This is a genomic window from Streptomyces sp. NPDC093225, from assembly GCF_044753805.1.
Classification (GTDB): Bacteria; Actinomycetota; Actinomycetes; order Streptomycetales; family Streptomycetaceae; genus Streptomyces.
Genome location: NZ_JBIVNX010000008.1, coordinates 160,611 through 214,569, shown reverse-complemented (window position 1 = coordinate 214,569; position 53,959 = coordinate 160,611). Strand labels below are relative to the sequence as shown.

At 74.8% G+C, this 53,959-nt stretch carries 55 protein-coding genes, 3 pseudogenes and 1 riboswitch (1 of these 59 running past the window's edge); of the genes and pseudogenes, 24 read left to right on the top strand and 34 right to left on the bottom strand.

Translation table 11 applies throughout. From position 1 onward, the window contains the following. Both ACIQCH_RS10790 and ACIQCH_RS10785 read left to right on the top strand, forming a co-directional pair. Positions 1 to 50, top strand: the final stretch of a protein-coding gene (locus tag ACIQCH_RS10790; protein WP_402580174.1) for a hypothetical protein. Its footprint begins 1,648 nt before the window's first position; 50 of the gene's 1,698 nt are visible here — the last part of the coding sequence; its start codon lies beyond the left edge, outside the window; its stop codon occupies positions 48 to 50. A 79-nt stretch (positions 51 to 129) separates the two neighbouring features. After that, on the top strand, positions 130 to 1,485 hold the full coding sequence (locus tag ACIQCH_RS10785) for an MFS transporter (RefSeq protein WP_402580172.1): 1,356 nt from the start codon (positions 130 to 132) through the stop codon (positions 1,483 to 1,485). Here the strand turns inward: ACIQCH_RS10785 and ACIQCH_RS10780 are convergent. Beyond that, on the bottom strand, positions 1,379 to 2,191 hold the full coding sequence (locus ACIQCH_RS10780; RefSeq protein ID WP_402580170.1) for an SDR family NAD(P)-dependent oxidoreductase: 813 nt from the start codon (positions 2,189 to 2,191) through the stop codon (positions 1,379 to 1,381). The two genes, ACIQCH_RS10785 and ACIQCH_RS10780, sit on opposite strands and share 107 nt — an antisense overlap. Positions 2,192 to 2,798: 607 nt before the next feature. Between ACIQCH_RS10780 and ACIQCH_RS10775 the strand changes: the two genes are divergently transcribed. Then, complete coding sequence (locus tag ACIQCH_RS10775; RefSeq protein WP_402580168.1) at positions 2,799 to 3,158, top strand: DUF6221 family protein; 360 nt, start codon at positions 2,799 to 2,801, stop codon at positions 3,156 to 3,158. A gap of 240 nt (positions 3,159 to 3,398) precedes the next feature. Here ACIQCH_RS10775 and ACIQCH_RS10770 read toward each other — a convergent pair whose 3' ends face one another. Next, positions 3,399 to 4,025 (bottom strand): hypothetical protein, encoded by a 627-nt coding sequence (locus ACIQCH_RS10770; RefSeq protein ID WP_402580166.1) that lies wholly within the window; start codon positions 4,023 to 4,025, stop codon positions 3,399 to 3,401. A 2,294-nt stretch (positions 4,026 to 6,319) separates the two neighbouring features. Here ACIQCH_RS10770 and ACIQCH_RS10765 point away from each other — a divergent pair. After that, entirely contained in the window at positions 6,320 to 6,547 is a 228-nt protein-coding gene (locus ACIQCH_RS10765) for a hypothetical protein (RefSeq protein ID WP_402580164.1), read from the top strand. Positions 6,548 to 6,624: 77 nt separating this feature from the next. Here the strand turns inward: ACIQCH_RS10765 and ACIQCH_RS10760 are convergent, their stop codons facing one another. From ACIQCH_RS10760 to ACIQCH_RS10730, 7 genes are all read right to left on the bottom strand, one after another. Continuing rightward, positions 6,625 to 8,028, bottom strand: a complete 1,404-nt coding sequence (locus tag ACIQCH_RS10760) for a hypothetical protein (protein ID WP_402580162.1) — start codon at positions 8,026 to 8,028, stop codon at positions 6,625 to 6,627. After that, entirely contained in the window at positions 8,025 to 9,311 is a 1,287-nt protein-coding gene (locus ACIQCH_RS10755; protein ID WP_402580160.1) for a CHAT domain-containing protein, read from the bottom strand. The genes ACIQCH_RS10760 and ACIQCH_RS10755 overlap by 4 nt, the downstream gene beginning before the upstream one ends. 4 nt (positions 9,312 to 9,315) lie before the next feature. Further along, entirely contained in the window at positions 9,316 to 10,776 is a 1,461-nt protein-coding gene (locus tag ACIQCH_RS10750) for a hypothetical protein (RefSeq protein WP_402580158.1), read from the bottom strand. 17 nt (positions 10,777 to 10,793) lie between these two features. Further along, on the bottom strand, positions 10,794 to 12,221 hold the full coding sequence (locus tag ACIQCH_RS10745) for a hypothetical protein (RefSeq protein ID WP_402580156.1): 1,428 nt from the start codon (positions 12,219 to 12,221) through the stop codon (positions 10,794 to 10,796). A gap of 135 nt (positions 12,222 to 12,356) precedes the next feature. Further along, entirely contained in the window at positions 12,357 to 14,309 is a 1,953-nt protein-coding gene (locus ACIQCH_RS10740; RefSeq protein ID WP_402580154.1) for a hypothetical protein, read from the bottom strand. Continuing rightward, on the bottom strand, positions 14,306 to 15,073 hold the full coding sequence (locus ACIQCH_RS10735; protein WP_402580152.1) for a hypothetical protein: 768 nt from the start codon (positions 15,071 to 15,073) through the stop codon (positions 14,306 to 14,308). The genes ACIQCH_RS10740 and ACIQCH_RS10735 overlap by 4 nt, the downstream gene beginning before the upstream one ends. 159 nt (positions 15,074 to 15,232) lie before the next feature. Next, positions 15,233 to 16,177 (bottom strand): hypothetical protein, encoded by a 945-nt coding sequence (locus tag ACIQCH_RS10730; RefSeq protein WP_402580150.1) that lies wholly within the window; start codon positions 16,175 to 16,177, stop codon positions 15,233 to 15,235. A 741-nt stretch (positions 16,178 to 16,918) separates the two neighbouring features. Between ACIQCH_RS10730 and ACIQCH_RS10725 the strand changes: the two genes are divergently transcribed. From ACIQCH_RS10725 to ACIQCH_RS10705, 5 genes and pseudogenes are all read left to right on the top strand, one after another. Further along, a complete protein-coding gene (locus ACIQCH_RS10725) occupies positions 16,919 to 17,275 on the top strand; it encodes a peptidoglycan-binding protein (protein ID WP_402580148.1) in 357 nt (118 codons plus the stop codon). A gap of 130 nt (positions 17,276 to 17,405) precedes the next feature. Continuing rightward, entirely contained in the window at positions 17,406 to 18,032 is a 627-nt protein-coding gene (locus ACIQCH_RS10720; protein WP_402580146.1) for a hypothetical protein, read from the top strand. Between the two features lie 204 nt (positions 18,033 to 18,236). Continuing rightward, positions 18,237 to 18,833: a hypothetical protein gene (locus ACIQCH_RS10715; protein WP_402580144.1), complete on the top strand. Its 597-nt coding sequence runs from the start codon at positions 18,237 to 18,239 to the stop codon at positions 18,831 to 18,833. A 20-nt stretch (positions 18,834 to 18,853) separates the two neighbouring features. Beyond that, the gene (locus ACIQCH_RS10710) at positions 18,854 to 19,156 is read left to right on the top strand and encodes a DUF1905 domain-containing protein (protein WP_402580142.1); all 303 of its coding nucleotides are present in this window, start codon (positions 18,854 to 18,856) and stop codon (positions 19,154 to 19,156) included. 147 nt (positions 19,157 to 19,303) lie between these two features. Then, positions 19,304 to 20,013 (top strand): annotated as a pseudogene (locus tag ACIQCH_RS10705) (oxygenase MpaB family protein); the annotation flags it as partial. A gap of 48 nt (positions 20,014 to 20,061) precedes the next feature. Here ACIQCH_RS10705 and ACIQCH_RS10700 read toward each other — a convergent pair. The 3 genes from ACIQCH_RS10700 to ACIQCH_RS10690 form a co-directional block, all read right to left on the bottom strand. Next, entirely contained in the window at positions 20,062 to 21,873 is a 1,812-nt protein-coding gene (locus ACIQCH_RS10700; protein ID WP_402580140.1) for a SulP family inorganic anion transporter, read from the bottom strand. Then, a complete protein-coding gene (locus ACIQCH_RS10695) occupies positions 21,870 to 22,544 on the bottom strand; it encodes a three-helix bundle dimerization domain-containing protein (protein ID WP_402580138.1) in 675 nt (224 codons plus the stop codon). The genes ACIQCH_RS10700 and ACIQCH_RS10695 overlap by 4 nt, the downstream gene beginning before the upstream one ends. A 136-nt stretch (positions 22,545 to 22,680) precedes the next feature. Beyond that, complete coding sequence (locus ACIQCH_RS10690; protein ID WP_402580136.1) at positions 22,681 to 23,199, bottom strand: PaaI family thioesterase; 519 nt, start codon at positions 23,197 to 23,199, stop codon at positions 22,681 to 22,683. Between the two features lie 442 nt (positions 23,200 to 23,641). Here ACIQCH_RS10690 and ACIQCH_RS10685 point away from each other — a divergent pair, with 442 nt between their 5' ends. The 4 genes from ACIQCH_RS10685 to ACIQCH_RS10670 are packed head-to-tail and all read left to right on the top strand — an operon-like array spanning position 23,642 to position 24,617. Next, entirely contained in the window at positions 23,642 to 23,908 is a 267-nt protein-coding gene (locus ACIQCH_RS10685; protein ID WP_402580133.1) for a GlsB/YeaQ/YmgE family stress response membrane protein, read from the top strand. A 47-nt stretch (positions 23,909 to 23,955) separates the two neighbouring features. Continuing rightward, positions 23,956 to 24,105, top strand: coding sequence for a hypothetical protein (locus ACIQCH_RS10680; protein ID WP_402580131.1), 150 nt, complete (start codon positions 23,956 to 23,958; stop codon positions 24,103 to 24,105). 57 nt (positions 24,106 to 24,162) lie between these two features. Further along, entirely contained in the window at positions 24,163 to 24,336 is a 174-nt protein-coding gene (locus ACIQCH_RS10675; protein WP_402580129.1) for a hypothetical protein, read from the top strand. Positions 24,337 to 24,395: 59 nt separating this feature from the next. Further along, complete coding sequence (locus tag ACIQCH_RS10670) at positions 24,396 to 24,617, top strand: hypothetical protein (RefSeq protein ID WP_402580127.1); 222 nt, start codon at positions 24,396 to 24,398, stop codon at positions 24,615 to 24,617. 156 nt (positions 24,618 to 24,773) lie between these two features. Here the strand turns inward: ACIQCH_RS10670 and ACIQCH_RS10665 are convergent, their stop codons facing one another. Continuing rightward, positions 24,774 to 24,977: a cold-shock protein gene (locus tag ACIQCH_RS10665; protein ID WP_030208975.1), complete on the bottom strand. Its 204-nt coding sequence runs from the start codon at positions 24,975 to 24,977 to the stop codon at positions 24,774 to 24,776. Positions 24,978 to 25,257: 280 nt separating this feature from the next. After that, positions 25,258 to 25,325: riboswitch (guanidine-III (ykkC-III) riboswitch) on the top strand. A 14-nt stretch (positions 25,326 to 25,339) separates the two neighbouring features. Between ACIQCH_RS10665 and ACIQCH_RS10660 the strand changes: the two genes are divergently transcribed. After that, the gene (locus ACIQCH_RS10660) at positions 25,340 to 26,218 is read left to right on the top strand and encodes an MBL fold metallo-hydrolase (protein WP_402580124.1); all 879 of its coding nucleotides are present in this window, start codon (positions 25,340 to 25,342) and stop codon (positions 26,216 to 26,218) included. Between the two features lie 134 nt (positions 26,219 to 26,352). Further along, positions 26,353 to 27,210 carry an alpha/beta fold hydrolase gene (locus ACIQCH_RS10655; RefSeq protein WP_402580122.1) on the top strand — a complete coding sequence of 286 codons (858 nt, stop codon included), beginning with the start codon at positions 26,353 to 26,355 and terminating at the stop codon, positions 27,208 to 27,210. A gap of 34 nt (positions 27,211 to 27,244) precedes the next feature. Here the strand turns inward: ACIQCH_RS10655 and ACIQCH_RS10650 are convergent, their stop codons facing one another. From ACIQCH_RS10650 to ACIQCH_RS10630, 5 genes are all read right to left on the bottom strand, one after another. After that, positions 27,245 to 27,679 (bottom strand): hypothetical protein, encoded by a 435-nt coding sequence (locus ACIQCH_RS10650; RefSeq protein WP_402580120.1) that lies wholly within the window; start codon positions 27,677 to 27,679, stop codon positions 27,245 to 27,247. Then, a complete protein-coding gene (locus ACIQCH_RS10645) occupies positions 27,676 to 28,110 on the bottom strand; it encodes a MarR family winged helix-turn-helix transcriptional regulator (RefSeq protein WP_402580118.1) in 435 nt (144 codons plus the stop codon). Before ACIQCH_RS10645 ends, ACIQCH_RS10650 begins: the two co-directional genes overlap by 4 nt. Before the next feature lie 230 nt (positions 28,111 to 28,340). Further along, positions 28,341 to 28,796 carry a hypothetical protein gene (locus tag ACIQCH_RS10640; RefSeq protein WP_402580116.1) on the bottom strand — a complete coding sequence of 152 codons (456 nt, stop codon included), beginning with the start codon at positions 28,794 to 28,796 and terminating at the stop codon, positions 28,341 to 28,343. 301 nt (positions 28,797 to 29,097) lie between these two features. Then, positions 29,098 to 29,988 carry a hypothetical protein gene (locus ACIQCH_RS10635; protein WP_402580114.1) on the bottom strand — a complete coding sequence of 297 codons (891 nt, stop codon included), beginning with the start codon at positions 29,986 to 29,988 and terminating at the stop codon, positions 29,098 to 29,100. 200 nt (positions 29,989 to 30,188) lie between these two features. Then, positions 30,189 to 30,539 (bottom strand): hypothetical protein, encoded by a 351-nt coding sequence (locus tag ACIQCH_RS10630; protein ID WP_402580112.1) that lies wholly within the window; start codon positions 30,537 to 30,539, stop codon positions 30,189 to 30,191. A 226-nt stretch (positions 30,540 to 30,765) separates the two neighbouring features. Between ACIQCH_RS10630 and ACIQCH_RS10625 the strand changes: the two genes are divergently transcribed. Beyond that, positions 30,766 to 31,473 (top strand): GNAT family N-acetyltransferase, encoded by a 708-nt coding sequence (locus tag ACIQCH_RS10625; protein WP_402580110.1) that lies wholly within the window; start codon positions 30,766 to 30,768, stop codon positions 31,471 to 31,473. Between the two features lie 63 nt (positions 31,474 to 31,536). On the opposite strand, the gene ACIQCH_RS10620 is transcribed toward ACIQCH_RS10625, so the two are convergent. The 8 genes from ACIQCH_RS10620 to ACIQCH_RS10585 all read right to left on the bottom strand — a co-directional run bounded on the left by ACIQCH_RS10620 (position 31,537) and on the right by ACIQCH_RS10585 (position 38,742). Then, positions 31,537 to 32,340: an SDR family oxidoreductase gene (locus ACIQCH_RS10620; RefSeq protein WP_402580108.1), complete on the bottom strand. Its 804-nt coding sequence runs from the start codon at positions 32,338 to 32,340 to the stop codon at positions 31,537 to 31,539. After that, a complete protein-coding gene (locus ACIQCH_RS10615; RefSeq protein ID WP_402580106.1) occupies positions 32,337 to 33,299 on the bottom strand; it encodes an FkbM family methyltransferase in 963 nt (320 codons plus the stop codon). Before ACIQCH_RS10615 ends, ACIQCH_RS10620 begins: the two co-directional genes overlap by 4 nt. Then, entirely contained in the window at positions 33,296 to 33,991 is a 696-nt protein-coding gene (locus ACIQCH_RS10610; RefSeq protein ID WP_402580104.1) for a hypothetical protein, read from the bottom strand. The genes ACIQCH_RS10615 and ACIQCH_RS10610 overlap by 4 nt, the downstream gene beginning before the upstream one ends. Next, positions 33,988 to 35,169, bottom strand: coding sequence for a glycosyltransferase family 4 protein (locus ACIQCH_RS10605; RefSeq protein ID WP_402580200.1), 1,182 nt, complete (start codon positions 35,167 to 35,169; stop codon positions 33,988 to 33,990). Before ACIQCH_RS10605 ends, ACIQCH_RS10610 begins: the two co-directional genes overlap by 4 nt. A 291-nt stretch (positions 35,170 to 35,460) precedes the next feature. Beyond that, positions 35,461 to 36,660 (bottom strand): S8 family serine peptidase, encoded by a 1,200-nt coding sequence (locus ACIQCH_RS10600; protein ID WP_402580102.1) that lies wholly within the window; start codon positions 36,658 to 36,660, stop codon positions 35,461 to 35,463. Between the two features lie 307 nt (positions 36,661 to 36,967). Next, a complete protein-coding gene (locus ACIQCH_RS10595; protein WP_402580100.1) occupies positions 36,968 to 37,342 on the bottom strand; it encodes a peptidase inhibitor family I36 protein in 375 nt (124 codons plus the stop codon). Then, positions 37,339 to 38,118 carry a hypothetical protein gene (locus tag ACIQCH_RS10590; RefSeq protein ID WP_402580098.1) on the bottom strand — a complete coding sequence of 260 codons (780 nt, stop codon included), beginning with the start codon at positions 38,116 to 38,118 and terminating at the stop codon, positions 37,339 to 37,341. Before ACIQCH_RS10590 ends, ACIQCH_RS10595 begins: the two co-directional genes overlap by 4 nt. 177 nt (positions 38,119 to 38,295) lie before the next feature. Further along, a complete protein-coding gene (locus ACIQCH_RS10585) occupies positions 38,296 to 38,742 on the bottom strand; it encodes a hypothetical protein (RefSeq protein ID WP_402580096.1) in 447 nt (148 codons plus the stop codon). Positions 38,743 to 38,830: 88 nt separating this feature from the next. Here ACIQCH_RS10585 and ACIQCH_RS10580 point away from each other — a divergent pair, with 88 nt between their 5' ends. The 4 genes and pseudogenes from ACIQCH_RS10580 (at position 38,831) to ACIQCH_RS10565 (ending at position 40,933) form a co-directional block, all read left to right on the top strand. Next, positions 38,831 to 39,529, top strand: a complete 699-nt coding sequence (locus ACIQCH_RS10580; RefSeq protein WP_402580094.1) for a helix-turn-helix transcriptional regulator — start codon at positions 38,831 to 38,833, stop codon at positions 39,527 to 39,529. 165 nt (positions 39,530 to 39,694) lie between these two features. Then, positions 39,695 to 39,898 (top strand): annotated as a pseudogene (locus ACIQCH_RS10575) (Rid family hydrolase); the annotation flags it as partial. 168 nt (positions 39,899 to 40,066) lie between these two features. After that, entirely contained in the window at positions 40,067 to 40,522 is a 456-nt protein-coding gene (locus ACIQCH_RS10570) for an iron chaperone (RefSeq protein ID WP_402580198.1), read from the top strand. A gap of 195 nt (positions 40,523 to 40,717) precedes the next feature. Further along, positions 40,718 to 40,933, top strand: coding sequence for a hypothetical protein (locus ACIQCH_RS10565; RefSeq protein WP_402580092.1), 216 nt, complete (start codon positions 40,718 to 40,720; stop codon positions 40,931 to 40,933). 85 nt (positions 40,934 to 41,018) lie between these two features. Here the strand turns inward: ACIQCH_RS10565 and ACIQCH_RS10560 are convergent, their stop codons facing one another. Both ACIQCH_RS10560 and ACIQCH_RS10555 read right to left on the bottom strand, forming a co-directional pair. Next, positions 41,019 to 41,960 (bottom strand): diacylglycerol kinase, encoded by a 942-nt coding sequence (locus ACIQCH_RS10560; protein ID WP_402580090.1) that lies wholly within the window; start codon positions 41,958 to 41,960, stop codon positions 41,019 to 41,021. After that, on the bottom strand, positions 41,957 to 43,585 hold the full coding sequence (locus tag ACIQCH_RS10555) for an FAD-binding oxidoreductase (RefSeq protein ID WP_402580088.1): 1,629 nt from the start codon (positions 43,583 to 43,585) through the stop codon (positions 41,957 to 41,959). Before ACIQCH_RS10555 ends, ACIQCH_RS10560 begins: the two co-directional genes overlap by 4 nt. Before the next feature lie 20 nt (positions 43,586 to 43,605). Here ACIQCH_RS10555 and ACIQCH_RS10550 point away from each other — a divergent pair, with 20 nt between their 5' ends. Further along, positions 43,606 to 44,193, top strand: coding sequence for a TetR/AcrR family transcriptional regulator (locus ACIQCH_RS10550; protein ID WP_402580086.1), 588 nt, complete (start codon positions 43,606 to 43,608; stop codon positions 44,191 to 44,193). Continuing rightward, positions 44,190 to 45,752 (top strand): glycerol-3-phosphate dehydrogenase/oxidase, encoded by a 1,563-nt coding sequence (locus ACIQCH_RS10545; RefSeq protein WP_402580084.1) that lies wholly within the window; start codon positions 44,190 to 44,192, stop codon positions 45,750 to 45,752. Before ACIQCH_RS10550 ends, ACIQCH_RS10545 begins: the two co-directional genes overlap by 4 nt. A gap of 415 nt (positions 45,753 to 46,167) precedes the next feature. On the opposite strand, the gene ACIQCH_RS10540 is transcribed toward ACIQCH_RS10545, so the two are convergent. The 5 genes from ACIQCH_RS10540 to ACIQCH_RS10520 form a co-directional block, all read right to left on the bottom strand. Continuing rightward, positions 46,168 to 47,046, bottom strand: a complete 879-nt coding sequence (locus ACIQCH_RS10540) for an STM4011 family radical SAM protein (RefSeq protein WP_402580082.1) — start codon at positions 47,044 to 47,046, stop codon at positions 46,168 to 46,170. A gap of 10 nt (positions 47,047 to 47,056) precedes the next feature. Beyond that, on the bottom strand, positions 47,057 to 48,439 hold the full coding sequence (locus tag ACIQCH_RS10535; protein ID WP_402580196.1) for an STM4012 family radical SAM protein: 1,383 nt from the start codon (positions 48,437 to 48,439) through the stop codon (positions 47,057 to 47,059). A gap of 50 nt (positions 48,440 to 48,489) precedes the next feature. Then, positions 48,490 to 49,296 carry an STM4013/SEN3800 family hydrolase gene (locus tag ACIQCH_RS10530; protein ID WP_402580194.1) on the bottom strand — a complete coding sequence of 269 codons (807 nt, stop codon included), beginning with the start codon at positions 49,294 to 49,296 and terminating at the stop codon, positions 48,490 to 48,492. Between the two features lie 112 nt (positions 49,297 to 49,408). After that, entirely contained in the window at positions 49,409 to 50,515 is a 1,107-nt protein-coding gene (locus ACIQCH_RS10525) for an STM4014 family protein (RefSeq protein WP_402580080.1), read from the bottom strand. 11 nt (positions 50,516 to 50,526) lie between these two features. After that, positions 50,527 to 51,486 carry an STM4015 family protein gene (locus tag ACIQCH_RS10520; protein WP_402580078.1) on the bottom strand — a complete coding sequence of 320 codons (960 nt, stop codon included), beginning with the start codon at positions 51,484 to 51,486 and terminating at the stop codon, positions 50,527 to 50,529. A gap of 271 nt (positions 51,487 to 51,757) precedes the next feature. Here ACIQCH_RS10520 and ACIQCH_RS10515 point away from each other — a divergent pair, with 271 nt between their 5' ends. After that, complete coding sequence (locus tag ACIQCH_RS10515) at positions 51,758 to 52,084, top strand: hypothetical protein (protein ID WP_402580076.1); 327 nt, start codon at positions 51,758 to 51,760, stop codon at positions 52,082 to 52,084. 99 nt (positions 52,085 to 52,183) lie between these two features. Beyond that, a complete protein-coding gene (locus tag ACIQCH_RS10510; RefSeq protein ID WP_402580192.1) occupies positions 52,184 to 53,206 on the top strand; it encodes a DUF6745 domain-containing protein in 1,023 nt (340 codons plus the stop codon). Between the two features lie 118 nt (positions 53,207 to 53,324). Here the strand turns inward: ACIQCH_RS10510 and ACIQCH_RS10505 are convergent. Beyond that, positions 53,325 to 53,959, bottom strand: a pseudogene (locus tag ACIQCH_RS10505) (hypothetical protein); the annotation flags it as partial.

Sequence of the window (53,959 nt, the reverse complement as noted above, 5' to 3'; positions counted from 1 at the left end):
GGACCAGTCCGGTTTCATGCGATTCGGCCAACAACGGCCAACATCGCTAAGAACGGTAGGGTGCCCGCTTCGGTGCGTCCGGTTCCCGGACCGGTCGCGTGGCAGGGTGCGGGTGAGGGGCGTCACGGGATGAGGAGCCGGCAACGGTTCGGACGCGGGCGCGGGCCCCGGCTGGGGCGGGATTTCGGGTGGCTGTGGGGAGCGTACGGGGCCAGTGCGCTCGGCACCTGGCTCGCCTTCGGCGCGTTCCCGCTGATCGCCGTCCAGGTCCTGCACGCCGGACCCGCCCAGGTCGCTGCCCTCGCCTCGGTCGGGGCGGCGGCGGGTGCCGCACTGGCGGTGCCGCTGGGCCCGTGGACGGAGTTCCGCCGCAAGCGGCCCCTGATGATCACGATGGACCTGGTGCGGTGCGCGGCGCTGCTGACGATCCCGGCGGGGTACGCGCTCGGCGCGCTCACCTTCCTCCAGCTCCTGCTGGTCTCGGTCGTCGTCGCCGCGGCCGACATCACCTTCCGCGCCGCCTCCGGCGCCCACCTCAAGACGCTGCTGCCGGCCGACGACCTGCTCGTGGCCAACGCCCGGTTCGAGTCCACGGCCTGGACGACCACCATCGTCGGGCCGCCCCTGGGGGGCGCCGCGATCGGGCTCCTGGGCCCGGTGGTGACGGTCCTTGCCGACGCCGTCAGTTACCTGCTCTCGGCCCTCGGTATCCGGGCGATGCGCGGGCACGAGCCGCGCCCGGCGCGCCGGGAGGCCACGCGCACGCGGGCCGGGGACCTGCTCGAGGGCTGGCGGTACGTCCTCGGCGATCCGACGCTGCGTCCGCTGTTCCTCAACACCGCGCTGTTCAACGGTCTGCTCATGGCCACCGAACCCCTGCTCGCGGTCCTCATGCTCGGCCGGCTCGGGTTCACGCCCTGGCAGTACGGCCTCGCCTTCGCCGTACCCTCGGTCGCCGGTCTCCTCGGCGCGCAGCTGGCCAGGCCGCTGGTCACCCGGTTCGGGCAGGACCGGGTCCTGGTCACCGCCGGGACGCTGCGCGCGCTGTGGCCCCTCGGCCTGGCCTTCGTACGGCCGGGCGCCCCGGGACTGGCACTGGTCATGGGCGTCGAGTCGGCCCTGATCTTCTGCTGCGCGGTCTTCAATCCCGTCCAGGCCACGTACCGCCCGCAGCACACCCCGACCGACCGCCTCGCCCGCGCCCTGTCGGCCTGGGGGGTGACGACCAAGGCCGCTACCGCGGTGCTCACCGCCGCCTGGGGCGTCCTGGGCGCCGTCCTCGGCCCCCGCACCGCCCTCGGCCTGGCCGGCCTGCTGCTGCTGCTGACGACCCCGCTGCTCCTGCCCCGCCGCGGCCGGGGAGGCGGCGGTGGACTCCTCAGCCGGTTGAGGAGGAGCGCTGCGCGGCGTCCGGGAGCTCGGGACGCTGCTGCCCGAGGTCGTAGCCGTACATCCTCGACCAGCTGTTCGGGAAGATCTTCATGAGGGAGGACAGGAGCTTGTAGCGGGCCGTCGGGACCGAGACCACCTTGCCCCTGCGGAGGTCGGCCAGGGCGACGCGGACGAGGACGCCCACGTCGACCCATCCCCAGTCCGTCCGGTTGGGGATGCCGGCCCGGTTGTTGAAGTCCGTCAGCACGTCGCCGGGGCACAGCGCCATGATCTTCACGTCGGACGTGCGCAGGGCCTTGCTGTAGGCCATCTCCTCGGTGTGCCGCAGGACGGTGGCGGTGCTGGTGCCGTAGAGGGAGTCGACCCACGCGGGGGCGATGCCGCAGACGCTGGCCACGTTGATGATGCCGCCGCTGCCGCGCGCGAGCATCGCCTGGACGGCCGTGAGGGAGAAGTGGACCTTGGCGACGGCGTTGACCTCCAGCATGTACATCTCGTCGTCGACGGGGTTGCGGGAGGCGCCGGTGGCGTAGCCCATGCCGGCGTTGTTCACGAGGAGGTCGACCGGGTCGTCCCGGTCGGCGAGCCGGGCCAGGACCGGCTCGCGTCCGGTCCTGGTGGACACGTCGGCGCCGAGCACCTCCACGCGCGTGCCGTGGGTGTCGAGCAACTGCTCCCCGAGCCGCTCCAGCTTGGCCACGTCGCGGGCCACCAGGACGAGGTCGTGGGTCGCGGCGAGCTGGCGGGCGAACTCCTCGCCGATTCCGGAGCTGGCACCTGTGATCAGGGCAACGGGCATGGCGGGGGTCCTTTCGTGGCGGGCACGGCGCGCTCGCCGGCGAGAATGTCACGACCGGGGTGGTGCCGTGGGGCACGAAACCGGCCAGAGTCGACGCGTGAGGCGTCCGACTCCGTCGAGTACGGGCCGCCCGAGGCCGACGAGCAGGTCGGTGATCCGCTGCCCTTCCGCCACCTCGGCGCGAGTGCCGGCGTCGGCGTCGGCGTCGGCGTCGGCGTCGGCGTCGGCCAGGTTCCCGGCAGCGCGCGTCCGGCGGCCTCCAAGGCCGCGGCGGCCTGGTGGTGCGTCATGCCGTCGGCCCGTCGGCGAACCTGGTCGCGAGCCGCGTGCTCGGCGACAGTCGGCTCGTGCGGCTCGCCGATCGTGACGGGGCGTCGCTTCATGGCCGGCAGGCCTTCGGTGAGTCCTCCGTCGTCCGCTCGCGCATCCCCGGACCCGCCCGATGCCTACTCGGCAGGGCGGGCGAGTGCCGGAGATCTGGACGGGAGGCCTCGGCCTGCCGCGCGGGAGTGGGAGGTGGCGGCGCGGTCCGCTGGGCAGGGGTGCGCGTACGGGTACTTCGGCGACTTCCTGCAGGTCGCCGGGGAGGCGCGGTCATACTGGCGGGGTGGACGACCTCGTGCGGTTCCTGCGCGGCTGCCTCGACGACGACGAGCGCAGCGCCCGCGCGACTCCGGAACGGTGTTGGAGCGCGTCGCGCCTGCTGGCCCAGGTCTACGCGACGCGCCTGTTGCTCGACGCCTCCAATGCCGCTTGCGGGGCAGGATGCCCCACGGAGCACACCTTCACGGGGTCGTGCAGCCTCCGCTGGATGGGTCCGGTGCACGAGGCCGACGGGCGGCGCTGGTTGCACGACGACACGGGCGCCCGGTTCGCGCCGCCCCCCGTGACCTCGGAATGGTCCCTGCGCGTCCTGGCGCTGCCCTACGCCGGGCACCCCGGCTACAGGGACGAGTGGCGGCCGTGAGGGCGTCGGGCACCGCCGCTGCATCCCGGGCGGAGCAGGCGTGCCGGTGTCCGTCCCGGCGTCCGCGGGGGCAGGCACACGGCGACCCGGGTGCGCCGGAGCGGCCGGAGCCGCCCCCTGCTCCGGCCGTGGTCTGCCGAGGTGGCCGCCGGCCCGGGCCGCCCCCGGGGCTGGTCCCCAGGGGCGCCACGGGCCGTTGGACCCTCGTGGTGGTGCTGCGGGTGGTGCTCGTACGGCAGGTCAGGTGACGTTCGGGGCGTACCCGAAGGACAGCCCCCTGGACACCGGGCCGGCGTGGGCACTGCGGAGCTGCACGGCCGGGAGCGGCCCGTTCAGCGTCCAACCAGTGGCGTCCGGGGTGAAGGCCGAGCCGTTGATGGCCACGTGGAGCTGGTAGACCTGTCCGCTGTTGGACATCAACCTGATCCACGCGTCGTTGCCCTGGGCCCCGATGGCGACGGAGCAGAAGGGACCTCCGGTCGCGGGGTAGCCGGGCAGCGTGCTCAGGTTCTGCCAGGCGATGGTCCCGCCGCCGGCCGGGCCCCGACCGCCGTAGACCATGCCGTTCCTGATCGCCGCGCCGAACTGCCCGTTGCTCCCCGGGACGATGGTGTCGATGTCGTCACAGGCTCCGGTCGCGCCCGTGGCACCCGCCGGACCGGTGGCCCCGGTCGTACCGGTCGCGCCCGTGACGCCGGTCGGACCCGTGACACCGGTGGCACCCGTGCCCGTCGCACCGGCCGCACCTGTCGCGCCGGTCGACCCGGTCACGCCCGTGACGCCGGTCGGACCCGTGACACCGGTGGCACCCGTGCCCGTCGCACCAGTGGCACCAGTGGCACCAGTCGCGCCCGTCACGCCCGTCACGCCCGTGGCTCCTGTGACACCGGTCGCGCCCGTGGGACCAGTCGGACCCGTATCACCCGTAGTACCAGTCTCACCCGTGACACCAGTCGCGCCCGTCGGGCCCGTATCACCCGTGGCACCCGTCACGCCCGTGGGACCGGTAGGACCGATCTCACCCTGCGGACCCGTCACGCCCGTCGCGCCGGTCGGGCCCGTATCACCGGTGGCACCCGTCGGACCCGTATCACCCGTGGCACCCGTCACGCCCGTGGGACCGGTAGGACCGATCTCACCCCGCGGACCGGTCACGCCCGTCGCACCCGTGGGACCCGTGTCACCAGTGGCACCGGTCGGACCCGTGTCACCCTGCGGACCTGTCACGCCCGTCGCACCCGTGGGACCCGTGTCACCAGTGGCACCGGTCGGACCCGTGTCACCAGTGGCGCCCGTGGGACCAGTCGGACCCGTATCACCCGTGGCACCCGTCACGCCCGTGGGACCGGTAGGACCGATCTCACCCTGCGGACCCGTCACGCCCGTCGCACCCGTGGGACCCGTGTCACCAGTGGCACCGGTGGCACCGGTCGGACCCGTGTCACCAGTGGCGCCCGTGGGACCAGTCGGACCCGTATCACCCGTGGCACCCGTCACGCCCGTGGGACCGGTAGGACCGATCTCACCCTGCGGACCCGTCACGCCCGTCGCACCCGTGGGACCCGTGTCACCAGTGGCACCGGTGGCACCGGTCGGACCCGTGTCACCAGTGGCGCCCGTGGGACCAGTCGGACCCGTATCACCCGTGGCACCCGTCACGCCCGTGGGACCGGTAGGGCCGGTCTCACCCTGCGGACCCGTCACGCCCGTCGCGCCGGTCGGGCCCGTATCACCGGTGACACCCGTAGGACCCGCCGAACCCGTGTCGCCAGTCGCGCCGGTCGCACCAGTGACGCCGGCCGCTCCTGTGGGACCGGGCTCACCCTGCGGGCCCGTCACGCCCGTCGCGCCGGTGACACCCGTAGGCCCAGACGCACCTGTCGGGCCGGTCTCACCCGTGGCACCCGTAAGGCCCGTCGCACCAGTCGAGCCGGCACCACCAGTCGGACCCGTGTCACCCGTTGCGCCTGTCGCACCCGTGGCACCAGTCGGACCGGGCTCGCCCTGCGGACCGGTGGCGCCCGACGCGCCCGTTACGCCCGTGGAGCCGGTGGGACCCGTCGAGCCGGTGCCGTCGCCGGCCGGACCCTGCGGACCCGTGACACCGGTCGCACCCGTCGCACCCGTCGCACCCACATCGCCCTGCTGCCCCGTCGTGCCCGTCACGCCGGTGGCACCCGTCGTACCCGGCGGGCCGGTCGGGCCGGTCGTACCCGTGCCGCCGCCTGCCGGGCCTGTCGGGCCCTGCTGACCGGTGGCACCCGTGGGGCCGGTGGGGCCCGTGACGCCGGCCGGGCCCTGTGGTCCGGTCGCGCCGGCAGACCCGCCGCCCGCTGGGCCGGTCGGGCCCGTCGCGCCGGTGTCGCCCTTCGGACCGGTCGCACCCTTGGGACCCGTGGGACCCGTGCTGCCGGCGCACCTGTCGTGGTCGTCGCCGTCGCCGCCACCCCGCGGCCACGGCTGCAGCGGCCCGCCCGGGTGCTGGGGACGCGGGCTCTTCCTGCAGTCGCCCACGCCGCCGGCCGCGCGAGCCGCGGCCGCCTCCGGTCCGACCCGCACCGCCGCGACCGCGAAGGGGCTGACGACGCCGGCCAGTACGAGGGAGAGCGAGGCCAGGGCGCCACCCGCCAGCCAGGCCCTGTTCCGGGGCAAGGGGCCGAGGCAGGCGGCCTTGGTCCGGTTCTCACGACTCATGAAGCGCTCCTTGGGAAAGGTACGTCGGACCGGACCACCGCCGCTCCGGTCGCGGGACGAGCCTCCCCCAGCGATCTTGAATCGCAGGTGCACCCGCCCGCGGGGCGGGCAGTCTTATCAACACATCGGCCTAACTCGTGCCTGCTGAACGAGCGATCGGGATGCCCCGGTTCACGCCCCTTCGCACTGCCTCCGGCTCCCGCCGTCGCCCGGGCGACGACGCGCAGGCGGGCGGACGACGCGCAGGCGACGTCCGCTGCCCGCTTCCCGTGCGGGGACGCGAGCGTCCGGAAGCCGTCAGCCGGCGCAGCGGGGACGGGCGTCGGACGGAAGCATCCGGGGCCGTGGCGCCCCTCAACTCTTGCTCAGATGGATTGATTCGGCCGCCTTCCGCGGATCAGACTCTGTCCCGGGACCAGCCTCGGGGGTCGATGCGCCTGGTCCTTCACGATCACGAGGGGGACGGAATGATCGACGTCGGGATACTCCTGCTGGGCCTGGTGTGCGCGGCCGTGGTCCTGGTGGTGGTCGTGGGCCGGAGGGGCACCACCCGCACGGACACGGCGGAAGGGCTGCTGATCGAGCAGCGGCGCACGGCCGAGGCCCGGCAGGTGCGCAGGCACTACGACGCGACCGGCGCCGCCGGGATGAGCGGCGGCGCCGAGACGGACACCACGTACAAGTACCTCCACTGAGCCGACCCCGGCGCCCCGCGGGCAGCACGTCCGCTCCCCGGTCCTGCGTGGCTGGATCGGGATCGGACGGTCCGGGCTCAGCCCGGGAAGAGGGCGGGGAGGGTGACCGTCGGGTCGCCGAGGAGGACCAGGCTCTGGCGGTCGATGGCGGAGAGGCGGATGCGGGTCATCTCCGCGCGGACGTCGAGGTCGCCACCGGCGAGGAGGTCGCTCAGGGCGTGCCAGTTGGTGTGCAGCTGGCCGATCTCGGCGCGGTACTCGGCGAAGGCCTGGGCCAGCGGGACTCCGGAGTACAGCTGTTGGGTGAGGGCCGAGACGATGCGTCCGCCGAGCCGTTGACCGGTCTCCTCCACCGTGAGGGTCCAGCTGAACGTCGGCTCGACGTGCCCGACCACGGCGCGTACGGGGTGTTCGCGGCCCAGCGCCGCCAGGGCCGCCGGAGCCACCACCGGGCCGAGCCCGGCCACCGCCGCCACGGTCGCGAACGCCGAGCCGTCCGGATCGAGCAGCGTCTCGTACAGGCTCCGGCCGGCTCCGCCGGCCGAGCAGCAGGCCTGCGCGAACCACACGCAGCCGCTGGGCAGGCCGGCGGCCAGGGCGTCGAGCGGAACGGGGGTCAGGTGCTGGTCGACCGGCAGGCCGAGGGCGGCCCGCAGGGCGGCGGGGTCGTCCAGGGGCGAGACCTGACCGTGGCCGGAGGTCACCACCAGGCCCGGCCGGGACTCTTCGAGCGCGGTGAGGAGGGCGGTGGTGGTGGCCGCGTCACCGGCCAGCTGCCGCAGGTCGGTGAGCGGCGGCGGCACCAGCTTGTCGGTCAGCGGCTGGGTGATCACCTGGCGCATGAGGTTGGTCATGTCCGTCGGGCTGAGGTCCACCGTCCACACGAGCGCCCGGTCGAAGGCGGTCGTGGTCCCCGGCCAGTCGCCGATCAGGGCGTCGACGTAGTGGGCGAGGCCCTCGCCCTCGAGCGGGATGCGCCCGACGGCGTGCCGGGTTCCGAGGGAGTACTGGACCGACCACGGGATGGCCTCGGGTCCGCCGACGATCGCGACGTACATGGGCAGCCGGTCCTTGCCCACGCCGAAGGTCGACATGCCGATGGCCGGGTCCTGAGCGGACCCGTCCGGGAAGTAGCGGCGCAGGAACCGGTCGCCCTCGGGCCGGTCCCGCCAGCGCAGCAGCACGCTGCCCTCGCGGGCGGCCAGCAGGGCGCGCACGGGCTCGGGCGCGTCCACGCCCGCGGCCTTCTGGGCGGGGGTGAGGCCCGGCGAGTCGTCGTCGGGGATCAGGACGCCGTACCCGATGTCGGGGTGGGACCACCGGGTCACGGGCACGGGGGGTTCGAAGGGCAGGACCTTCTGCGAGCGCGGCAGCCCCTGCGGGCGCGCGCCCCAGCTCACGGCCGTGGGGGCCAGTGCGCCGTGCGCGGCCTGCGTCCCGGTCCAGGCGTTCAGGAACAGCTCCTGCGGCAGCGTCGTCACGGCCCCTCCTCGGCGAGCTGTGCGCGGACGGCGGCGATCTGCGCCTCCGCGTGGGCGAGCAGTGCCGGGTCGGCGGTGGCCGGGTCGAGGCGGGCCATGAACTCCTCCCAGAAGTCGAGGACGCCGCGCAGGGTCGCGAAGGCGGCGGGCGAGAGCGTCGGCGAGCCGGGGAACACCCGGAGGGGGTCGCGCTGGACGTACAGGACGGGGTCGGTCCAGGCGTCGAACTGCTCCGGGTCGGCACCGGCGAGCACGACGCGCGGGGCGGTGAAGGCCGCCGCCCAGTCGATCTCCCGTGCCTCCTGCGCCCCGGTGGTGACCGCGCGCCCGACGGCCGCGACGACCTCCGGGTACAGGGCCGCGCAGAAGCGGTCGGTGTCGTGCAGGTCCACCATGCGGCGCATGCCGGCGACCGCGGCGATCCCGTTCGAGACGAGGTCGTGGGCGAGCGCGGGGCCGTCGGTGGCCTGGGCGCTCTGGCAGGCGCACAGGACGACCAGCCAGGCGGCGGAGGGCTTGAGGACGCTGACCAGTTGGGGCAGTTTGAGCAGGACCGAGCCGGTCGGTGCCTCGGCTTCGAAGTCTCCGGTGTGGGCGAAGGCGAGGGTGCGTACGCCGGCGACCGCGCCGCCGTGGCAGAGCAGGTGCAGCAGGTGCGGCCGCGCCGCGGTGATGCGGCTCTCGAGCTCCGGAGCGGTGGCCGGCAGTACCTCGGCGGTGACCTCCGCCAGGCCTGCCGCGTGCACGGCGTCCAGGACCGCCTGCTGGGCGCTGATGACGTGGACGTGCACTCCGATCGAGGCGGCGGCGGGCGTGGTCGCCGCCCGGAGCAGACCCTGCAGCTGCTTGGTCCCGTCCTCCCGTGCCGCGGACAGCACGGCGACGATCCGCAGCGGCGGGACGAAGGAGCGGGCCGGCACGGGTCGGACCACCTTGGCGATCCGGCCGATGGGCCAGCGGGAGTCCAGGGCGAGGAAGCCGTTCTCGGGGTCGAAGAGCTCCTCCCATGCCAGTTCGTCGGCCCGTTCGGAGACGACGTGGAAGTAGATCGGGTTCGGCGGGGCCCCCGCCGGCAGGGCGACCGCACTGGCCATGCCCTGGCCGACGGACGAGTGCAGCGCGAGGAGGTCGCGCAGCACCGTGCCGCGCTGGACCAGCGTCCCCACGGGTACGGGGAGTTCGGTGAACTCGGAGGTGCCGGCGCCCGGGATCGAGCCCGGGGCCTCCACCAGCGTCAGGGTGGTGCCCTGTCCGAGCGGCGCGAAGCTCACCACCGTACGCATCGCCTCACGCCTCCCCGGTCCTGCGGTCGACGAACGCGCGCAGTTCCGCCAGGGCCAGTGCGGTGCCCCGGTCGTACGCCTGCTTCATCCCGGGCGTCTCGCCGGGGACCGCGGCCGTCTCCAGGACCTCGGCCGCCTTCGCCTCCAGGTACCGCTCGCTCGCGGCGACCCAGCCGGGCACCTCGGCGACGGATGCGTACCGGGCGGCGACCTCCTGACCCGCCACCGCACCCAACGCGCCCGGCACGAGTTCGAGACTGGTCTCCGAGCCGTCGACGTCGGCGCGCCCGCCGAGCCAGGACCGGTCCGGCGGCTCGGGGTCGGGCCACGCGTCGTGCAGGGAGCCCCGTACCCGGTCGGGCTGCAGGTACGCGAAGAGGGAAGGGGCGGTGGGGATCCGCCCGCCGCCGCCGGGGGCGGCGACGTAGGCGTGTGCTTCGGCCAGGGCTTCGCCGTCCGGGTCCGCCGACAGGTCGCTGTAGAAGGTCGGGCCGGCCCGCTCCAGGCCGATGCCGTCGGCGAGGATCCGGGTCGCCGTGTCGTACGGGTTGCCGGGTGGTGACCCGACGGAGAGGGCCGAGGCCCCGAGGGTGTCCGCCAGCAGCCGGACCGCGTCGCCGCCCACGTACGCGCAGCCGTGCGGGCCGTGGGGCGACCCGGGGTCCGCGCTCACGGCCAGCAGCGGGCGGTTGCCGTCGAAGGACGCGTCGGCGACGAGGTGCAGGGCCCGTACGGCCCGGGAGCCCAGGCCTGCGGCGATCCAGTCCCCCCACACCAGGGAGCTCTCGGCGCGCCGTGCCGCGGACCGCCCCGGCCGGCGGAACTGGGGCACTCCGCGCAGGGTGCGCTCCCGGGACGCCGGCAGGGCCTCCGACGGGTCGTGGAGCACGCGCTCGTGCACCGTTCCCCTGAACCGTGCGCGGAGTTCGTCGTGGGTCTCCCGGTCGGCGAACACGTGCACGTCCAGGGGGGCGAGGACCGCATGCTCCAGGCTCAGGATCAGGCCGCTCACGTACCTGCCCGCCCACGTGCTGCCCGGGGCGGCGTTGACGGCGATCGCCACGCTCCAGGCGGCGCCGGGGTCCGCGCCCTCCGGAAGCCGGTCGGGGACGCGCAGCAGGGGCCGCTCCGTCGCGGGGACGAGCTCCCGCTCCCAGGGGACGGCACCGAGGTACCCGTACGGGGGGACGAGGCGCAGCCACAGGGCGGCCTCGCCGCCGAGCTCCTCGTGCACGACCCGGCGGACGGTGGCCGACACCTGGTCGGGGACGCGTGCGCGGTCGGGCGGGTGCATGCCTTCGGAGAGGCCGTAGGCGGCGAGGGGCAGGGTGAGCTCGGCGTAGGTCTGCTGGACGCCGTCCGGGTAGCCGAACACGTCCGCCGTGACGGCGGGCTCGGGGCCGGAGAGGTCGAGCCGGACCTGTAGCACCGCGAGGTGCCACCTCTCGATGAGGATCATGGCCATGGTCGTTCCCGAGCCGGTCAGTCGGGGCGGGTGAGGTCGTGCAGGGCCCACCAGGTCACGGGGTTGCTGATGTCGCCGTGGCCGGAGATGGCGGGCAGGCCGTTGATGTCGACCCCGCCGTCGACGGCGATGACGCGGGCCCCGCCGGCCAGCGGGTAGCGGCCCTCGCCGGGGACCGCCGCCTTCTCCTCCACGGCGAGTCCGGTCAGGCCGGCCGGGCCGAAGCCGCCGAGGGCCCCGTACAGGTCGGTGTTGCCGACGCCGGCGAAGTCGGGCTCTCCGAGGTGGCTGCCGCGCATGGCGAGGTGGAAGAACCTGGTCAGCGGGGCGTCGTGGGAGGAGAAGGTGGTCATGAGCGGCCGGGTGACCTTGTCCAGCACGCCGTGGAAGCCGCCGGCCCGCTGGGTTCCGGCGACGTGGGGTGCGAAGCACCACCGGTTGACCGCGGGCTGGAGGAGCAGTACGCAGTGCGCCGGCCGCGGCGCGGCGGCGGTCGTCAGGGCGGACAGGACGACGCGGGCGCCGAAGGAGTGCCCGATCAGGTGCAGTCGGGCGGCGCTGTGCGTGAGGACGTGTTCGACGAGGGGGCCGAGGCCGTGGGCGCCGACCGTGCCGGCCCGGGCCTTCATCTTCCAGACCGTGGCCATGCGCAGGAGGTCGCGCGGGTCGAAGTCGAGGCCGGCCGCGCCCGGTTGGGCCTCGTGGGGGTGGTCGCCGATGGTGCCGAAGCCGATGGGTGCCGCGCCGGGGTCCCCGGCCGCGCCGTCCCCGGGGGTCCCGGGGGCTCCGTCGGGAGGGGACCCGGGGGCTCCGCCGGCGCCCGCGCCCCCGTCGCGGGCCAGAGCGTCGAGGGCGGCCCAGGCCTCGAGGAGGTCCTCGGGCTGCGGGGGCGGTGAGCCGTCGTCGGGGTCCGGGCCGGCGCGCAGTGCCTCGATCGCGATCTCGGCGATCCGCTCGGCCGTGGCCGCGTCCACGGCCCGGCGGCCGTCGACGGCCTCGGTGAACTCCTGGTCCCGGGCCGGTTCCAGCGACGAGGTGACCAGCTCCAGGAGCTCCTCGACCTCGGCCGCCTGCCGGCCGAACGGGTCCGGGTCGGCGGCGATCTGCGGCCCGGCCTCCCAGGGCATGACGAAGCTGGTGGAGGGCCAGACGGCACCCACCAGCAGCGGGCGGTACGGCGCCGGCTTCGGTATGCCGAAGGCGGCGCCCTGGGTGACGAACCCGGTCGCGAAGCCCCGGTAGCGGTCGAGGGCCTGGGCGAAGACGTTGTTCCAGCCGTGGGCGAAGCAGAAGACGTCGGTCACGTCCCCGGGGTCCTGCACCCGGGCCCTGACCTCCGCCGCCGCCTCCGGGCTGCGCAACCGCCCCTGGTCGTCGTAGCGCAGCAGGTAGAGGTCGGCCGAGCCGCCACCGTCCATGGGGATGTGTTCGAAGGGACCGGCCATGACGACCTCCCTGCACGTACGTGTGCACCGCGGAGCCGCGACCTTCCTCTTCCATGCTTCACCCCACTGACGGGTAGGGCAAACCAGGCCCGTGCCCGCGCGGTCAGGTGGCGGAGGCCGGCACCGGACGGGCGGTCAGGGTGGGGTGAGGGTCAGGGTGTAGCGGGCCGCGACGGTGGTGGTCGCGTCGAAGGCGCGGCAGTTGACGACGGCGTGGGCGATCGCGGTGGTGGCGCGGAGGAGGGTGAGCTCCGGGGGGCGGCCCGGGGAGAGGACGAGACGGGCGTCGGCCCAGGTCGTGGTCACGCTCACGGCCGTGCTCGTGCTGTGCGAGCCGGTCAGCAGGCGGGCGGTGCCACGGGCGGCGGTGGGCCGCAACCGCAAGGGGGCGACGCCTCCGCCTTCCGAAGCGGTGAGCGTGCCGTCGGGGTGCAGCGTCCAGGTGACGCGGGCGAGACGGTCCGCCTCGGTGCGGGTGCGCGCCGGGCCACCGATCAGCGGTACGGCGGCCGTGACCCGGGCCGTGCGGAAGGAGCGTGCCGTGCGGTCCGGTTGGGGGCCGGCGGGTCCGTTCGCGGTGGGCAGGGTCAGGGACGGCAGGCCCCTGGGCCGCTGTGGGGGGCTGGGCGGGGAGGGCGTCGGGCAGGGCGTCGGCGCGGCCGACGACGTCGTCGTCGGGGGCGAGGCGGGCCAGGGGGGCTGCGTACCGGCCCGGGCTTCGTGGTCGGTGGTGGGCAGGTGGCCCAGCAGGAGTGCGGCGGCCGGGAGCAGGGCCGCTGCCGTCCAGACGGGCCGGGCGATCCGTGTGCCGGTCGGCGTGCCGGGGTGGACGGGCCTGCGCCGGAGGCGGGAGGCCGTGGTCAGCAGGGGCCACAGGAGCAGCACGGCGAGTACCGGCCCCCACGGGAGGCCGGCGGCGAGCTGCCGGCGGGCCAGGACCAGCGCCGTCCACCAGGCGTCGGACCAGGTCGCCCCGAGCAGGTGGTAGGCGGGTACGGCGCCGACCAGAGCGAGGGCCAGGTCCGCGAGGAGCGCCGCGGGGAGTGCGGCGAGGAGGAGCAGGTCCGCCGTGGGGCGGCCGGTCCGTGCGGCGAACCACTGCCGCAGCCGGAGGGGTGGGTGGTGGAGCCGGGCGGTGCCGCGCGGGGCGGTGGCGGCGATGTGCTCCAGCGCCCGGCGCAGGTTCTCGGGCCCGCCGACGGTGGCGGCGTGGCGGTCGGCGGCGAGTTCCGCCGTCCACAGGGCGCAGACCGGGACCAGCAGGGCGTGCGGCACCGCGAGGACGACGACGAGGAGTTGCGCCGGCATCAGGCCGGCGGCGGGACCGGCGGTGAGGAACAGCGTCACCACGGGGAGCAGTGCGCACAGCGCGAAGACGTACGGCCACCGGCGCACCAGCGCCGGGAACGGGCTGCCGATGCCGGCCAGGTGCTGTTCGCCGGCTCGCCGGTGGCCGAGTTCGTGCAGGAGGACGGCCCCGGCCGCGCCCCGGTCGCGGCGCCACAGCACCAGGAGCGGCTCGAAGGCCGCGATCCGGGTGGAGCGCGGGCCGCCCGGGTACACGCGGGCGATCTGGTCCCGGCGCACGGGGTTGACCTGCAGTTCGGTGCGGGGCGCGTGGTCCGCCAGGAAGCGGGCGATCTCGTCCAGCACCTCGCGTCCCTCGGCCAGTACGGGGGCGGCGGGCGGGAGCAGGCCGTAGCGCCGTTCCACGGAGCGACGGCGTACGCCCGGCAGGAGCGCGCCGAGCACCCCGGCCAGGACGTGGACGACCGGCATCAGCTGTACGGCGGACAGGGCGACGAGCGTCAGGAAGCCGCCGGAGGTGGCGAGTCGGGAGGGGTACGCGCCGTGGCCCAGGAGGTCCGCGGCCCGGTCGGTCCACCAGCGGGCCAGGGCGGGGGCCCGGACGAGGTAGAGGGCGAAGAGCAGCCAGAGCCAGGGCGGTGGGCCCGCGTGGGACGGGTTCGCGGCGGGTGCGGGGCGGGGGGTCGGGCCGCCGGGGTGTGGAGGGCGGTCGCCGTTGCGGTTCCCGTGGCGCGTGGGGTTGCCGTTGCGGTGGGAGTCGGGGTTGCCGTCGGGGTTCATCCGGCGGGGGCGTCTTCGGCCCGGCCGGGACGGCGGCGGCGCAGTCGGTCCAACCGGCTGCGGAGGGCGGCGGCCCGACCGCTCCTGGACGGTGCGGTGGCCGGTGCGGCCGCCGGCTCGTGGGCGACGAGGCGGTCGAGGAAGGCGATGGCGTCGGACGGGTCGCGGTCCGCGGCGAGTTCGGCGACGAGTGCGCAGGCGAGCTGCTCCGCGGTGGGGTTCGGCACGCCGCGGGCGAGGAGCCGGTCCCGTAATCGGGCGGCAGCCTCCAGGGCTCCGGGCGGGGCGGCTGCTGCGCGGGGAGGGGCGGCCGGGGCGGGGGTGCCGGGGGCGGGGGCACCGGAGGCCGGGGCGGGCGGCTCCGGTGCGGACGGGCCCGGTGCGGCGGGGGCCGCACCCGCGCCGGGCGTACCGTCGCGGGACCGCTGTGCGCGCTGCTCGTGGAGGCCGGCGAGGAGGGCCGTCGCGGCGAGGATGCTGGTGAACTCCTGGCTGCGCAGCACCGCCCGCACTGCGTCGGCGCCGTACGCGAGGGCGTCGAGCAGGTCCGGGAGGAGCGTGGCGAGCCCGCCCCCGGCACCGCCGGGGGCGTGGCCTCCCGTCGCCAGGAGCTCGCGGCGCGGCGCGCCGCCGGCCGCGTACGTGCGGGTGATCAGGGCGGCGTAGTCGCGTTCGTCGGGGGCCAGCAGCAGGGCGATCCTGCGGCCCCAGCGGTCGAGGACCTCCTCGCCGCCCGTCGCGGGGTGGTGTGCCTCGGCGTCCATGTCCTGTCGTGCCCTTTCGTCCGTCGGGCCGCCGGCGGTCGCGTGGGGCCGTCGGCGTCCCGGGTGTGGTGAGGAGTGCCGGCGTCCGGCGGCCGTGCGGCCGCGTCCCCTCCGTGCGCCGTGGCCCGGGTGCGGGCCGCGGGGCCCGTACCGTGCGGGTCACTTGGGGGACGCGGTGAAGCGGAGACCGAACTCCTCGGAGTCCTGCACGGTGCTGCCCTTCACGGTGAGGGAGGCGCCGCGGGCGTCGAGGTCGCCCTCGATGGTCGTGCCGGTGTCGACCGCGTGCGGGAAGCCGCCCGGGAGGGTCCCGAGGTCCGGTCGGCAGGGGACCAGCGGGCCGGGCCAGTTGAGCAGGTTCAGCGTGGTTCCCTCGGCCGCGTGGGTGTCGGTGAGCCGTCCGGTCAGCCGGCCGCCCTCCCAGTCCAGGTCCCAGTAGACGAGCAGGACCCGGGGGTCGCGGGGGTTGCCGGCCAGGTCCTGCCCCGAGCCGGTGCCGACGCCGGCGGACCACAGGGACAGGGCGCCCGCCTGGGTGGGGGCACCGACCGTGAGGACGAGCGAGAAGGGGTTGTCCTCGCTCTGCCCGCCGCCTTCGCGCGGGCGGCTCAGGTCGAGCGTGGCGGGCACGGAGTACGTGCGCGTGCCCGCGAAGTGGCGTGAGCCGCCGGCTCCGCAGGAGTCGTACGCGTCGACGCTCACCTCCGCCGTGCCCTGGTAGCGGGTTCCCCACAAGGACTGCGCGCCGCTGGTGCCCTGCCCCGGCGGCTCGGAGGGGGCGTCGGTGTCGTCCTCGGAACTCTCGGTGGGCGTGGCGGGGGTGGTCGCGGGGGCCGCCGTGGGGGACGCCTCCGCGGTGGCGGACGGTGCGGCGGAAGCGGACGGTTCGGCAGAGGTCGCCGCGGTGACGGTCGGTCCTGCGTCCGGGTCGCGATCCGTCCCGGAGCAGGCGGCCAGGACGAGGACCGCGGCCAGCACCGGGCCGCCGCGGCCGAGGTGGCGCAGGCGCCGGGCGCGGGCTTCCGACGTGCGGGGCGGTGCGGCGGTGTGCCGCGCCGTGTTGCCGGACGTGCGGCGTGGTGTGCGGCGCGTGCTCGCGGGCATCCGCGACCCCCTCCCCGATCGGCGGTCCGCCGCCGTTCCGACCCGGACCGTCCCCCCTCGGAGGGCCCACGCTACGCCCGGCCGTGCGCCGGCGTACCCCGTGCGACGGGAAGTCTCCTGACGGACCGTCCGGGGTACGGGAGCCGGTCGCGGACCCCGCGCAGGGCCCGGGCCTGATCCCGGCCCTTCCCGTCCGTCCCGGAATCCGCGTGGCGTCCGTGTCCGCAGGGGTCCCCGTCCCACGTACCGCGGGACACGTCCCGCCCGTCCCGGCGGCCGTCCCGCCGCCCGTCCCACCGGCCCGCCGGGCGTACGTTCCTTCCCCGGCGGGGCGTGGGCCACGTACTGCTCCCGCTCCCCGACGCCGTCCCACGACTCGGCCCGTCGCCGCGAGAACCCGCAGGTCAACGACCTGGGACGGAGATCACTCCGGGAGGGACGGCCTGCCGTCCACCCGGGACGCCCGCCTGTTGCCCCGCCGATCCCGGCTGTGGAACAGTCCTGACCGCTGCGCACCGGGCCGGCCGAGCCGCCCGGTTCCGCGCCTCTCCTCCCCGCTCTCCGCGGCCCCCATCCCCCCGGGGGCCGCGGTCGTCGCGGTCGTCGTGGTCCGCGACCGGGGAGGGGAGGCGCCCGCGGCACCGGAACCGTCGAGCACCGACGGGCCGGGAACCGCGTCGGCGGCCGTCCGCGGCCGCCGGTCCGGCCACTGATCCCACACGACCCAGGAGCAGCACCTCCATGCGCAAGCTCGCCGCCCTCGGCACCACCGCCCTGCTCGTCGGCCTCGGTTTCACCACCGCGCCGGTGGCCTCCGCCGCCCAGCCCGGCGGGGTCTGCTCGAACCACAGCACCGAGCAGCCGATGCTCGAGTACGGCGACCGTGGCCCCGCCGTCATGGCCCTCCAGTGCGAACTGAACCGCACCATCCGGTGGTCCAACCTCGAGGTGGACGGGATCTTCGGCCAGAAGACCTACGACAAGGTGATCGAGTTCCAGGGCAAGGACTGCATGAACATCGACGTCGACGGCATCGTCGGCCCCATCACCTGGAACCTGCTGAACCGCTGGAGCAACGCCGCCCGCTACATCTGCTGAAGTCCGCCGGGCGTCGGCCACGACGGCACCCCGTACCACCGCCGCCCAGCCACCGGTGACGTCCCGTCACTTTGGCGTAAAATCGCCGTTCGATGTCCCGCATCCCGACGACGAGCAGGAGCACCGACCGTTGAACCAGGAGCGTCACGAGCAGGCACGGTCGTTCCTGCACCCCGGCGAGCGCCTCGTCGCCGTCTCCTCGTACGAGCCGGCACCGGGCGCCCCGACACCGCCGGAGGCCCTGGTCGGTCCCCCGCCCCCGTCGGCGCTCGGACGGCAGATCGAGCGCAGCCTGCCGGGGCCCGTGGCCGCCGTCTTGCGCTCCCGCGTCCTGGACCCGAGGCGTTCGGCGCCGGCCGCGGCGGCGAACGCGTTCGACCGGGCCCCGGACGTACTCGACGAGCTGGGGACGCGGATGATGCACGGCGCGGCCCTCGGTGGTGGCTGGCACGGCACCGCCGGGCAGTTCCTCGTCGCCCGGTCCAGGGCCCGCGGCGCGCGGTCGGGCCTGCTCGCGGTCACCGACCGCCGCTGCTTCGCGCTGAGCGACCTGACCCCGCTGTGGCGCAGTACGCCGCGCTGGGAGCCGGCCTGGGAGGTGCCGCGGTCCGTTCTGACGGGCCTGCACCGCGACGCCAAGGGCCTCGTGCAGCGGTCGCGGATGCGCGTCGAGTTCGCGGACGGTTCCTGGGTGGCCGTCCTGGCTTCCCATCCCGGGGAGGCCGACGCCTTCGTCGCCGCGGTGGGCCGCGGCTGACGCGGCCGGCGCTCGGCCGACCGACGGGCGGCTCGGCGCCGGGCGCCCCGCCGGACAGCACCCGCCGGACAGCACCCGCCGGACAGCGTGCGCCGCACGGCGCGGGCCATCCGGGCGGGGTGCCCGGCCGCTGCGGCATGGCGGCCGGAGGCGCCCGCGCCCAGCGGGGGAAGCTGGTGCCGTCCCCTCTGGCAGGAGTAGCGCGTGAGCGATCGCAGCCTTCGAGCCGCCCCGTCCCCCGCGACCCCCACCGCCACCGCCACCGCGGGGGACGGCGTTCCCGCTCCCGGCGTGATCGGCATCGGACTGGCCGCGGTGCTGACCTTCGCCCTCGCCCAGGGCTCGTGGCAGTGGTTCGCCACGTACATCGGCCTGACGCTCCTCGCGGTGATGCTCGCCTTCCAGCGCCGGGCCCGGTGGACCCCGGCCATCCGCTCGGCGTACGTGCGCGGCCTGGTCGCGTACGCCCTGGTCGTCGGCCTGTGCGTGGCGATCGCGCTCGCGCCCCTGTTGCAGCGCCAGGCCTGGCTGTTCCCGATGCCCGGGACCCGCGCCGACTGCGCGTTCCTGGGCCGGTACCAGGTGCTCCAGACCGAGGCGGCCCTGGGAGGGCTGGCCGGCAAGGACGACGCGGCCCTGGCGGCGGCGCAGCGGGCCCAGGGCGGCGCGGCCGTCGAGCAGTGCCTGGCCGCCACGACGACCCTGTGGCTGCCCGTTTACGGCCTGGCGGCGGCCGTACTGGTCGGAGCGGGCGCCTGGTTCAACGACCGGGCGCGGAGCCGGAGCCGGCCCGCCCCGTAGGCACGTGCCATGCTCGGCCCATGCAGTTCGCCTTCGACGCCGAGCTCTGGATCTGGGACGCCCGGCGGGACGACAGCTGGACCTTCGTCAGCCTCCCGACCGACGTCTCCGAGGAGATCCACGACATGGGCGGGGTACCCCGGCGCGGCTTCGGCTCCCGAAGGGTACGCGTGACGATCGGCGGCAGCACCTGGCTGACCTCGGTCTTCCCGGACAGCGCCCGCGGTTGCTACGTCCTGCCGGTCAAGCGCGCCGTACGCACGGCCGAGTCGATCGAAGCGGGCGACACCGCGGCGGTCACCGTCGAGCTCGTCGACCCGTAGCCGCGGCGCGGCGAGTTGGTGGCCGGGGAGTGCCTGGAGGTGCTGCGCACCGGGCGCGGATCCCTGCCGCCGGACCCGGGGCGCTCGCTGCAGGTCGTCCGTTACAAGGCTGCCAGGCGCGGGCCGACCGACTGCTGTCCGTCGAGGGTCTCCACCGCGCTGTCGTTCGCCGCGATGCCCGCCTGCTACCTGGTGCCGCACGTGGCGAAACTGCTCAGCGCCACCCACTCGCTGCAGTATCCCTCCCGGCGCATGGCCGAGACGGGGCGGTTCACCGTCTACCTGATGCAGCCGGGGGCGTTCGAAGCGGGCAGCCGGTTCATCCCAGCGGCGCAGAAGGTCCGGCTGCTGCACGCCGCGATCCGGTACCACCTCGGGCGCGAGGACCGCTGGGACGTGGCGGCGCCGGGCACGCCGATCTGCCAGGAGGACATGATCGGCGGTCAGACGATGTTCTCCCTCCAGGTGCTGGACGCCCTGCACCGCCTGGGCGTCCACCTGTCGAACGAGGGGGCCGACGCCCACTTCTACGCCTGGCGGGTGGTGGGGGCCATGCTCGGCATCGACCTCGCTCACATGCCCGCCGACCTCGACGAGGCCCGTGACTTCTCCGACCCGTACATGGCCCGCCACATGGGCCCCTCCCCCGAGGGCGTGCACCTGACGCGGCAGCTCGTCGACCTGTACGAGGACGTGGTCCCTCGGTCCTCGAGCTGAGCGCGCTGACGCGCGGGCGCGTCATGCAGTACGCCATCCCGGAGGAGCTCAAGGGCGACTGCGGCGTCAGGTCGGCACGGTCCCGGCGGGAGCGCTGGACACCCCCCGCCCTCACCCCGGAACGCCATCCGACCGGCTGAGCGCCGCCGCGGCCGGCGACCCGGTGGGCGTGTCCTCCGGGCACGTGGTCACTCCTCGTCGACGGGGGGCGGGGAGGCGCCGGGGGGCGGGGACGCTCCGGGGGGAGAGGACGCCCCCGGGGGCTGGGGCCGCGGGGTCCATTCGGCGCCGGTGCGCAGGCGGAACGCGGTGACCGCGGCCTCGACGGTGGGGAAGAAGTGGTCCGGGTTGATGGTGCGGGTGAGTTCGTAGCGTTCGATCTTCCGGCGTACCGGGTCCTTGAGCTCGGCGAAGACCAGGTGGACGCCCTCGGCGTTGAGTTCCTCGTCGAGGTCGGCCAGGACGTCGGCGGCGGTGGTGTCCACATCGGTCATGGGCTCGGCGGCGATCACGATCCACGCGGGCCGCGGGTCCGCGCCGGCCAGCCGCCGGACCTGGTCGCGGAACGTCTTGGCGTTGGCGAAGAAGAGCGGGGCGTCGAAGCGGTAGATGACCAGGCCCGGCAGCTGCCCGGACCACGGGTAGGACCGGATGTCGTGGTAGCCCTCCAGGCCCTGCACCCGCCCCAGCACGGTGTTGTACGGCCACCAGGCGCGCCGGAAGACGTTGAGCACGGACAGGGCGACGGCGATCGCGATGCCCTCCAGCACGCCGAGCAGGGCCACCCCGGCGAAGGCCGCGAAGCACAGCAGGAACTCCGTCCGGCGCTGGTGCCACAGCCGCGCCGCCCCGGGGACGTCGGCCAGGGACAGCGAGGCGGTGATGACCACGGCGGCGAGCGCGGGCTGCGGGAGGTTGCGGAACAGTCCCGGCGCCAGCACGAGCATGAGGACGATGAGCCCCGCGCCGACGACCCCGGTGAGCTGGCTGCGGGCCCCGGCCCGCTCCGCCACCGCGGTCCGGGACCCGCTCGTGCTGACCGGGAAGCCCTGGAAGAGGGCGGCCGCCAGGTTGGCCACGCCCACGCCCGCCATCTCCTGGTTGCCGCGGACCTCCTGACCGGTACGGGCGGCGAAGGCCGAGGCGTTGGAGATCGTGTCGGCCAGGGAGACCAGGGCGATGCCGAGCGCGCCGGCGAACAGCGGCGCGAGGTCGGCGAGCCGCACGTCGGGGAGCGTGAACGGCGGGAAGCCCTCGGGCAGTACCCCGACCAGGCCGACGCTGTGCTCGCCCAGGTCGAAGGCGCTCGCGGCGGCGATCGCCAGGACCACCATGACGAGCACCGCGGGCACCTTCGGCAGGAAGCGCTGGAGGAGCAGGATCAGGGCGATCCCGCCGATCCCGACCGCGGCGGCGGCCGGCACCACCGCACCGTCGGCGATCTTCTCCACCACGCCGACGCACTCGCCGATGAGGCTGTCCGCCTCGACCTTGAAGCCGAGGAGCTTGGGCAGTTGGCCGATCAGGATGGTCAGGGCCAGGCCGTTCATGTAGCCGATCATCGTCGGTTTGGACACCAGGTCGGCGATGAAGCCGAGCTTCGCCACCGAGGCCAGGATCATGATGCCCGCGACCATGACCGCGAGCATCGAGGCCAGCGCGACGGCCCGGTCCGGGTCCCCGCCGGACGCCACCAGGGGCAGCACGGTGGCGGCGATCATGGGCCCGAGCGAGGAGTCGGGGCCCAGCACCAGGATCCGGGAGGGTCCGCACACGGCGTAGCCGAGCAGGCAGAGGATCGTCGTGTACAGGCCGGTGATGGACGGCAGGCCGGCCAGTTCGGCGTACGCCATGCCCTGCGGCACCAGGAGGGTGGTCAGCACGGCCCCGGCGACGAGGTCCTTCAGGAGCCATTCGCGCCGGTACGTCGAGACGGCGCGGACCCCGGGCACCGCCCGAAGCCGCGAGCGGAACCCGCGGCCACCGCCCCGGCCCGTCATCGACCGCCCTTCCACCACGTCCTGCCGACGGAGGTCGGGGCGGTCGCGGGTCGTTGCTCACCGGTGCCGAGGGGGCTGACCGGGAGGACCGTCCCGGGGGGAGCCCCCTGGGGTACGTGGGGTCGGGCCGTGGTGCGGTGGGTGGCGCGGAGTTCCGAGCGGGACCGGCGTTCGACGAGGATCGGTATGTAGGCCCTGACCTTGGCATGGTGGAACGAGGCGTACGCGGCCCGGACGGTCCCCTCGACGGTGGCCGCGTCGGCCAGGGGGTAGGCGGCCCGCAGCCGTACCACGATGTCCCGCACGGAGGCGAGTTCGTCCTGCGGGCCGGACGGCGTGGGTGGCGGGCCGTCGGGGTCCGCCGGAGCGGCGCCCCCTGCCTGCTCGTGCCGGACGTCCGGGACGAGGCCCGGAAGGTCGTCGGCGACGGAACCCGGGCGGTCGTCCGTGAAGACGTCCGGGCCGCGGTCGGCCCCGGCGTGGTCCCCCGCCCGCTCCGGGCCCGCCGCCCCGCCCGGCTCCGCGGGCCCGGCCGGCCCGCGGCCGCCGGGCAGCACCGGCGTGAGGAAGGACCAGAACGCGCCGCGGCGGCGCAGCCCCCGATGCCGGCGCCCCAGCCCGGCGGAGGCCTCGCCCGTGCTGCCTGCGGCGCGGGGAGTCGACGGTTCCATGTCCCACGACCTCCCGACCGCAGAGCCGCGCCCTCGCCCTCGCCCGCGCGGGACGATGTGCCTCGCGCCCATTCTCCCGTCGTCCGGGCATGATCGCCCTCCGTGGCGGGGGGCGGATTTCACCCGTCCGCAGGACTCAGGGGCGCAGGACGGCGCAGGTCGTCGTACCGTGCGCGTACAGCTTGCCGTCACGGGTGCCGACGATGCGGGCCTCGGCGGTGGCGGTGGTGCGCCCGACGTGCAGGGCGGTGCCCTCGCAGCGCAGCGTGGGGGTGTCGGACAGCACCGGACGGATCATGTGCACGCCGAGTTGCACGGTGGTGTACGCGGTGCCCGCCGGCAGCCGGGTCATCACCGCCGAGCCGAGCGCCGAGTCCAGGAGCGTGGCGAGGAAGCCGCCGTGCACGGTGCCCATGGGGTTGAGCAGGTGGTCGCCGGGGTCCCCCTCGAAGGCGGCGAAGCCCTCGCCGACCTCGGCGAGCCGGAAGCCGAGGGTGCTCATGATCGAGGAGGCGGGCAGCATGCCCTTCTGTGCGGCCCGGAGGATCTCGAGGCCGGTCATGCCGAGGAGTTCCGGGGTCGGTTCGGGGCGCGGCTGCCAGGTGTGCGTACGGGTGCGGTCCGGCGCGGCGGTGATCGTCTCGTGCGTGCTCATGGCTCGACCGTAGGAGGCCGGGAGACCGGACGGGAGTGTCGGATCCGGCAGCTTGCGGATGGATTCCGACACCACGGCGGATCGGACCCCTCACCCTCGACGGGTGATGCCGGACCGGGCCACCCGGCGAATGCTGGACGGGAGCCGGTCCATGCCCCGGACGCACCTCACGCCCGCCCGGACGACCGGCCCGCCGGTACATCGGTGCCATGGCGCTGGCCGGCCTCGTCGCCGCCGCGATGCCGCCCCGCACCGCGGGCCCGGGGACGCGGGGCGCGCCGGAGCGGGCCGCCCCGAGGAGTCCCTGAGCGGACCCGGCGCGAACGAGACCGCGGCTCAACAGTGAGGATGTCCGCATTTGTCCGCATTTGTCCGCGTTTGGAATCCGTGCGACTGCGCAGAAGAACTACACGAACCGCATGCGTGAGACGAGGGGCACTCCATGAGCATCATCGGCTGGATCATTCTGGGGCTGCTCGCCGGAATCATCGCGAAGCTCCTGATGTCGGGCCGCGACCCCGGCGGCATCATTCTCACGACACTGATCGGCATTGCCGGCGCCCTCCTGGGCGGCTGGCTCGGGAAGGTCATCTTCGACATCGACTCGATCGACGGCTTCTTCGAGCTCTCGACGTGGATCGCGGCCATCGTGGGCTCCCTCGTCCTCCTGGCGGTCTACCGCCTCGTGGCGGGCCGGAGACGTTCGTGAGGGTCGGCCCGGGACGGCGCCGACGCAGGAGGTGGCGCCGGCGGCGGGTGCTCGCCCGCTGGGCGGCCCTCGTCCTCACCCGCCGCTTCGCCTTGAGGGCGTTGGCGTGGGGCGCCCGGCTCACCGTCCGCAGCGCCCTGCACTTCTTCCGCCTCTCCGCGCGCGCCTCCCTCCGCCGCCGACTGCGACTGGGGTGAGGCCCGCGGAGGGCGCAGCCACCCCGCCCGACACCCACGGCAGGGAAGGAAGTTCGGATGAGCACCACCGAGAAGATGAAGGCCAAGGCCGAGCAACTGCTCGGAAAGGCCGTCCAGAAGACGGCGCACGCCATGGGCAACAAGACGAACGAGGCCAAGGGCGCGGCCCTGCAGGCCCGCGGAAAGGCCCGCGAGATGAAGGAAAAGGGAAAGGACCACCTCGGGCACTGACCGCTCCCGGTCGACGTGGCGGGGCGGGGCGGGTCCGAGCGAGGAAAGGAGCCCGAGCGATGGACGGAACGCAGCACGGCGCGGTGGGCGGCGCGGAGCGCGCACGCCAGGAGCCGCGGGCCGGTCGCGGGGAGCGGGTCGACGATCACCCGGGCCCGGACCCGGTGCACCCCGAGGCGAGCAGGCCGGTCGCGGGCAAGACTCCCGAGGAACTCAGGAAGCGGGAGGAGCGGCGGATGACACGGGGCCGGGCGGCAGCACGGCGGACGCCCGGGCGGTGACCCGCAGCGGCGGCGAGCCGTGGGCAGTGAGCGCCGGCGAGCGGTGGGCTGCCCGCCGGCGAGCGGTGAGCACCGGCGGGCAGCAGGACGGCGCCCGCCCGGGAGGCGGGCGCCGTGACGGACGAACCGGCCCGCGGCCGGGTCACCGGGGGCGGGTCAGGCGCGGGTGATGTTCTCCGCCTGCGGGCCCTTCTGCCCCTGGGTGACGTCGAACGTGACGGCCTCACCCTCCCGCAGCTCCCGGTAGCCGTGTCCGGCGATGTTGGAGTAGTGGGCGAAGACGTCCGGTCCGCCTCCGTCCTGGGCGATGAATCCGAAGCCCTTCTCGGAGTTGAACCACTTCACCGTGCCACGCGCCATGATCATCCTTCTTGACATGCCATGCGGCGGTCCGCGGACCGCCCCGGCCCCCGGTTGGAAGCCTGGCCTCGTCTTACCCACCCGTCCCTCCGTCTACACCGACCACTCTCGCTGTCCGTGGGCATCCGGCTACTCAGAAGGGAGCGAGTACCCGCACTCTCCCCCACTGCGGGCTTGACACGGAGACACGGCGGGGGCGGCAGGACGGCGGGGATCCGACGCGGTACTGACCCGTCGGGCCGTCGGGACGCCGCCGCGCGGGCCGGTGGTACGGTCGCCCATGGCGGCGCGTACGTGCCGGCCCCGGACGAGACGTGCGCCGTACCCGGCCCGCCAAGACGACGCACCCGAGGAGACGCCACATGGGTGCCCGCACCTCCCTGGTCGACTTCGCCGGTGCGACTCCCCCGCCCCGCCCCCTGGGCGTCCGGTGGATCCACGGCTCGCCGTCGGCCAAGCACAACACCGACCCGGACATCCAGGTCCACGCCTACGACGAACACACGTACGTCCTGCGCCAGAACATGGCGATCGACTACGAAGCGCCCTTCCTCTTCCTGCTGTTCGGCAACGACCGGGCCGTGCTGATCGACACCGGCGCCACCGCGTCCGCCGAGTACTTCCCGCTTCGCCACGTCGTCGACGGGCTCGTCGCGTCGTGGCTGGACCGGCATCCCAGGCCCGGGTACCACCTGCTGGTGCTCCACACCCATCCGCACGGGGACCACGTCGCGGGCGACGGCCAGTTCGCGGACCGTCCCGACACCACGGTGGTCGGCGCGGAACCGGCCACCGCCTGGCCGTACTTCGGTTTCGACGACGATCCGGACGGCGTGGCACGGGTGGACCTGGGAGGGCGCGTGCTGGAGTGCCTGGCCACCCCGGGCCACCACGAGGCCGCGGTCACGTACTACGACCCGTGGACCGGGTTCCTCCTCACCGGCGACACGGTCTACCCCGGCCGCCTCTACGTCCAGGACTGGAAGGCGTTCACCCGGACCATCGACCGTCTGATCGACTTCTGCGGCGAGCGGACGGTCACCCACGTGCTGGGGTGCCACATCGAGATGACGCGGGAGCCCGGCGTGGACTACCCGATCCGCACCGTCCACCAGCCCGACGAGCCGCCGCTGGAGCTGACCACGGGCCACCTGGACGAGATCCGCGCGGCGCTCGAGGAGATCGGCGATCGGCCCGTCCGCCGCGCCCTTCCCCTGTTCGTGCTCTGCCCCGGCGCATGACCGCGCGCGAGGCGACGACTTCGGCCACGGCATCGGCACGGGCATCGGTGCCGATGGTGTCCGGTCCGTGCCGTTGCCGTTCGGTGCCCGGGCGGGGATGATCGCTGCGGTATCGGCTGTCAAACGGGGGTGCCATGCCGCGGATCGAGTTGTCGTGCGGACCGATCGACTACCAGGACACCGGCGGTGCGGGGCCGGTGCTCGTGTTCGGGCACGGCGTGCCGATGAACGAGACGCAGTGGCGCAAGGTGGTCCCCCTGCTGGACGGGTACCGCTGTGTCCTGCCCACGCTGCCCCTGGGTGGTCATCGGCAGCCCATGCACCCCGACGCCGACCTGTCCCAGCGCGGTGCCGCCCGCATCCTGGGCGAGTTCGTCGAGCGCCTCGGGCTGGACCAGGTGACGCTCGTGCTCAACGACTGGGGCGGAGGCCAGTTCCTGCTGCTGGAGCCGGAGGGCCGGCGCATCGCCCGCATGGCGCTGGTCGCCTGTGAGGCCTTCGACAACTTCCCTCCCGGGCCGGCCAAGGCGCTGGCCCAGGTGAGCAGGGTCCCCGGGGGCGTCCGACTGCTGACGCGGCTCATGCGCGTTCCCGCGTTCCGGCACCACCCCAAGGGCTACGGCGGGATGAGCCTGCGCGGCGTGCCCGACGAGATCGTGGACGACTGGTTCGGCCCCGCGACCCGCAGCCGTGGCGTTCGCCGGGACTTCGCGAAGTTCGCGACCGGCGCACCCGACCGCGGCACCCTGCTGGCCTGGAGCGAGCAGCTGCGCCGGGTCGACCTGCCGGTCCTGGTCGTCTGGGCCGACCGGGACCCTCTGATGCCGCGCGAGCACGGGCCGCGGCTGGCCGAACTGTATCCGCAGGGCCGGCTGGTGGAGATCGCGGATTCCGCCACGCTGATCCCCGAGGACCAGCCCGAGCGCCTCGCCGAGGTGCTCACCGAGTTCCTGGTCCGGACCGGGGCGAAGCCGGTCGACCCGGCCGGCTGAGCGCCGCCGGCCGCTCGGGGTCCCCGGCGGGGCCTCACCCGGCGCGCCGCCAGGGGAAGGGCTCGTTGTCGGGCTCGACCCAGCCGGTCCGGGCGGCGGGGCCGGCCAGCGTCGTGGAGTGGTAGAAGCGGGACAGCAGCTTCTTGTCGAGCAGCGCCGGGTTGCGCTCGGCGAACGAGTCGAAGTCGGCGGTGTCCTCCTGGTCAACGTGGTGGCCGACCAGTTCGACCCAGGCCCGGCTGACGGTGGCGTGGTACTTCTGCGGGGCGCCCGCGTAGCGGGCGGTGGCCCGGATGCCGTCGCTGACCAGCCGCACGGCCGGTCCCGTTCCGCAGCGCCGTACGGCCAGCCAGGTCAGGTGGACGTGCTGACGGTGGCCGAAGTGCTCGGCGGTCGCCATCACCTCGGCCATCAGGTCGCCGAACAGCGGCGCGGCGTCGTCCTGCGTGGTGCGGGGGTCCGGGGTCACGACTCCTCCTTGATGAGTGCGTCCACCACGGCGTGGAAGCCCGCGACCGCGTCGGCGGGCAGCGCGGTGAGGGCGCGCGCTTCCACGCCCGCCAGCGTCTCCTCGATCAGGGTCGCCGCCGCCCGTCCGGTGTCGGTGAGCTCGACGAGGACCGAGCGGCGGTCGCCGGCCAGGGTGCCGCGGGTGATGTGTCCGCGCCGCTCCAGGCGGTCCAGCACGCTGGTGAGCGTGGTGGGTCGGCTGCCGACGGCGGCGCCGAGCTGGGACACGGTGCGGGACTCTCCGTCGGCCAGGTTGGCCAGCGCGTTGATCTCCGAGGCGGTCAGGCCGAGATCGACGAGCGCGGTGGTGATCAGGTGCAGCGTGGCGTGGGTCGCGCGCTGGAGGGCCAGCAGCACGGACCGGTCGGATTCGACGCTTTCGTACTTCATGATTTCGGATAATACGACATCGTAATAACGGTGGGCAAGAGTCGACCCCGGCCGAGGGTGCCGGCGCGGGCGCAGCGGCACGGGCAGAGACAGGCATGGGCGCGGGCGCGGCGGCGGGAGCTCGCGCGCGTACGGCCGAGTGGGGCCGGCCGCGACAGCGCCGGCCCCACTCCGCCCGCCCCCTCGGCGGCCCCGCTCCCGTCAGGAGGGAGCGCGGCGCCGAGCGGGGATCAGCAGGTGATCGTGACCTCGTGGACGACCGGACGGGCCGACCAGGGGAAGGAGGCCACCCCGAAGGTGCCGCGGACGGTCGAGCCGCAGGCCGCGGTGGTCACCACGCCGTGCACCTCGAGCGGCGTCGCGATGAAGCGGACCGGCCGGTCCTGTGTCACGGGCGCGATCCCGCTGCCGACGACCTCGGCGGAAAGCGTCGTGAAGAGCTCCTTCGGCGCGGGCGCCGGGCTGCCCGGGGAAGGCGGGCCGGCCAGGCCGACCTTGCCGTAGAACTCGACGACACCGTCGGTGACGTCGGCGCAGAGCCGGGTGGACAGGCCCGCCTGCAGCCCCGAGTAGCCGCAGGAGGTCACGGTCTGGGCGGTGGCGGTGGCCTCGGTCGCCTCGGCAGGGGCGCCCGCGAGCGCGGTCAGGCCTGCGACGCCGACCGCGAGAAGGGCCATGCGGTTCATCGGGGTACTCCTTGTCATCGTGCACGCCCCGGGTCTGGGGCGTCTTATGTCATGTGATATTTCACATGACATAAGAACCTCAGATGATCAACACGTGAACGCCCCCCACCACCACCGTGGACGGCTCCTGACGAACCGCCGACTCCGGCCACATTCAGGCGAGTTCCGGTCAGGGACCGGCCGCGCGACGGCCTGACGACGGCCGCCGCACACCCCCTCGAACGACGCGCGGGCGGCGGTCCACACGCGGACGGACCGCGGCGGGACCGCCGCCCGCTCGGGCGACGCCGGGGTGGAGCCGCTAGCGCAGCTTGACCCACTTGTCGGTGGTGACGGTCACGTAGGAGCCGAGGTCGGGGTCGGTGGCCGCGGCATCGCCGAAGACCTTGAGGCGCTCGGACTTGACGAACGGCGTGTCCGTCTCGGGCGTGTGCACCTGAACCGGAGCCCGCCAGGCCACGGCCTGCCCCGGCACGCAGTCCACCTCGGTACGGAACCCGCCCTGCACGAACTTCGGCTGCTCCTGGCTGGCGGAACCGAAGACCGCGACCTTCACCGGCTTGGTGCAGGTGACCGTGCCGGTCAGCGTCGCCCTGCCCGCCTTGGAGAGCTTGCCGTTGGCGTCGACCGTGACGCCGAGGGCCACCGGCTTCGGCGGGGTGACGTCGTTCGCCATCAGGTAGCCCCTGAGCAAGCCACGGTCGTCGCAGTCCTGCGCGTAGGACAGGTCGATCTTCTTGACGGCCGTGCCCTCGCCGAAGACCAGTTCCTTGATGGTGAAGGCGCCGGTCAGGGTGGCACAGCCGCCGAACGAGCCGTTGACGAAGATGCCGGGCTGGTCGAGGGCGGTGTCCGGGGACTGCGGGGCCTTCACCGCGTTCGCGTACGTCCCGGGCGCGAGGGACTGTCCGGCGGGCGCGGCGAGGTCCACGGTCCACGAGTCGTCCGGCCGGGTGACGGTGACCCGGAGCGTGCGGTGGTCGGCGGAGGCGGTGACCTCGATGGTGTCGCCCTGACCCGGCCCGTACCAGCGGGCCTGGTCGTCGTAGCCGTCTCCCTGGTCCCCGGACCAGTTGAACTCGCCCTGCGGCATCTCGGCGGCGTGGACGGTGCCGGCTGCGGCCAGCGGCAGCGCGAGCGCGGCGGCGGCGAGGACCGCGGCGGTGCGGACCGCGGCGGTGCGTGCGGGCATGCGGAAATGCACTGTGTGTACCCCCCGTACAGAACAGAAGTGAAGATCGAAAGCGATCGGAGCGAGTCTGCCAACCGGGGTGCGAAAAGGGCAACGGGTATGCAGGACCGGGCCGTTGGGCGGCCCGCGCAGGGCCCCCACCTCTGGTGGGGGCCCTGCACGCCGCCTGATCGGTGCGGTGGCGGGCCGCGGGGGCGGGGTCAGTGCACGACGCTGAAGCTCCGCCACGGCAGGGTGCCGGGGGCCGTGACGTCCGACAGGGTGGTGCCCACGTAGGTCCCGTCGGCACCGCTGAACGTCTGGCAGTTCGGTGTCCGGTACAGGATGACGTCGACCAGGGTGTTGTTGTGCACGTGCGCGGCGCCGCGCGGGAGCAGGATCGGCGTGCACCCGTTGACGCTGGTGTTGGAGTACGTCAGCTCGGCCGGGGAGTTCGCGGCGCGGAAGGTGAGTTCGCCCACCGTGGTCCGGTCGGCCGAACAGGCGGTGGCGGTGAGGAGCAGCAGCAGCGCCGCCCCGGAGATGACCCCGAAACGCCTGTGGTGGGACATGGCTCGGTCCTCGTCTGTGTGGTCGGTGCGGTCTGCGCGGAGGCTTCGTTCCTTGGGAGCAGCCTGACGTGCCGACGCGGACGCGGCACGCGGTGTGCGCCCGGGTGGATGACCGCGGGGCCCGAGGGGCGCGGCGCGGGGGCCGACCGGGTGACCGGGACCGGTCGGTCCCGGGACACGGGCGCGGGTGGCGGGAACGGCCCGCCGCGCTGCTTACCGTGGCCCGATGAACGTACGTGCGGGGCTGCTGACGCAGGGGTTCGGGGTCCGGTGCGCCCGGCCGGGCGAGGGCCGGGCGATCGCCGCGCTGCTGGCCCGGGCCTTCGCGGACGATCCCGTCATGAGCTGGATGCTCCCCGATCCGTCGGGCCGGGAACGCCGGGCCGCCCTCTACTTCCGGCTGGCCCAGCGCCGGCAGCGGCCGCGGTCCGGTGCCGTCCGGGTCGCCGCGACGAGGGACGGGCGGCTGCTGTCCGCCGCGCTGTGGTCGGGGCCCGGGCAGTGGCAGACGTCCCCGCTCCAGGACCTGAGGGCCGTGCCCCGGTACGTGCGGGTGTTCGGGCCGGGCGGGCTGCGGCGGGCCGCCGAGGTCCAGAACACCCTCCACGAGGCCCACCCGCACCTGCCGCACTGGTACCTGCCGACGGTCGGGACGGACCCCGAGGTCCAGGGCACGGGAGCGGGTTCGGCCCTGCTGCGCGAACAACTGGCGCTCTGCGACCTGCTCGGGGAGTCCGCCTACCTGGAGTCCAGCAGGCCCTCGAACGTGCCGTTCTACGAGCGCCTCGGATTCCGCGTCACCGGCGAGATCCCGCTCCCCGACGGCGGCCCGACCCTCTGGCCCATGTGGCGCGACCCCGCGAGCACCCCGGTCCGGGCGGCCCCTCGGACGGACCGTCCGGCGAACCGTCCGGCCGACCGGGATGCCGGCTGAGCGTCGCCCCGACGCACGAGGTCGGCGGCCGGGCCGGGCGCGGCCACGGCGCGCCCGGCAGCCTCAGGTCCGGTCGCGTCCCGGGATGTGCTGCAGACCGCCGTTGCTGTACAGGAGCTGGCCGTTGATCCAGCCGCCTTCGGGAGAGCACAGGAAGCCCACGAGGTCGGCGCACTCGGCAGGCGTGCCCAGCCTGCCCAGCGGGGTGGCGTTCACCAGCGTCTCCCTGGTCCGGTCGGACATCCAGCCGGTGTCGATCGGCCCGGGGTTGACCACGTTCGCCGTGACGCCGAGCCCGGCGAGTTCCTGTGCGGCCGCCAGGGTGATGCGGTCGAGGGCGCCCTTGCTCGCTCCGTAGGGCAGGTTCCCCACCGTGTGGTCGCTGGTGAGGGCGACGATCCGGCCGCTCCCGTACGGGCCGGTGAAGCGCTCGGCGTAGGCGCGGATGAGGAGCCAGCCGGCGCGCGCGTTGACGGCGAAGTGCCGGTCGAAGCTCTCGATGCCCGTGTCCAGCAGGCCGGAGGCCACCGACTCGGCATGCGCCAGGACCAGGGCCGTCACGGGCCGGCCGAAGGCGGCTTCGGCACTGTCGACCACGTCGGCGGCCGCCGGGGCGCGGGAGAGGTCGGCTTCCAGGAAGTGGGCGCGGGCACCGGCCGCCACGACCCGGGCCGCCAGCCGTTCCGGGGCTCCCGCATCGGCTCCCCAGGGCCTCCGGGCGTCGTACGGCGTCCAGTACGTGAAGGCGACGTCCCACCCGGTTTCCGCCAGGCGGGTGACGATGGCCGCACCCAGGCCCCGTCGCCTGCCGGCGCCCGTCACCAGCGCCACGGGCCGCGGCCCGCCTCCTGCCGGGGCAGCGTTCATCGCTCGCCGTCCCGGGCGGCACCGGACCCCGTCGGCCCTGCGGGGCCGCTCGGCCGCCGGAGGCGGCGGGGGACCGGAGTCCCCCGTCCCGCGAGCAGCCGTGCCAGATCCGGTCGCGAGCGGTGCACCGCGAGGAAGTTCGGGCCGAAGAACCTCTCGTCGAACAAGGTGTACGGACGGAAGTCGACCCGCTGCGGGAGGATCCTCCCCAGGCGGTAGCCCAACGGGCCCAGCAGGTCGTACAGGCGGTACAGGAGCGACCCCGAGAGGATCGCGGAGTACCCGTACTCGAACTGGACCGCGGCGACCCTGCCCGCGCCCAGGGCCTGCCGGAAGCCCGCCAGGACCTCGAGCTCGGCGCCCTCCGTGTCGATCTTGAGGAGGTCCACGGTGTGGACGCCGTGCGCGCTCAGGTAGTCGTCCCCCCGGAGCACGGGTTCCTGCCGCCACTCGAAGCGCGCCTCGTGCGGGTAGTCGTACAGCGAACTCAGCGCGTCGCACGCCGGGTAGTACTTGACCCTCCGCACACCGGGCCGGTCCGCCAGCCCGGCCTCGGCCACCACGATGCCCGACCGCTCGGCCGCCAGCAGGTGCAGTCGGCGCCGCACCGGCCGTACGAGCTCGAAACAGTGCACACGGGCCCCGGGACACGCGTCGAGGGCGGTCACGGCCCAGGCCCCGCGGTTCGCGCCCACGTCGAACAGGACGGGGCCGCGCGGACCCGGGTGTGCCGCGCCCGCGGCCCGGGCCAGGCACCGCAGGACGTGCGCCTCGCCGTTGGTCGCCGGGCAGTGGTCCTCGGTGTGGAGGACCGAGAGGGCGCCGTACACCGCGTCACGGGCCGCGCGGACGACGCGGGCGTCCGGATGCCTGCGCACCCAGTCGCGCAGCGCGCGGTCCGCCCGGGGCGGCAGGCCGCTCGGCCACACGCCCGGGAACGGCCCGGGCCACCGGCTCACGACGCGTCCCCCGGAGCCGTACCGGGACGAGGACTAGGACCGGAACCGGCACCGGCACCGGACTCCGGCTCGGAGGCCCTGATGGCCGTTCCGATGGTGCTGACCGTCTTCCGGAATCCGCGGAAGCGCGTGACGGTGTAGATCCACAGCCCCGTGGCAGCGGCGGCCGGCACCACGACGAGGACCGGGGTGCGTTCGCCGCCGACCAGCATGACCACCACGTACCCGCAGATCATGAGCGGCGGCGTGCAGCCGAACAGCAGCATCGCGTACACGTCGGCGGCCGTGCTGCTCTGGACGTACACCCGGCCCTGTGGCGCGTCCGTGCCGTACAACGCCCGCAGCGTCGTGCCGCCGCCGGCGTCGACCCTCCGCAGGAAGTGCTCCCAGCGCAGGACGGGCCTGCGGACGTCCGCGCTGAGCTGGGGGCTGAGTTCGAGGGCGATGTAGCCGGCGATCTTGTACACCTGGCCGGCGTGGTCCACCCAGAACAGCCACAGGAAGCTGGAGGCGGCGGCGAGGCCCAGCAGGACGTCGGGGAGCCGGGTCATGACGGAGAGCCCCGTCCCGAGTGCCGCGAGCTGAAGGGTGATGAGGGCGTAGGCCAGGTTCGTCCGGTTGTTGATCTCCTGACGGAGGTTCTGGAACTCGGTGACGTCGATTTCCTCGGGTGTGGGGGGAGCACCGCTCATCCCGGGTCTCCGGTGGCGGCGCCCGACCGCGCCGTCTCGTACATGTCCTCGAGACGGCGCGTGTAGGCGTCGATGCCGCAGCTGCGCACCCGGTCCAGCCCGCCGGCCACGACCCGGCGGCGCAGCCCCTCGTCGGTCAGCAGGCGCGCGGCGGCGTGCGCGAGGGCGCCGCTGTCACCGCGCGGTACGACCAGTCCGTTGACCCCGTCGGTCACGGTCTCGACGAGACCGCCCGAGTCGGCGACGACGACCGGCCGCCGGGACGCCATGGCCTCCAGGGGGACGAGTCCGTAGGGCTCCTCCCCCGTCGTCGGGTACCAGACCAGGTCGCAGCCTCGGTAGGCGTCGCCCATCGCGAGCGGCGGGAAGTCCTGGAACAGGACGTGCTCGGCGACCCCTGCGTCCGCCGCGGTGCGCGCCAGTCGGTGCCTGAGCTCGGAGAGGACCGACGCTTCGCCGATGATGTCGTCACCCGAGCACAGGACGAGGCTGCCGCGGCCCAGCCGCCTGCGCACCTCGACGAAGGCCGCCAGGCCCACGTCCACCCCCTTCCACGGGAGCGGCCTCGCCGGGTGGAAGATCACGGGCCTTTCCAGCCGCTCCAGCGCCTCGTGGCGCGGCCCTTGCGCGGCGAACCTCGACGCGTCGATGCCCAGCGGCAGCGTCACGGACGGAGCGCGGCTCGGGAGGGAGGCGCGGAGGAAGTCGCTGACGTACAGCAGCAGGTGCCAGGGCAGGTCCATCACGTCCCGGAGCACGTGCTCCCCGGTGTGGTCGTGGACGCTGTTGAGGACGACCGGGTCCGGGTGACCGCTGCGGCCGCGGCCGGCGGCCACGGCGGCCAGGACGCCGTGCGCGAGTTGCGGGCCGTAGTGGTGTGCGTTGTGCAGGTGGACGACGTGCGGCCGGACCGAGTCCAGGCAGCCGCGTACGACGGCCTCGATCGAGCGGAGGTGTCCGGCTCGGCCGCCGTCGCCGCCGCGGTGGACCCGCAGGAGGTTCTCGGGCCGCAGCAGGGGACGCCGACGGACGGGGACGCCTTCCCAGGTCTCGTCGGACTCGTCCCCACCGACCAGGCACAGGACCTCGTGGCCCCGTCGGCGCAGGGCCCGCACCAGGTCGGCCAGATGCGTCTCGACCCCGCCCCACGTGGGTGGGAAGGCATGAGCCACCATCATGATGCGCACGTGAGGGCCTCCGATTCCGGCGACGCCGGCCCCGGCGACCGGCTCTCGACCTCGACCACGGGCCAGCGTGGCAAACGCGCGGGACGGACTCCAGGAAGGCGATCACCGACGCGCCGACGCCGGCGCGCAGGTACGGCCGCAAGGGGGACCCGCGGGCGTGCGGACGGCCGCGCCCCCCGCCCGCGCCTGGGGGCGGGGGCGAGGGGCGGTCGGAGGCCGTCGCTCGGGTGGACCGTCGAAGGGTCGGCCGGGGGGCGGCCGCTCGGGGCTGCCCCCGGGCGGTTACGGCGCGATCTTCAGGAGCTTGTTCGCGGTGCCCGGGGAGGGGTTGGAGAGGGCGCCTTCGGTGGCCCCCGCGGTCAGCGCGGCGGCCGTGTCCGCCGGCGTGGCCGAGGGGTGGCCGCCCAGGTAGACGGCGGCGGCGCCGGCCACGTGCGGGGTGGCCATCGACGTACCGGAGATCGTCTTGGTGCCCGTGTCGCTGTCGTTCCAGTCCGAGGTGATCTCCGACCCCGGGGCGTACAGGTCCACCACGGAACCGAAGTTCGAGAAGTCCGACTGCTCGTCGCCCTCGGTGCTGGAGGCCACCGTGATCGCCTCCGGGACCCGGGCGGGCGAGCCCTGGCCGGCGTCCCTGGACTCGTTGCCTGCCGCCACGGCGAAGGTGACGCCCGAGTCGACGGCGCGCTTGACCGCGGCGTCCAGCGCCTCGTCGGCGCCGCCGCCGAGGCTCATGTTCGCCACCGACGGACCCGTGTGGTGCTGCGTCACCCAGTCGATGCCCGCCACCACCTGCTCGGTGGTGCCGGAGCCGTTGTCGTCCAGCACGCGCACCGCGACGATCTTCGCCTTCTTGGCCACGCCGTGCGCCGTGCCGGCGATCGTGCCCGCGACGTGCGTGCCGTGGCCGTTGCCGTCGTCCGCGGACTCGTCCTTGTCCACAGCGTCGAAGCCGCTGCTGGCCCGGCCGCCGAAGTCCTGGTGCGAGACGCGCACCCCGGTGTCGATGACGTAGGCCGTGACGCCCGCGCCGCCGTTGTCCGGGTAGGTGTACTTCTCGTCGCCCGCGGTTTCGGCCTGGTCGATCCGGTCCAGGCCCCAGGACGGCGGGTTCTCCTGCGTCTCGTTGATCGTGAAGCGCTTGTTCTGCTCGACCGTGTCGACCGCGGGGTCCGCGGCGAGCTGTTTGGCCTCCTTGTCGGTCAGTCCGGACGCCGAGAAGCCGTTGACCGCGGAGCCGTAGGCGCGTTCCAGTTTGCCTCCGTACTTCTTCGCCAGGTCCTCCTTGTTCGCGGACGCGTCCAGGATGACGACGAAGCTGCCGTCCACCGCACCCGGTGCGCCGAGGCCGTGGACGGTGCCCTCGGGCGGGGCCGCCGCGCCGGCGAAGGGTACTGCGAACAGGGCCGCGGTGACCGCGGTGGCCGCTCCCGCCGCTATGGACGCGTAGCGAAGTCGGCTGGAGCGCTTGTGAGTTGCCATGAAAGGAGTTCTCCTCCGGTTGACGTGTGGGGCGTCAAACGTTCGGAGCAACCCTGTTCCGATTGACAGGAGCAAATCAAGGACGCACCGGGGGTGAGGCGTTGTTCGACAAGGTTTCTCAAAGAGCCCCCCGCACCGCCTTCACATCGCGCACGAATGCTCCCGAACTCCCCCACCAAGCCGCCGACTTCCGACGTCCGCCCGTTCGGACCGCAGGCGCGGGGCCGCCCGCTCCCGGGGCGCGGGCCGGGAGCGGGCGGTGGCGGTCGGTGGCGGTCGGTGCCGGGTGATGCCGGGTGGTGGTCCGTCAGCAGTTCATGGACCAGGTGTGGGAGTCGCCGTCGTCGTTGGCCGCCGCGTCGTGGTTCACCTCCTGACCGGGGGCGAGGCAGAGGGACATGCCGCCGCCCAACCCGGACCTGCGGTAGACCTGCACGTGGTCCTTGATGCCGGGGCCCGAGATGCCGTGGTTGGCCCAGGAGGAGTCCTCGTCGGCGATCCAGCTCTCCCACCAGGTGTCGTCACCCGACCAGTTCGCACGCTGACCGCCGAAGTCGACGTCGGTCCATGCGCAGAAGTTGCCGCTGGGGCAGTCGGCCGCGGCCGCGGGGGTGGCGGCGAGGCCCGCGGTGAGGGCCAGGAGCGTCGCGGCGGTGGAGGCGAACAGCCTGCTCTGCTTCATCGGGGAGGGTGTCCTTTCCCAGGCGGGGCGGGTACGGCCGCCAGGACGGCGGTCGCCCGGTGTGCTGCGCGGTCGCGCAGCCGGTCGTAGGCCGCGATCTCCTCGTGGTGCGCGGCGCGGACTTCCGCGAGGAGGGCGGGCGCGAGCCGGGCGCGCAGCTGCGGCAGGCCGCTGGCGCGGACGCAGCCGGCGTCGTCGTCGGCGCAGGTCTTCGCGCGGGCGAGCGCGGCGGCGTAGGCGGGGTCCTCGCCGAGCCGCGCCTCGGCCAGGGGACGGAGGTTGTTGACGGTCACCGAGGCCCTGAACCAGGCCGCCTGGTCGCCGTAGAGCTGCTGCTGGGCCCGGGCCAGGCAGCCGTCGGTGTGGGCGCGGACGGTGTGGCCGGTGGGCAGCGCGAGCGCCAGCTCGGTCGGGCCGGTGCCGAACAACGCGTCGGCCACGGGTTCTTCCCGGCCGGGCGGTGCCGTGCCGCCGGGTCGGGGCGGGGTGAGGCCCCGGCCGGCCAGGCAGGCGTCCGTCAGGCGCTGGGTGGCCGCCTTGAGGAGGTCGTCCGGGGCCGGTCGGGGCGGTGCGGCGGGCGGGCCGCAGGCCGCCAGCAGCAGGAGGCCCGCCAGCAGCGGACCGGTCGGGGACACCGTGCGCCGGGCCCGCTCCCGGACGGCCGCCGGTACGGCGGGGTGCGGTCGGGCGGACGGGATCCGCGGGGCGGCCGTACGGTCCGCGGGCCCGGCTCCGCCCCCGCCCCGCAACGGCGTCCCCGCCCGTGCGGAGCGCACGCCCCAGCCCCCCATACCGCCCCCCTCGTGATCAACTCCCGCGTCCACCCCACCACCCGGCCCGCCCCGACCGCAGCCGCCATCCGGGTGATCACCGGGGCTGCGTACGGGGCGGGGCGGGGCGGGACGGGACGGAAGGGTTCCGGACGCGGCGGCCGGACGCCGGGTCCCCGCGGCTCAGGAGGTGCGGTCCGGCGCGAGGGCGCGGTCTTCCAGGTGGTACTTCTGGGCGAGTCGGGCGAGGGCGACGGCGGCGAGCAGGAGGCCGAAGTCGCGCAGCGCGATGTCGTAGAAGCCGGGGACGGTCAGCAGGTTGACGATGATGCCGGTGAGCCAGGCGGCGACGAGCCAGCCGCCGAAGCGCGGGGCGAGTGCCACGACGACGCCGGCGACGATCTCGATCACGCCGACCGCGTACATGTCGGCCTGGGCGCTGCCGGGCACGACGTCGTCGATCCACGGAGCGAGGTAGGCCGGCCAGTCGACGAGCAGGTTGGCGAACTTGTCGAGGCCGAAGAGGATCGGTGCCGCGGTGAAGCCGACGCGCAGGATCCAGAACGCCTGCCGACCGGGGTCGGCGAACTGCGCGTGGCGCCGGGTGGTGGGGGTGATGGTGGCCGTCATGACAGCCTCCTTCTAAAACTGGGCTCTCTTGACGATAGAAACGCCGATTCCTTCTTTAGTCAAGAGTCATTGGTTTTACACTGGGAGCGTGGACCAGCCGACCGACCCCAAGGACCCCACGGACCCGCAGGACGCCTCGCAGGCGGACATCGCCGCCGTGGCCTCGCTCGACGAGCCGACCCGCAGGCGCCTCTACGACCACGTGGCCCGCCAGCCGGGACCGGTCAGCCGGGACGAGGCCGCCGCGGCGCTCGGCCTGGCGCGGCAGACCGCCGCGTTCCACCTGGACCGCCTGGCCGAGGAATCACTGCTGGACGTCGTCTACGAGCGGCGCACGGGACGTACGGGGCCCGGGGCCGGCCGCCCGGCCAAGCTCTACCGGCGCTCGGCCCGGCACATCGCCGTCAGCCTGCCCGACCGGCGCTACGAGCTGGCCGGCCGGCTGCTCGCGCAGGCGGTCGAGGAGGCGGAGGCCAGCGGCGAGCCGGTGCGGGGGGTGCTGCACCGCAAGGCGGCGGAGGCGGGCGAATCGCTGGGGCGGCAGGCCGGCGGGGGCGTCTTCGAGGTGCTGGAGCGCAACGGGTTCGAGCCGCGGCAGGAGGGCGACGCCGTCGTGCTGGCCAACTGCCCGTTCCACGCCCTGGCCCGGGACCACACGGAGACCGTCTGCGGCATGAACCTCCACCTGGTCGGGGGCCTCCTCACCGGCCTCGGCGACGCGTCCTTCCGGGCGCGCCCGGCGCCCGGGCCGGGCCGGTGCTGCGTCCGCCTCGAGCCGGCCCCCTGACCCCGGGCCACGGCGGACCACGGGGCACGTGCCGCTCAGCCGCCGCGCCGCCCACCGGGTCCGGGCTCCGATTCGGGCTCCGGTTCGGGTTCGCGCTCGGGCCCCGGTACCGGCCCGTGCTCGGGTTCCGGTACGGGCCCCGCGTATCGGGCGGCGATCGGCGTCGTGCTCGACGGGGCCGGCATGTCCCTCACGAACCTCGTCCGGCTCAACGTCTACACCACCGACGTCGACCTGCTCTTCCGGCACTACGGCGTGCTGGCGGCGCGGTTGGCCGCCGCCGGGGCTGCACCGTCCACCACGATGCTCGGGGTGACCCGACTGGCGGTCCCCGCCCTGATGGTCGAGCTGGAAGGGACCGCCGTCGCGCGATCCGGGCCCGCCACCGCCGGCCCCGCCACCCCCGGCGGGGCCGCCGGAGGGATCCGCGGTGGACCCCGTGATCGATGCGCGGGACGTCGGCGCCCGGGGCGGGGCAGGATGGGACACGACAGCGGGCCGTGTCCGACCGGCCCGCACACGGACGGGGTGAGACGCATGAGCAGCACCGGCAGCGGCGCGTACGAGGGGTTCTCGGCCGAGGAGCGGGCCGCGATGAAGGACCACGCGGAGGACATGAAGAGGGCCGCGCGGCGCGGCGGCTCCCGCGCGGAGAAGGCCGCGCAGGCGGTGCAGGAGGTCCTCGCGAAGATCGCGGAGATGCAGGACTCCGACCGCGTCATGGCCGAGCGGGTGCACGCCCTGGTCACGGCGGCCGCCCCGGCCCTGGAGCCGAAGCTCTGGTACGGCATGCCCTCGTACGCGCTCGACGGCAAGGTCGTCTGCTTCTTCCAGAGCGCCGAGAAGTTCAAGGCGCGGTACGCCACCCTCGGGTTCAGCGACCTGGCGCAGTTGGACGAGGGCGCGATGTGGCCGGCCGCGTTCGCCCTGACCGGGGTCACGGACGAGGTGGCGGCGCACATCACGGAGCTCGTGAAGCGGGCGGTGGGCTGAGGGGCGGGCCGGGCGGGAGCTCGACACCGTGCCCCGACATCCCAGGAAGGCCCGTCGACTGGTCGCCGACGGGCGCGCGTACCTGTGGACGCTCCGCCACCGGCACGACGGGCCGGCGGACGGCGCGTCGGGGGCTGCCGCGAGACCCTGACGCTGTACCCCCAACCGGCCGGCACCGGCGGCCCGTTGCGGATCGTGTTCACCCAGGGACCGGACCGGTACGTCCCGGGCGGGTTCCCCTTGGGCTCCGGCGACGTGGGGTACGTACGGGGCGCGTCCCTGAACCTCCACGAACCGGGTGCCGTCCGGGCGCTGCTCGACGCGGCTTCGGCCGCCGGGTGGCGGCCGGGGCACCCGGGGGCGGCGGAGGTCGACGGCTGGTCCCTGCTGGAGGCGGCGGCCCGGATCTGACAGGTGGTTGAACGGGTGCCGGCCGTTGTCGGGGCCGGGGCCGCGCCGCGTGGGGCGGCGGCGCGGCCGTCGGTGGTCCGCCGGCTCAGTGCGGGACGAGCAGGGACAGGGAGCGCGGCACGACCCGTGCCACCGCGGGGAGCGGGCCGGCGAGGTCGCCGTCCGCGTACGCGTTGATCCCGTCCGACTCGATGCGCACGGTCGCCGAGCGGTGGGTGCTGACCGCGCTCTGGCGCACGTGGGTGCCGCGGAAGACGGTCGGGAAGAACCGCACCAGCTTGGCGCGCGGCAGCGCCGCCACCAGGGTGAGGTCGAGCAGGCCGTCCCGGGGGTCCGCGTCCGGGCAGATGCGCATGCCGCCGCCGTAGCTGCGGGTGTTGCCCACCGAGGCCATCGTCAAGTCCTGGCGGATCTCCCGGCCGTCGTCGAGCACCAGCCGGAAGGGCAGCGGTCGCAGGCTCGCCAGCTCCGCCAGCATCGCCAGGTGGTACTTGAGACGACCGCGCGGCCGTGTCATCCGGTTGGCCCGGTCGCTGACCAGCGAGTCGAAGCCGATGGCGAGCACCGAGCCGAAGTAGCGGCCCGCGCCGTCGGCCGTCTCGATGCGGCCGGTGTCCACCCGCAGCACCCGGCCGGCGGCGATGACGTCGGCGGCGGCCCGCGGGTCGCCCAGCGGCAGACCGTACTCGCGGGCGAGGTCGTTGCCGGTACCGGCGGGGACCACGCCCAGCGGCAGGTCGGTCTCCGTGACGGCCTGGAGGGCCAGGGAGATCATCCCGTCGCCGCCGACCACCACGAGCGCGTCGACGCCGGAGCCCACGGCCTCGCGCGCCAGCCGCAGGCTGTCGGCCGGGTCGGTGCCGGTCGCGGTGGTCACGTCGATGCCGTGCTCGCGCAGCCGGGCCACGGCCGGGCCGGCCGCCCGGGCCGCGTGCCCGGACGCCGCCGCCGGGTTGGTCAGGACCAGCACGCTGCGGACGCCGCGGACCTCGGCCCCGTCCGCCCCCTCCCCCGGTCCCGTACTCACGGGATCAGCTTTCCGGGGTTGAGGATGCCCACCGGGTCCACGACGCCCTTGACGGCGCGCAGCACGGCCACGCCCAGCTCGCCGATCTCCCGCTCCATCCAGGCCCGGTGGTCGGTGCCGACCGCGTGGTGGTGGGTGATGGTGCCGCCGGCGGCCATGATCGCGTCGCTCGCGGCGGCCTTGGCGACCTGCCACTGGGCGATCGCGTCGCCGCGCTGCGCCGCGACCACGGTGAAGTACAGGGAGGCCCCGGTCGGGTAGACGTGCGAGACGTGGCACATCACGAGGGAGGTGCTGCCGCTCGCCTGCAGGGCGCCCTGCAGGGCCCCGGTGACGGCGGTGCGCAGCTGCTCCAGGTCCGACCAGGTGGCGGCCGTCTCCAGGGTCTCGCACAGGGCGCCCGTGTCGAGCAGCGCGTCGCGCAGGTACGGGGCGTCGAAGCGGCCGTGCTCCCAGGCGTGGGCCGGGTCCTCGCCGAGGGAGGTGGCGCCGTGGGCGAGCAGGGTGCGGCGGGTGGCCTCGTGCCGGGCCTCGACCTGCTCCTCCGTGCCTTCGAAGACGGTGACGGCCAGGCAGCCGCTGACCGCCTGCGGTGCGCCGATCTTCGAGGTCATGGCGAGGTTGATGCCGGTCTCGGTCTCGTCCGAGAGGCGGATCACGGTGGGGCCGGTGCCCTGCTGCTCCACGGCCCGCAGCGCCGCCGTGCCGGTGGCGAAGTCGGGGAAGCGCCAGGCCTCGTACCGGCGGACGGCGGGGACGGGGTGGACCCGCACCCGGACCGCGGTGATCACGCCGAGGGTGCCCTCGGAGCCCAGGAACAGCTGGCGCAGGTCGGGTCCGGCCGCGGAGGCGGGGCCGCGGCCCAGCTCCAGGGTTCCGGTGGGGGTGACGACGCGCAGGCCGCGGACCATCTCGTCGAAGCGCCCGTGCCCGGCGGAGTCCTGGCCGGACGAGCGGGTGGCCGCGAAACCGCCGATGGTGGCGAAGCGGAAGCTCTGCGGGAAGTGGCCCAGCTCGAAGCCGTGCGCGCCGAGCAGTTCCTCGGCGCGCGGGCCGGTCACGCCGGCGCCGAGGACCGCCTCGCCGGAGACGCCGTCGAAGGAGAGCAGGGCGTCGAAGCGGCGCAGGTCGAGGGAGACGACGGCGCCGAACTGTCCGCGGACCGGGTCCAGTCCGCCGACGACGCTGGTGCCGCCGCCGAACGGGACCACCGCGATGCGCTGTTGGGCGCACAGCTCGAGGACGGCCCGGAGCTCCTCCTCGGTGCCGGGCAGCACGACGGCGTCGGGCGCGTCCTGCGGCTCGGTGCGGCGGCGGCGCAGCAGGTCCGGCGTGGACTTGCCGCCCGCGCGGGGCAGCCGGTCGGCGTCCAGGACGCTGACGTGCCCGGCGCCGACGATCTCGGTGAGCGCCTTGAGGTGGACCCCGCTCAGGGCCGAGGGGTGCAGCCGCACCTCGTCGCGGGTGGGCGCGGGCGTCGGCGCGTCGAGCTCCAGGAGGCTGTCGAGGAGGCCCTTGATGTCCTCGGTGAGGGGTTTCGCCAGCTGCGGGTCGCCCCAGGCGTTCCAGGCCATGGGCGGGGTGGGCAGCGCTGCGGCGTCGGACGGGGGCAGATGCGTAGACATGCGTTACAGTTTTCCACATCATGTCAATCAGTAACAGCGCTGGAAGCGACGACGAGTCCCCGAGCATCGACGACAAGATCCTCGACGCGGCGGCCGAACTGGTCACCGTGCTGGGCAAGCGCGTCCAGCTCGCCGAGATCGCCCGGCGGGCCGGGGTGAGCCGGCCCACGGTCTACCGGCGCTGGCCCGACGTCCGGGCCGTGATCGGGTCCCTCCTGACCCGCGAGATCATGCGCACCGTCGAGCGGACCCCGCGCACGGGCGAGGACCGCGCGGGCCTGGTCGAGTGGATCGTCGACGTCGCCGTGCAGCTGCGGGACCACCCGGTGCTCGGCGGTCTGCTGCGCGACGGCGACCTGCTGGCCGAGTACGTCGTCCAGCGGCTCGGCACCAGCCAGCGGACCCTGCTGACCCTGCTGCGGGAGGCCGTCGAGGCCGGCCAGCGCGGCGGCACCGTCCGACCGGGCGAACCGGTCCAGCTCGCCGCCATGGTCCTGCTCATCACCCAGTCCACGGTCCAGTCGCACCGCATGGTCGCCGACCTGCTGCCGGAGACGGCGTGGCGGAGCGAACTGGCCCTCGCCCTGAACGGATACCTGAGGCCATGACCGAATCCGCCCGCCCGGCCCCCGACGCCCCGCGTTCGGCCCTCAACGCCGTCCGCCGCGCCGCCGACCTCACGGAACTCGCCGCCGGAGCCCCCGTCGACCTCCTGGTCATCGGCGGCGGCGTGACCGGGGCCGGGGTGGCCCTCGACGCCGCCGCGCGCGGGCTGCGCACCGTGCTCGTCGAGGCGCGCGACCTCGCCTTCGGCACCAGCCGGTGGAGTTCGAAGCTGGTCCACGGCGGGCTGCGCTACCTCGCCTCCGCGCAGGTCGGCGTCGCCCACGAGAGCGCCGTCGAACGCGGCATCCTGATGACCCGGACAGCCCCGCACCTCATCCGCGCGCTGCCGCAGGTGGTCCCGCTGCTGCCGTCGGTCTCCCGGTCCACCGCGGCCCTGGTGCGCACCGGCTTCGTCGCCGGCGACGTGCTGCGGATGTCCGCCCGCACCCCCGCGGACGTGCTGCCGCGGGCCCGTCGCGTGGACGCCCGCGAGGCGGTACGACTCGTGCCCGCCGTCCGCTCCGAGGGGCTGCGCGGCGCCCTGGTCGCCCACGACGGCCAACTCGTCGACGACGCCCGGCTGGTCGTCGCCGTCGCCCGGACCGCCGCCGAGCACGGCGCGCGCGTCCTCACCCGGGTCAAGGCCGCGAACGTCACCGGCACCGGCGCCGACGTCACCGACACGCTCACCGGCGAGACGCTCCGCATCGAGGCGCGGGCCGTCGTCAACGCCACCGGCGTCTGGGCCGACCAGCTCGACGACTCCATCAAGCTGCGGCCCAGCCGGGGCTCCCACCTGGTCTTCGACGCCGCTGCCTTCGGCCGGCCCAAGGGCGCCCTCACGGTCCCCGTCCCGGGCTCCACCAGCCGCTTCGTCTTCGCGCTCCCCCAGCAACTGGGCCGCGTGATCCTGGGTCTGACGGACGAGGAGGCGCCCGGCCCGGTGCCCGACACCCCCGTGCCCACCGACGCGGAGGTCGACTTCCTCCTCGACACCGTCAACACCGCGCTGGGCCGCGCCCTCACCCGGGCCGACGTACGGGGCTCCTACGCCGGGCTGCGGCCGCTGCTGGACGGCGGGGACGGCGCCACCGCCGACCTCTCGCGGCAGCACGCCGTACGCGAGGCGCCGTCCGGGGTGATCACCGTGGTCGGCGGCAAGCTCACCACGTACCGGGCCATGGCGGAGCAGGCCGTCGACACCGCCTGCCGGCTGCGCGGGCTGTCCGCCGGCCCGTGCCGCACCCGCGACCTGCCGCTCGTCGGCGCACCCGGGCACCCCGACAGCCGGCCCGCGACCCGGGCGGACGCGCCGGCCCCGCTGATCGCCCGGTACGGGGGCGAGGCCCGCGCCGTGCTGGCGGCGGCCACGGTCCCGGACCCGGAGGGCCGGATCGCTGAAGCGATCAACATCACCCGGGCCGAGATCGAGTTCGCGGTGACCCACGAGGGCGCCCTCGACGTGGAGGACGTCCTGCACCGCCGCACGCGGATCGGCTTCGTGGCCGAGGACGCCGAGTCGGCCCGGGCCGCCGTGGCGGAGATCGTCTCCGGCGACTGACCGGGCCGGCCCGCGGTGCGGGCGGCGGGCTCACCCGGGTCACGGTCAGCCGCCGCGGGACGTGGACGGCGGTGTCGGCGGGCCAGGTGCCGGGGTCGGGCTACGGCGTCGGGGGAGGGTCGTGTGGTGTGTGGGTCCCCTCGGTGCTTGACCCGTCGTGGCCTGCAGGCCCTGCGGCAGGCCCACCCCGGAGGCTTTTGGGGCTTCGCCCCGGCCTTCGGCCACCTCCGGCCGGGCCTGCCTCCGGACCAGCCTGCCACGACGCCTCAAGCACCTCCCCCACACACCACACGACCGGGCTCGCTGGGATGCGGGAGCGGCGTCGGGGTGGTCGGGCGGGGGGGCGACGAGCACGCGCGCCGCATCCCCCTCTTCGACCACACGGCCCGTTCCGCGGCCCCGTCCACGGCGCGGCTCAGTCGGCGCGGGCGGTCCCGACCGTGAGGAGGGGGCCGGGGGCGGGGATGCGTTCGAGGACGCCGCCGGCGAAGACGTCGTAGAGCGGGAGCGTCTCCAGGTGGACGTAGCCGATGTGGCAGTCGCACACGGACAGGGGGCAGGGGCGCGGACCGAGGGCGGCACGGTACGAGCCGTCGTAGAGGTTGCCGAGTTCGGCCCGGACGAAGTGGCAGCGGCGTACGGTGCCCTCGCCGTCCACCGAGACCACCGACCGGCCGGTGCGGCAGGGCAGGCCGGCGGACCGGTGCGGGTGACGGCTGTAGGGGAAGAGCGGGTCGACGGCGGTCCAGAGGTCGGCCTCGACGTCCGTGTACCGGTGGCCCTCCGCGGCGTTGACCCACAGGTAGACGTGCGCCGGCAGGTCGGCGCGGAGCCTTCGGGCGTGCGGGAGGTTCTCCGGCAGGCCGACGATGCCGACGCTGTGGCGGACGCCGCGCTCGGCGAGGTCGTGGACCTTGGCCAGGAAGCGCTCGTAGGGCGTCTGGCCGGGATGGTACGTGCACCAGAGCGCGAGCGTGTCGAGGTCGGCCCCGGCGAGCCAGTCGGTCCGGCAGCTGAGGTTGGTCTGGATCGCGACGCGTGCGACGTTCGGCCGGTGCGAGAGGTCGACCAGGGCGCGGCGGTACCAGGAGCGCACCAGCCCCTCGCCCCAGGGGGTGAACAGGACCGAGAGGCGGTCGTCGGCGGCCGCCGCGACCCAGGAGGTGAAGCGTTCGAGGGCGGCCCGGTCGGCGCGCAGGAGATCGGGGCTGTCGCGGCGCTTGGCGAAGGGGCAGTACGGGCAGTCGTAGTCGCAGGAGGCGAGCGGGCCGCGGTAGAGGATCGTGAGGTCCATGGGCGGCGGCCTACTTCGGCGCGTAGGCGGCCATGGCGGCGCGGACGGCGGGCGAGAAGAGGGCGGGGCCGAGAGCGTCGGAGTGCGCGAGTCCCTCCGGGGTCAGGCGCAGCAGGGCGCCCGGCTCCGTGCCGTCGCCCGGCCCCGGGTCCCGGAGCCAGCCGCGGGCGGCGAAGCCGGCGAGTTCGGCGGGGAAGTCGGCGTACGGGTCCGAGCCGAAGCGTGCCCGGTAGTCGTCGAGCGGCATGCCCTGCGCCTGGAGGAGCGACTGCAGGAGGTGGCGGCGGCGGGCCTCGTCCCCGTCGACGTACCGGCCGTGCACGGCGCGGGTGAAGTCGGCGGTGGCGGTGTAGTCGTCGATGATCGCCCGGATCTCGCCCATGTCGACGGCGTAGTCGAAGGAGTAGTGGAGGTCGGCGGTGTAGGAGCGGGCGCCGCAGCCCAGGCCGATCATGCCGTCGGTCTGGCAGGCGTGGTCGTCGGGGCCCTGCGGGGCCGCGCCGGGGCGGCGGAACATCCGCATGGAGACCTGCTCGTACCCGTGCGCGAGGAGGTGGTCGCGGCCCTGCCGGTACAGGGCCAGGCGCTGTTCGTCCCACTCGCGGTCGGTGTGGGCGGTGCGGCGGGCGAGGCCGGTCAGGGGGCGGACGTAGAGGGGGTAGAGGTACAGCTCCTCGGGTTCCCAGGCGAGGGCGGCGTCCAGGGAGCTGCGCCAGGTGGCGGGGGTCTGGCCGTCGATGCCGTAGATGAGGTCGATGTTGAGGACCGGGATGCGGGCCTCCCGGATCCGGCCGAGGGCGGCCTCGACGTCGGCGCGCCGCTGGGGGCGTACGGCGGCCCGGGCCTCGTCGTCGACGAAGCTCTGGACGCCGAGGCTGAGGCGGGTGGCACCGCGCTCGGCGAGGACGGCGAGCCGGTCGGCGGTCGCGGTGGCGGGCGAGGCCTCGACGGAGAGCGGGACGGCCCGCAGGTCGGCCCCCATGCGCCGCTCGGCGATGTCGCACAGGCGGGTGAGCTCGTCGGCGGTGAGGAAGGTGGGCGTACCGCCCCCGAAGGCGGCGTTCGCGAAGCGGACGGGGCCTTCGTCGCCGAGCGCCTCGCGGACGGCGGCGGCCTGGCGGTCGAGCGCGTCGAGGTAGCGGCCGGTGAGGCCGTCGGGGGCGCCGATCCGGGTGAACAGGTTGCAGAAGCCGCAGCGGACCTCGCAGAACGGTACGTGGAGGTAGAGGGAGAGGGCTTCCTTGGGCTCGCCGCGCCACAGGGCCCGCAGGGCGGGGCGGCCCGGCAGGGGGCGGTAGGCGGTCTTGTGGGGATAGGCGTAGACGTAGCTCTGGTACGGGCGGACGCCGACCGGCGTCCCGGCGGGTGCCGGAGCCGCGGTGGTGGCCGTCACCGCGGTTGCGGGTGCGGACGCGGTCGGGGAGACGGGTGCGGCGGGGGCGGTCATGCGGACGGCTCCAGGAAGAAGTGGGCGTACGGCACGGTCCACACGGCCTCGTGGGCGAGGCGGTGGCCGGTGTAGCCGTCGTCGCCGTAGGTCGTGCCGTGGTCGGAGCAGACGATGGCGAAGCAGCGGCGGCGGGACCTCATCGCGGCGAACAGGCGACCGACGTGCCGGTCGACGTACTCCAGGGCGGCGGCGTGGCTGGCGCGGGTGTCCCCCGCGTCCCGGGTGGCTCCGGGCAGGTGGAACCAGTTGGGCTGGTGCAGCGCGGAGGCGTTGAGGAAGAGGAACAGCCGCTGGTCGGCGGGGAGTCCGGCGACGACCTGCTCGGCGCGCTCGACCTGCGCTTCGAAGGAGGTGGCGGACGCGACGCCGAACGCGGGCTCCCAGTGGCTCTCCTGGAACATCCCGGGGAGCACGTCGCCCAGCGCGCCCTGCTTGTTGAAGAACCCGACGCCGCCGATGCAGACGGTGCGGTACCCGGCCGCGGCGAGCCCGGAGACCAGGTCCGGGGTGTCGAAGACGTACGTGCGGCCGGCGGTGCTCTCGCTGCCGGCGAAGCGCGCGGCGAACAGCCGCGGGTGCGGGCCGGGCGCGGCGGGAGTGGGCAGGAACCCGGCGAACATCGCGTGGTGGGAGGCGTACGTGAAGCTGCCGGGGGCGTGGCGCCGCTCCCAGACGCCGCCGGGCAGGTGGCGGGCGAGGTGCGGGATGCGGCCGGCGGCGGCCAGTTCGACGGCGACGTCGTGGCGCAGGGTGTCCAGGGTGAGCAGGAGCAGGTCGTCACGGCCGACGACCTCGTTCATGTCGGGGTCCGCGGTGCGGGCGTCCGCAGCGCTCGGGTCGGCGGTGCTCGGGTCGGTGGTGCTCGGGTCGGTGGTGCTCGGGTCGGTGGTGCTCGGGTCCGCGGTCAGGGGGTCAGGCAGGTGCACGGTGGTTCCTTGCGATGTGGTGCGGTGCTGCGGCGACTTGGGCCGCGTACGTGTCCAGGCCCTCGGCCCCGCTGCCGGGCAGGCCCGTGAGGCCGGGCAGCAGGTCGCCGAAGGCGTTCACCTCGGCGACGGCGAACCGCCGCCAGCCGACGGCGGGCAGCAGGTCGACGCCCACGCACAGGGTGTCCGGGAAGCAGGCCGCGGCCCGTTCGCAGGTCTCCAGGGCGTCGGCCCACTTCGGACCCGCGGCCTCGGCGACCGCCTCGAGGTCGCCGCGGCTGCCGCCGAGGTGCAGGTTGGTCATGGGCGAGCGGCTCGTGCGGACGACGGCGTGGGTGGCCCGGCCGGCCACCACGACCACGCGCAGGTCCGCCGCACGGCCGCCCAGCGAGGCCTTGGGCCACCAGCGCTCCACGTGCAGCCCGTCGGGGGCGAGGGCGTCGACCAGGGCGGCCGCCTCGTGCTCGCTCGTGATGCGGCGCACCCGCAGGGAGTTGTACAGGCTCCCGTCCTCGGCCGTCTCGACGGAGGTGGTCGCCCGGATCCGACCGCGTCCGGCGGTCTCGACGGCGACCACGCCGGACGCGGAGGAGCCGTGGGCGGGTTTGACGAACGCGCGCGGCATGGCGTGCGCGGCCATCAGGTCCCGTACGTCGGCCCAGCCGCGCACGGGCGCGGCGCCGCCGGAGGTCGGGGACGCCGGGACCGGTACGCCGGCGCGGTCGAGGGCGCGGTGGCAGAGCCGCTTGTCGAACAGGACGGCCAGCTCGTCGGGGTCGTCCAGGTGGCGGCCGCCGGTGAGGGTGCGTACGGCCGCGGTGAAGCGGGCGTACCAGCGGGCGCCGCCCTCGACCCGGGTGGGGTCGGCGACGCCGCGCAGGATCCGGTCGACCTCGGGGTCCTCCCCCGGCGAGTCGAGGCGGACCAGTTCGTCGGCGGCGAAGACCGCACCGCCCTCGCGCAGGACGGACACCCAGGGCACCACGCGGGGCGCGGGCTGCCCGGCCCGGCGCACGGCCTCGGTGAACAGGGCGACGCGGCGGTTCGTCGGGTTCCCGACGACCGCCCAGCGCGGGGGCGCGTGCTGCGTCATGGGCCGGCCCGCTACTCGCCGACGGCGATGAAGCGGTGGACCTCGCCGTCCCACTCGTCCTCTTCGGCGTCGTCCCGGTCGAGGTCGAGGGTGACGCCGGCGCCCTCCAGGACGTCCTTGAAGCGCTGCTTCATGGGGTCGCTGAGGTAGTTGTGGTGCAGGTCGAGCTTCTTGAGGTGGGTGAGCGGCTGGCCGCCGAGGAGCGCGGCGGCGCCCTGGTCGGTGAGGACGCCCATGGAGAGGTCGAGGGTCTCCAGGCGGGCGACCACGGGCGCGGACGCCATCGCGGTGGCGATCTCGTCCTGGTACTCGCTGTTGCGCAGGGCCAGGTGGCGCAGGACCGGCAGGCGGTCGCCGGCCATGATGGGCTCCACGTCGGTGAGCGTGCTGTCGCCGCCGTACTCGTCCGTACCGAGCCAGAGGTCGAGGTGCGTGAGGGCCGGCAGGTCACTGGCGGCGATGTTGCGGACCACGCGGGCGGGCAGGCCGCCGGTCTCGACGGTGAGGGAGCGCAGGCGCCGGTGGGTGAAGGGCGGGACGGCCAGCTCGCTGCCGCCGCGGACGCCGAACTCCTCCAGCTCCGGGAAGTTCTCCAGGAGCGGGCCGACGTCGCCCTGGTTGATCCAGCTGATCTCGCACTCCTCGGACACCATGTCGCCGAGGAAGAGGGCCCGCAGGGCGGGGAGTTCGGCGCGGGCGCCGACGAGCGCCTCGATGATGTCCGCGGGCCCGGTCTCGTACGCCTCCTCCCAGGCACCGACGACGATCGCGCGGACGCGGGAGGTGTCGACGGCCGCGGTGAAGCGGGTGAAGGCCTCGGTCCAGCTCTCCTCGGCTTCGTAGGAGTCGGAGGCGATGCGCCAGGCGACGGCGTCGGCCGCGGGCAGCGGGGTCCGGCCCTCGTCGTCCGGACCGGGGAAGGTGAAGACGGGAAGTCCGTACGACTCCGTCAGGTGCCTCGGGTAGCTCATGGTGCCCGCCGTTCCTCGTGTGTCGCGCCCGCCGCGCCCGTCGCGCCGGGTGCGGCTCGTCCAGTCCCTCGTGTCCGGCGCCGCGGCCGTGGGGCCCTCGGGCGGGCCTCGATCGGGTGTGCGGCGTCGATGTGTGCAAGTTGTAGCAAGCGGCGCTGACAGGGCCGGTGGCGGGGGCCGTGCGGGGCCGTCCCGGGGCCGTTGTCAGACCCGCCCCCTAGCTTCGGGTCGACGCGGCCGCACCGGGCGGCGCGTCGGGAAGGGGGCAGCCGTGTACCGGCAGGGGGACGTGCTCATCGTGCCGATCGAGGAGTCGGCGGTGCCGCCGCAGGCGGCCGGGGAAACGTCGGAGCCGCGGGACGCGCGGGGACGGATGGTGCTGGCCCGGGGCGAGGTGACCGGGCACGCGCACGCCGTGGTGGGTCCGGGCCGACTGGTGCGCGGGGCGGGCCCGTTCGACCCACAGCTGCTGCACCTGCCCGACGGCGGGCGGGTGGTGCACGAGGAACACGCCTCGATCACGCTGCCCAAGGGCTGGTACCGGGTGGTGCGGCAGCGGGAGTACGTGCCGGGCGCGGTCCGGATCGTGGCGGACTGAGGGGGCGTGACGGACGTGTTGGGTGCGGTGGACGTGACGGGTGCGGTGGACGGGGCGAGTGCGGTGGACAGGGCGATTGTGGTGGACGAGGTGAGCGTGATGGACGGTGTCGACGGGTGGCGGGCGGTCGCGACGGCCACCGGGGCCGCGGACCGAGCGGCCGCGGAGGCCGGGCTGCGCCTGGCGTACGCCGCGGCCGGGCTTCCCGGGCCGGAGCGCATCGTGTGGGCGGACTCGCCCCTGGCCGCGGTCAGGCTGCTGGGCGACCCCGGCGGGGCGTGGGGGACGCACGTCAGGGGGCGCAGCGTGCGGGAGCGGGTCCGCAGCCTGCCGTGGGCCGCCGAACGCGAGCGGCTGCACGCGGAGCTGGGCCCGCGGGACTGGGGTCGGCACTGGGCACGGACCGGCGCACGCCTGTGGCAGAACGCCGAGCGGCTGGCGGACCGGATCCGTGCGGGGCTGGTCGAAGCCCTCGCCGAGGATGCCTCGGAGGAGTCCGAGGTGCGGCTGCTGCTCCTCGACGCGGTGCTCGGCCAGCACGACGCCGCGTGGCTGTGCGCGTTCGGCACCGGGGCGGACTCACCGCTCGCCGGGCTCGCGGCGGTGGCGCGGGCGGCCGGGTGGTGGTGGCCGTACGAGCGGCTGGCCGTGATGTGCGAACGGCCGGTGGAGCTGCACCGCGACGAGGCCGGCCGGCTGGACCGCGCCGACGGCCCGGCCCTCGCCTTCCCGGACGGGTTCGCGCTGCACGCGTGGCGCGGGATGCCGGTGCCGGGCGACTTCCTGGCGGGGCTGGGCGGGTTGACGCCGGAGCGGATCCGCGGCGAGGAGAACGCGGAGCTGCGCCGGGTGATGTTGGAGCACTACGGCTACGAGCGCTACCTGGAAGCGTCGGGGGCCGAGCCGGTGGCACGCGACGAGGCGGGCGTGCTGTGGCGGATCCCGCTGCCGGACGACGAGGACGTGGTGATGGTGGAGGTGGTCAACTCCACTCCGGAGCCCGACGGTACGCACCGGACGTACTGGCTGCGGGTGCCGCCGGACACGCGGACCGCCCGTGCGGGCGTGGCCTGGACGTTCGGCGTGGACCCCGACGCGTACGCACCGCTGCGCGAGACCTGACGGGACCGCCCGGTACGGGTCCCCGGCGGTCGGGGTCGGATCGCGTGGCCCGGCTTCCGCGCGGGCGGCCCCCGGAGTCCCGCCGGGCGCCGCGTGCGGCACCCGGCGAGGTGCCCGACTACCCCGGGGTCGCGGTGGGGTCGGCGGCGGGCTGTCCCAGTGTGTTCTGCGGGGTGGTCCCGGTGCCGTCGGCGCTCGGGTCCGATGCCGGGTCGGGCTTGGGCTTCTGCCCGGTCGGATCGGACTTCTGCCCGGTGGACGGGGCGGGCTCCTGCCCGGTGGACGGGTCGGGCTTCTGCCCGGTCGCGGGAGCCTGCTTCTGCTCCGTCGGGGGAGCCTGCTTCTGCTCCGTGGGCGGGGCCGGCTTCTGCTCGGTCGCGGGGGCCTGCTTCTGGCCGGAGTCCGGGCCCGGGTCCTGGTCGGTGCCCTGCGCGGGGTGCTCCGGCGGCTTCTGCGCGGGGTCCTCAGCGGGGTTCGCCGGGTCCTTCGACGAGTCCTGCGGCGGCTGCTGTCCGGAACCGTCGCCCGGCTGCTGGCCGGTGCTCTGACCGGGGTCCCGGTCGCGGTTCTCCCCCGGCTCCTTGACGGGGTCCTTCGCCGGCTCGGGCGCCGGCTCGTTCGCGGGGTCCTTTCCGGGCTTCTCCACCGGCTCCTTCGCAGGGGCCTTGTCGGGGGCCTTGTCGGACTCCTTCGCCTTCTCCTTCGCGGGGTCCTTCGCAGGGTCCTTCGCGGACTCCTTCGCCGCCTCCTTCG

What these genes read in the sequence shown, in the direction of transcription:
- ACIQCH_RS10785 (WP_402580172.1), top strand. Translation starts at nt 130, where the DNA reads ATGAGGAGCCGGCAACGGTTCGGACGCGGGCGCGGGCCCCGGCTGGGG.
- ACIQCH_RS10780 (WP_402580170.1), bottom strand. Translation starts at nt 2,191, where the DNA reads ATGCCCGTTGCCCTGATCACAGGTGCCAGCTCCGGAATCGGCGAGGAG.
- ACIQCH_RS10765 (WP_402580164.1), top strand. Translation starts at nt 6,320, where the DNA reads ATGATCGACGTCGGGATACTCCTGCTGGGCCTGGTGTGCGCGGCCGTG.
- ACIQCH_RS10755 (WP_402580160.1), bottom strand. Translation starts at nt 9,311, where the DNA reads ATGCGTACGGTGGTGAGCTTCGCGCCGCTCGGACAGGGCACCACCCTG.
- ACIQCH_RS10750 (WP_402580158.1), bottom strand. Translation starts at nt 10,776, where the DNA reads ATGGCCATGATCCTCATCGAGAGGTGGCACCTCGCGGTGCTACAGGTC.
- ACIQCH_RS10745 (WP_402580156.1), bottom strand. Translation starts at nt 12,221, where the DNA reads ATGGCCGGTCCCTTCGAACACATCCCCATGGACGGTGGCGGCTCGGCC.
- ACIQCH_RS10740 (WP_402580154.1), bottom strand. Translation starts at nt 14,309, where the DNA reads ATGAACCCCGACGGCAACCCCGACTCCCACCGCAACGGCAACCCCACG.
- ACIQCH_RS10735 (WP_402580152.1), bottom strand. Translation starts at nt 15,073, where the DNA reads ATGGACGCCGAGGCACACCACCCCGCGACGGGCGGCGAGGAGGTCCTC.
- ACIQCH_RS10730 (WP_402580150.1), bottom strand. Translation starts at nt 16,177, where the DNA reads ATGCCCGCGAGCACGCGCCGCACACCACGCCGCACGTCCGGCAACACG.
- ACIQCH_RS10725 (WP_402580148.1), top strand. Translation starts at nt 16,919, where the DNA reads ATGCGCAAGCTCGCCGCCCTCGGCACCACCGCCCTGCTCGTCGGCCTC.
- ACIQCH_RS10710 (WP_402580142.1), top strand. Translation starts at nt 18,854, where the DNA reads ATGCAGTTCGCCTTCGACGCCGAGCTCTGGATCTGGGACGCCCGGCGG.
- ACIQCH_RS10700 (WP_402580140.1), bottom strand. Translation starts at nt 21,873, where the DNA reads ATGACGGGCCGGGGCGGTGGCCGCGGGTTCCGCTCGCGGCTTCGGGCG.
- ACIQCH_RS10695 (WP_402580138.1), bottom strand. Translation starts at nt 22,544, where the DNA reads ATGGAACCGTCGACTCCCCGCGCCGCAGGCAGCACGGGCGAGGCCTCC.
- ACIQCH_RS10690 (WP_402580136.1), bottom strand. Translation starts at nt 23,199, where the DNA reads ATGAGCACGCACGAGACGATCACCGCCGCGCCGGACCGCACCCGTACG.
- ACIQCH_RS10685 (WP_402580133.1), top strand. Translation starts at nt 23,642, where the DNA reads ATGAGCATCATCGGCTGGATCATTCTGGGGCTGCTCGCCGGAATCATC.
- ACIQCH_RS10675 (WP_402580129.1), top strand. Translation starts at nt 24,163, where the DNA reads ATGAGCACCACCGAGAAGATGAAGGCCAAGGCCGAGCAACTGCTCGGA.
- ACIQCH_RS10670 (WP_402580127.1), top strand. Translation starts at nt 24,396, where the DNA reads ATGGACGGAACGCAGCACGGCGCGGTGGGCGGCGCGGAGCGCGCACGC.
- ACIQCH_RS10665 (WP_030208975.1), bottom strand. Translation starts at nt 24,977, where the DNA reads ATGGCGCGTGGCACGGTGAAGTGGTTCAACTCCGAGAAGGGCTTCGGA.
- ACIQCH_RS10660 (WP_402580124.1), top strand. Translation starts at nt 25,340, where the DNA reads ATGGGTGCCCGCACCTCCCTGGTCGACTTCGCCGGTGCGACTCCCCCG.
- ACIQCH_RS10655 (WP_402580122.1), top strand. Translation starts at nt 26,353, where the DNA reads ATGCCGCGGATCGAGTTGTCGTGCGGACCGATCGACTACCAGGACACC.
- ACIQCH_RS10645 (WP_402580118.1), bottom strand. Translation starts at nt 28,110, where the DNA reads ATGAAGTACGAAAGCGTCGAATCCGACCGGTCCGTGCTGCTGGCCCTC.
- ACIQCH_RS10640 (WP_402580116.1), bottom strand. Translation starts at nt 28,796, where the DNA reads ATGAACCGCATGGCCCTTCTCGCGGTCGGCGTCGCAGGCCTGACCGCG.
- ACIQCH_RS10635 (WP_402580114.1), bottom strand. Translation starts at nt 29,988, where the DNA reads ATGCCCGCACGCACCGCCGCGGTCCGCACCGCCGCGGTCCTCGCCGCC.
- ACIQCH_RS10630 (WP_402580112.1), bottom strand. Translation starts at nt 30,539, where the DNA reads ATGTCCCACCACAGGCGTTTCGGGGTCATCTCCGGGGCGGCGCTGCTG.
- ACIQCH_RS10625 (WP_402580110.1), top strand. Translation starts at nt 30,766, where the DNA reads ATGAACGTACGTGCGGGGCTGCTGACGCAGGGGTTCGGGGTCCGGTGC.
- ACIQCH_RS10620 (WP_402580108.1), bottom strand. Translation starts at nt 32,340, where the DNA reads ATGAACGCTGCCCCGGCAGGAGGCGGGCCGCGGCCCGTGGCGCTGGTG.
- ACIQCH_RS10610 (WP_402580104.1), bottom strand. Translation starts at nt 33,991, where the DNA reads ATGAGCGGTGCTCCCCCCACACCCGAGGAAATCGACGTCACCGAGTTC.
- ACIQCH_RS10605 (WP_402580200.1), bottom strand. Translation starts at nt 35,169, where the DNA reads ATGATGGTGGCTCATGCCTTCCCACCCACGTGGGGCGGGGTCGAGACG.
- ACIQCH_RS10600 (WP_402580102.1), bottom strand. Translation starts at nt 36,660, where the DNA reads ATGGCAACTCACAAGCGCTCCAGCCGACTTCGCTACGCGTCCATAGCG.
- ACIQCH_RS10595 (WP_402580100.1), bottom strand. Translation starts at nt 37,342, where the DNA reads ATGAAGCAGAGCAGGCTGTTCGCCTCCACCGCCGCGACGCTCCTGGCC.
- ACIQCH_RS10585 (WP_402580096.1), bottom strand. Translation starts at nt 38,742, where the DNA reads ATGACGGCCACCATCACCCCCACCACCCGGCGCCACGCGCAGTTCGCC.
- ACIQCH_RS10570 (WP_402580198.1), top strand. Translation starts at nt 40,067, where the DNA reads ATGAGCAGCACCGGCAGCGGCGCGTACGAGGGGTTCTCGGCCGAGGAG.
- ACIQCH_RS10555 (WP_402580088.1), bottom strand. Translation starts at nt 43,585, where the DNA reads ATGTCTACGCATCTGCCCCCGTCCGACGCCGCAGCGCTGCCCACCCCG.
- ACIQCH_RS10550 (WP_402580086.1), top strand. Translation starts at nt 43,606, where the DNA reads ATGTCAATCAGTAACAGCGCTGGAAGCGACGACGAGTCCCCGAGCATC.
- ACIQCH_RS10545 (WP_402580084.1), top strand. Translation starts at nt 44,190, where the DNA reads ATGACCGAATCCGCCCGCCCGGCCCCCGACGCCCCGCGTTCGGCCCTC.
- ACIQCH_RS10540 (WP_402580082.1), bottom strand. Translation starts at nt 47,046, where the DNA reads ATGGACCTCACGATCCTCTACCGCGGCCCGCTCGCCTCCTGCGACTAC.
- ACIQCH_RS10530 (WP_402580194.1), bottom strand. Translation starts at nt 49,296, where the DNA reads ATGAACGAGGTCGTCGGCCGTGACGACCTGCTCCTGCTCACCCTGGAC.
- ACIQCH_RS10525 (WP_402580080.1), bottom strand. Translation starts at nt 50,515, where the DNA reads ATGACGCAGCACGCGCCCCCGCGCTGGGCGGTCGTCGGGAACCCGACG.
- ACIQCH_RS10520 (WP_402580078.1), bottom strand. Translation starts at nt 51,486, where the DNA reads ATGAGCTACCCGAGGCACCTGACGGAGTCGTACGGACTTCCCGTCTTC.
- ACIQCH_RS10510 (WP_402580192.1), top strand. Translation starts at nt 52,184, where the DNA reads ATGGACGGTGTCGACGGGTGGCGGGCGGTCGCGACGGCCACCGGGGCC.